We start from the raw sequence: 45,743 nt of genomic DNA, 5'->3' as shown, positions 1-45,743 counted from the left end.
TGAACTCCGGCGGATAGTGCTTCATGACCACGGGACATCCGTTCTCCTGGACTCAAGATCCAAGTGTCTCGAGTGTCCAAGATCCGGGGTCAAGCCCCACGTGATGGCCATCCGGGAGGGCATCACGGTTCCTGCCCGCTCGGTGACTCCCCGCCCTCGCGACATCACCTCATGGATCACGCGCCCTCGGGAGACACTCAACATCTCCGGCGTTGTCCAGCTCGACGCTGTGAGGAGTGCCTGCCCGGAGATCGCCCTGGCCTGTGACCTCGCGCGGGAGTTCACCGACATGCTTTGCCATCGCCGCGGCCACCTACTCCGGGACTGGATTCAGAAGGCCGAGCTGGGCGGCCCGGATGCCATCGGCATCTTCGCCGACTCCATCCGCCAAGACCTCCACGCCGTCACCGCCGGCCTCACCCTCCCCTACAGCTCCGGCATAGTCGAAGGCCACGTCAACAGAATCAAAACGATCAAGCGTCAGATGTACGGTCGAGCCTCATTCACCTTGCTCAGAGCCCGCATCCTTCTTGAGCCATAGCCGTAGTTGTCGCCGAACAGCGGTGACAACCGGCCTGCCTTCCTCCCCCGATCATGCAGCTGGCGCAGGAAGGAGAAAATGACGGACATGAACATCGAACAGGCTGTCGCGGAGATCGGGAACGTCGAGGAGGTACCTGGCCTGCCCATGGCCTGGCGATGGTCGCCCATGTCGCGCTTCATGTTCTCCCTCGCCATGGACGTCGACGGAGGCTGGGCCTACCAAATGAACTCGCTGGACGTCCACGACGAAGGTCTGACCAGGGCTGTTCTGGAGTTCGCGAGACAGCACCGCCTCGGGCGCGGACCAGGCGCCCGACCGCTTACGATCGCCACCGGCTTCTCTTACGGGACCTACCGGTTCGACGCCGTGGCAGCGGCTTCACCACCCGTGCACGGCTACCACCACGGGCGAAACGAGGCCCTGAACGAGGTCGTCTCAGCGGTCTTCCCGGCGTACCAGTGCGAGTTCCGCGGAGACGAGAGCCTGGAGGAGGCGGTTCTGCGGTGCAAGCGCATGCTGCGGCCGACGATCGTCTCCCGGACCCCGGTTCCGTACCTGCGGATGCGATACGAGAACACCAGGACCAAGGGCGGCAGCGTGGGTCCGTCCCGCGGGTTCACTACGCACGACGTGCTGCTGAGGGAGCTCGGGCTCCTCGAAGGCGCTCCGGGGAGTTTCGTGGAGTTCGAGAACTCCCTCGGCGAGGTGTGGAACGTCGAGTGGAACGGTTCCTGGTTGGTGAACGACACACCCCAGGACGCACCACCCTCCGAAAGCTGGGTGGCATCGGCTTTGGGATGTCCGTAAGGGTTCGACCCGCGTCCTCCATCAGCCGTAGTCGTCACGGAAGCGCGGTCAGAACCCTTGAGTTGGCGAGTCAGCGCTCGATCTGGCGAGTTGAGCCTTCAGTCATCGATGACCAATCGGCTCGATCAACGTCGCTCGATGACTACCGATTCGATGGCCACGTCCTGCAGCGGGCGGTCGTTGCGGCCGGTCGCCACGCTGGCGATGGAATCAACGACCGCCTGGCCGGCCGGGTCTTCGACCTCGCCGAAGATGGTGTGGCGGCGGTTGAGGTGCGGGACCGGGCCCGCTGTGATGAAGAACTGCGAGCCGTTGGTGGCAGGGCCGGAGTTGGCCATGGCGAGAAGGTAGGGCTTACTGAAGGCCAGTTCCGGGTGGAACTCGTCCTCGAACTCGTAGCCAGGACCGCCCATGCCGTTGCCCAGCGGGTCACCACCCTGGATCATGAAGCCGGAGATCACCCGGTGGAAGACTGTGCCGTCGTACAGCTTGTCGGTAGACCGCTTGCCGGTCACCGGGTGAGTCCACTCGCGGGTACCTTCCGCGAGCTCGACGAAGTTCTTGACCGTCTTCGGCGCGTGGTTCGGCAGGAGCTTCAGCGTGATATCGCCGTGGTTGGTCTTCAGGGTCGCGTACAGCTGCTCAGCCACGATCCACCTTCCTTAAGTCATCAGGGGCGTGGACCGATCCTGGCATGAAGCGGACGCAGACCTGGCTGGTTCCCAGAGCGACAGGCAAAGGCCAACCGGGTGAACTGTTGCGTCTTTAGACAACGCTCCACCCCGCTGGTCGACGAGGTCTGGACCGTACGCCCATGCCATTGGTGCCAGTGGCCAAACCGAAACCGGCACCGATGTCGGCCTCTACGGGTACGTTTCGCTCACGCACTCAACTCGCCAGATCAAACGCTCAGTCACGACAACTCCGATGCTCAGAAGTCGCTCCCCGGGGGCGGCGAGGGGGCGATCAGCCAGAGCGAGGCCCCTGCCGCACCGGCAGGGGCCTACGCCGTTGGTGAGCCGACCAGGTTCACTGACCCCGCCTATCGCTCCTCCGGCAGCCCCGCACCCTGTACCCCCCGTATGCGCGTTCGGTTAGGCTGACCTTGCCTGGCTGCAGGTTCGAGCCCGGTGCCGCAGGGGCAACCCATAGGACGGCAACCCATAGAACGGAACGGGCAGAGGCAGGGCTCAGGTGAGAGACGGTGACCGGGCTAGTGCGCCGTCGTGCGCTCGCTGGGGCAGGACGCCCACGCGGGTGACGGGCGTCCCGGGTTCCGGCCCGGAGCCCGGGACGGGGCGTCGTGGATAGGATCGCGCTCACGGCCGGGGCCCTGTATGCCATTGTTCTGCTCCGCGCCGGAGGGACGTTCGCCGTCGGGTGGCTCGCCGGCGCCGGTGCTCGGCGCAGCAGGTTCGCCGAGCGGATCTCCTCGGCGAAGTTCCGACGCGCCGAGCGGGCGATCCAGCGGTGGGGCGCGCCGGCGGTGGCCATCTCCTTCCTGACCGTCGGTTTCCAGACCGCCGCCAACTTCCTCGCGGGCAGCATGCGCATGCCGTTGCCGCGCTACCTCCCCGCCCTGTTCGTGGGCGGAGCGGCCTGGGCGCTGATCTACGCGACCGCGGGGCTTGGCGTGCTCGAAGCGCTGGGAAGGCTCTTCGCCGAGCGGACGGCCCTTGGGGTGTCCGCCGTGGCCGTCCTCCTCCTCGCGGTGTGCGGGGTAGTGGTGTACCGCAGAAGGAGGGCGGCCCTGTCCTCCGGTGACACAGTGGCCGAGGAATCGTGAGCCCGTCCCGCGAGGGCGGGTGCCGCAGCGGGCGAGATGGACGCGCGGCCTCAGCTCTCCCGTCGAACAGCGCACGGGGATCACTCTCGCCCGCGTGCGGGAGATCGCGGCAGCCGTACTCCACGCCGGCAGCGGCGAGCAGCAGTGATGGCTGACAACTCCGTATCGCTAATCCCGGTCCCGCCTGCCGGCCTGAGCCGCCGGGCCCAGAGGTTCGTCGAGGTCGACGGCGTCCGTGTCCCGCGGCAGGACATTCGGCGCCACCGCGACGCGTGGATCGGGTACGGGATCCCCGCTGCGGAGATCGAACGGGCCGCGGCCTTCCAGGACCGCTGGGGTGGGATTGCCCTGCCGCCTGCCCCGTTCTACGAAGGTGTCCCCCGCATACTGGGCGCAGACCTTCCCGAGGGCTCGGCCACAGAGGGCTGGTCGTTTCCGGCAGGGAGCTGCCGGGTGTCCATGGCCTACGGATTCATGATCGGCCCCGAAGGCGCGTTCGGGATCGACGCCTACCGCTGGACACCCCTGCATGCCAGCACAGACGGATGGGTGGAGTCCTTGGCCCTTGCCGCCCACGCCCATCGCTGGGCCAAGACCGTCACAAGGATCAAGGGCAAGGCCGTGGAGGCATTGGACCTCGGTGGCTACGACCCGGTACCTGAAGTGCAGGGCCTGACCGACACCTGGTGGCGAGGCAAGGACTCGCTCATCGCCATCTACCGAGGCGAGACCGTCGGCCTTGACGCACCTCAATGCCTCGAAGCCCACGTCTACGGCGGCCTCGACGAGTGGGGGCTCCACGGCGGCTGACCGCTCGACCTACGTGGCCGGACGGGCCAACTATCGCTCAGTCACAATGTGTGTGCGCGAGCGCGGAGAAGGAGATGCTGGCTCCTGGCCTGCGCAGGCAGGATCTCGGCATGTCGACCGATCTGAGTGGCCTGATCGAGTGTCGGCCGGGGGGGCCGGCTGTGGGGTCCCGACGACGTATGGGAAGCCGGCATCGACCTCTGCCTGCTGAACAGGGGCAACGCCTACGACGGATTGGGCTGCCTCTTCGGAATCCGCAACTCGTTCGGCTTCCGCCCCCTGGCCGAGGGGCGCGGCCTCCCGGATGACGCCTCCAATGGGCTGCGCAGTGAGTACGCCGCCTACGGTGGCCCGGACGACGTGCAATGGCACCACCTGGCTGACATGGGCCCAGATCGCAGCCACCGACTGGCAGGAGACAGACGTCACCGGCACGCGAAGCCGCGCCTCGGCTGCGGGGGCCGATACCGACTGGAGCCGGGTCTGGAGCGTCATGGGCACCCTCACCGAAGTCCACGGCGCGGAAAACGTGCGTCTCGTCGTTTGGTTCCACTGACGTACGGCTGAGCTCGCTACTTAGCCAGGCGGGCCAAGTAGCGCGCTCAGTCACAGGTCCTGTTGGTCCAGGGGACCTGCTCGCTCTTCCCGCCTCGCCCGGCGCCGAGAGTCAGGAGGCAAAGAAAACTCCGGCGTGTGTCAGTGGGCGGCGCTACCGTTCGCTCATGTTCATGCGCAGCCGCAAGCGGCGTGATCCGCAGGCGGCGGATCTACGAGGATCGGTAGACGAGTCCCTCTCCGAGGGCGTCCCGGACTACATGGAGATCCCCCTGCGCCAGTGGGTGATGGCTCTCCTCCAAGACGACGAAACCAACGCACAGAGGATCGCCCTGCACCTGAAGCTGCGCGTCCACACCGGTCCCCGGGTGTACTCGCCGGCGAAGTTCCTGGCAGCTGGTACCACCAAGGAGCAGCTGCTCGATGTCGTCAACGCGATGCTGCACTTGAGCACGCCGCCGACTGCGCAGACGTACTACCTCAACCCGGCCACGTGGAGCGGCCGTCGGCAGTACCTGGGGACTCACGGGAACAGCGACCGCGAGCAGGCCATCGATGAGCTGGAGGACATGCTGACGCTCGCGGGATCCGCGTACCGCGTCAACGACGCTCGCACTGGGCTGGAGCTCCGGGTCGACGCAACGGCACAGCAGGCTGTCGCCAGCACTCTGGCAGCGGCTCGCACCCCGCAGAGCGGATCCGCCGCCGACCACCTGGCAACCGCTTGGAAGTGCGCGTACGGACGGGACCCGGACTCCTCCAAGGCGTACAGCGAAGCGATCAAGGCGGTGGAGTCGGCCTCCCAGTCCCTCATCGAACCGAACAACGCCAAGGCGACGCTCGGGACGATGCTGGGCATGATTCGGAACTCGCCGCAACGGTTCTCCACGGCGATCCCAGCAGCTGGGGGCGGGGACGACATCGCGCTGGTGGCCGACATGATGCGGCGCCTGTGGCAGGGCCAGACCGCCCGGCACGGATCGCAGAACCCGACACGACTCGAGAACCAGCGCGAGGCCGAGATGGCGGTGCACCTGGCCGCCACCCTCGTGCAGTGGTTCACCGCCGGCCTGGTTCAGCGCACGCCGTAGGAACGAATTCCCAGCACCTCCGGGCCCCGGCGCCGCTCGTGGGCGCCGTACCCGAGCCGGCGGGCCTGCCCAGACCGGACCCTGATGGAAGACAGATCTTATGAACGACCTGACGGTCGAGCTCTCCCAGGAGCAGACCATGCTCCTGACGACGATGGCACAGCAGTACCTCATGGAGGGCCAGTGGCCTGTCTGGCAGTTCACCGTCGACACCTTGGACCGGCTCGGCCTCGATGCCGAAGAGCTGATCCGCTCCCTGCCCCGTGTCGGCTCAACCGGACACGTGGGCCCCTCCTACGGGCTCACCTCGCACGCTGGGTTTCACATCGCAGACGACGACCGTCCTGCGCTCACGATCGCGGCATGCCTGCACCTGCCCGAGCTGCAGCCGTACATGGGCGAGCCCTTCCTGCGGGTCCTCCACACGCTGATCGCCATGCAGCGCAGCGCACCGCTGTCAACCCAGGAAGCCGCCAGGCCGCGTTTCACCACCGCGGACATCGAGCGGGAACTCCCCGGACTGCCCAAGGGCTTCGCGGCCAGGCTCCCCGGAATCTTGGCGTTGGAGCCGGCGACCTGGGGCGGCTCCAGCGGCACGTCGGAAGACGGTACATGGTGGCGAGAGCTACGCCGGGAGATCCGTCAGTACCGGGAGGTCAAGACCCTCCACGAGTACGTCCAGACCACCGCACGCCTCATCACCGCCCAGTCAGCCGAACTTCCGGTCGCCGCCCCCTTCGTGCCAGCCCCGGCGCCCGTCGTCGCACCGGGCCCCTACGTCGACGAGGCGCTGATCGCCGACCTGGAGGACAAGGGCACCACCTTCCGGCTGGACAAGCTGCTCGCCCTGGTCCGCGAGCTCAACGCCAATTACGCCGACCAGCATCCCTATGCCTGCCAGATGCTGCTGCGCGCGATCCTCGATCACGTGCCGCCGGTCTTCGGGCAGAGCAAGTTCCAGGGCGTGGTCGCCAACGTATCGTGGGGGAGGACCGACACGGCGTACGTCAAGAAGCTCGTCGACTTCCGCCACGGCGCCGATGATGTCCTGCACCGGCAGATCAGCACCCAGCCGAGCCGCATCGACCTGCACGACCTCCCGCCTCGGACGTACGTCAACGCGCTGCTCCAGGGTGTGCTCGTTCACCTTGCTGCCGTCCCGCAGCCTCAGGGCTCGTGAGCGTCCATGGGTTCGTCTCCGGGACAGGCGCCTCCGCTGAGTGGCCGAAGCCAGGCGTAGATGCCGTCGTGCGAAACACCAAGGCGTTCAAGGAAGCCGTTGCCGAAACGCTCGCGGAACTGGCCCGCGGGAGTGACGCTCGTGCCGGCGACCGTGGAGGACGTGATCGAGAAGCAGATCAGCACCGTGTCCGAGCGGCTCCGCATTCAGGTGCGCTCCGCCTGGCGGTACTTCGACGCCTCCACTACGGCCGACCACCTCGCCCAGAGCTTGTCCTCCTACGAAGAGAGCAGCAGCGAGAAGGACATCGGGTAGGCCCCCATGCCGCCGATTGACAACCCCGAGCTCGCCCTGGTCCTCGCTGGGGTGCCGGACTCGCTGGCCCAGACCGGCGGCGATCTCTACGCGGTCATCATCAACGTGGCGGTCAACGCCTGGATGGCCGGCCACATCCACGGCGAGGACGGCTGCATCGGATGCGACGGCAGCCGCGGCCCAGCCGGGCACGACTGGGAAGCGCGGATACGCATCATCACCGAGACGCAGCCGAACATCACCAAGTGGTTCGACCGCGACGTGTGGACCGCCGCCGTCAACGACACTGGCTTCACCGTCACCCGCCGCTGACCTGTAGCTCAGCTCTCGCTGAAGCCCTGGTCGAAGCCCTTGAGCACAGGGTCCAATTCAAGGGCCGCGCCACAGAGGTTGCACAGCCGGGTGCCCGGGTGCTGCGCCGCGTCCAGCGCCCGCTCCAGGGTCAGTACCGGCGCCCCGGCCGGCGCTTCCTCGCAGTCGACGGCGTGCACGACGCCCCGGCCGGGCCCGCGGCCGCCGGCCTTCGCCAGCACCCAGCCGCACGGGCGGCGCGGCCCCAACGCCTGCTCCACGGGCGAGGGCGGCTCCAGGTGCTCGGTGGGCACCTGGTCGTACCGGAAGCCGTCCACGGGCCGTACGTGCTGCGGAGCGCGCACCCAGACGCGATACTCGGCAGGCTCCACGCTGTCGCCGTACTGGTGAAGAGGCAGTGTTCCGACCTTGCACTATTCAGTGCGGCGGGCCCGCCTGGCTCCAGGCTGCGACGATGGAACGCGCAACTGACATACCCGAGAGCTTCGCCGATGCTGCGGAACCGACCCGGGTGAACGACTACGACAGTTTCGCCGAGGCGTACGCGGCGGAGAACGAGAACAACCTCGTGAACGCGTACTACGAACGGCCCGCGATGTTAGCCCTCGCCGGAGACGTGGCTGGCCACCGAGTTCTGGACGCCGGCTGCGGCTCAGGCCCACTGACCGCCGCACTGCGCGACCGCGGCGCGGTCGCCACCGGGATCGACGCCAGCGCCGGGATGCTCGCACTGGCCAGGCAGAGGCTCGGTGATGACGTAGCCCTGCACGTGGCCGACCTGGGCGAGCGCCTGCCGTTCAAGGACGGCGCGTTCGACGACGTGGTCGCGTCGCTGGTCCTGCACTACCTGGAGAACTGGGGGCCGGCGCTGGCCGAGTTTCGGCGAGTACTCAGGCCCGGCGGCCGGCTGATCGCGTCCGTGGATCACCCGGTCACGGCGTACACGTTCCGGGACCCTCGGCCCGACTACTTCGCGAACACAAGCTACACCTTCGACTGGATGCTCGGCGGGCAGTCCACCCCGCTGCGACTCTGGCGAAAGCCGTTGCACGCAATGATCGACGCTTTCACGACCGCGGGGTTTGGCCTGTCCGTCATCAGCGAGCCGCAGCCTGACCCAGCCGCCCGGGCACTGTTCCCCGACGGCTTCGACGACCTTTCAACCAAGCCCTGCTTCCTGTTCTTCGTCGTCGAGGCGCTGCCGTCGGTCACTGGCCCGGAGTAGCGAGTCGAGGCCGCTGGGGACGTCGAGCTCGCCCAGGTGAGATGACGTCAGGTGCCTGAGCAACCCTGCCGAGGGAACGTCACGTCCGGGCTGCGAGGTAGTGGGTCCAACTGTCGTTGGCGTATCTGGCCCACGTCTCCGCTGTGGCGGGGCTGAGGCCGAACAGATCGGCGACGACGATGGGCGGGAGCGTGGTTACGGCCTCGATCATGGCTGTGTTTCTGGCGCTGAGGACCGGCAGGCCGTGCTGCCTGAGCAGGTTGTCCACCCCGTGGGGGTTGCGGGGCTGATGGGGGAACTTACCTGGTAGCAGGTAGGGGGAGGCTTCGTCCAGGGCCCGGCGCATGCGGGTGGTGGTGCGCGGCTGATCGATCTGGTCCTTGATGAGCTGGCCCAGTTTGGGCGGGAGCAGCACAGGGTGGCGGTCGATGGTCAGGTAGGAGCCGGTGTCGTCCTGATGGAACCGGTCCGTGGTGATGTTGATGATCTTGGCGACGGGCAGGGCGTAGAGCCGGACCAGGGCACCAATGATGCGGACCTCACGGGGCAGCGTGCTGTCGTTGAGGCAGCGGCGTAGCTGTTGGTCGTACTCGTCGGCTGTCTGGAAGTTGACGGCGAACGAGCGCCCTCGCTTGGGCAGCTCGACTGGGCCCGTCAGGCGCCGGGCTGTGGCCCAGCGGATGAAGGAGCCGATCACGACGTGCTGGGTGGGGTGGCTGGTGAGCCAGAGGTCGAAGTCCGCCTGGCTCAGGGTGGCCAATTGCTGTTCGCGCTCGTCGAGCCAGGCCAGGAACTTGATGGCGGCTTGCACGTCCTTGATGTCGCCCGAGGCGGCGCCGTGCGTGTAGCGGCCTCGGGCGGCGCGGCGGCGGGCGTCGCGGACGACGTGCCACTCGGCGAAGGGCCGCACGATGGTGGCCTGGTGGCCGGGTAGTCGGGGGAGGTGTTCATTGCGCTCGGGCAGGACTCCTGCGACGACGAGCAGGGAGCGGACGTGCCGGGTGGTGGTGCCCTGCGGGAGGGTGTCGAGCAGTTCGTGGGTGATCGGCTCCGAGCGGGCGGCGAGCTGGGCGAGCGCCTTGGCGGAGGGGCTGCGGCGCAGCCAGCCCAGTACGGGATAGGGGTTCTCCGCGCTGTTCAGAGCGTCGGCCATGGCCTGCAGAGGTCCGGTACGTCGCCGTCCTTCCCACCAAGCAAGGCACGGACCCGTTCGTCCAGGACACAGCGGGGACACTGGCCGTTCTCGGAGAGATCACCGGGCTGATCGCACCTGTCGCAGCGGGCCCCGGGGTCGTCCCGTCCGCAGCAAGTGGCACAAAGGTCGCTGCCGTCATGTACGCGGCCGATCATGATGCGCTGATCCCCGCATGAGGAGCAGGGCGCCGGCGTCGCACGCCGGGTCTGGTAGCAGCCCGAGCAGACTGGCCCGAGCGGCCAGACCGTCTTCGTACGCCGGTCATGGCCGCACAGAGCACAGGTGCGGATGGGGCGCGGCCAGCAGGAACGGCAGTGGAAGGCTCCCTGCCGCTGACTGACCTGTCCGCCGTGGCGCCACCGGCCGCAGACGGTGCATTCGCCCTCCGGCCCGCGGTAGCACCGGACACAGATGTCCGGCTGCCCGCCGGTGCCGCGCACCAGGATCTGCTCGACCTCGCCGCACACGCCGCACGGACGTTTCGGCCCCTCGTAGCAGGTACCGCAGACCGGCCCTGCGGGGGTTCGGGCGTTGACCCTGCGCATCCGGCCGCAGCCGACGCACGTCCGCTTGATCCTCGGGGCGCAGTTGGAGCACAGCGCGGTCCCGTCTTCCCGGCGGTAGCCCGGAGGACGCACCCCGTGGCACTTCGCGCACTCGGTGACCACCAGGGGATCGCTGCGGTAGCAGCGTCGGCACATCGGCCCGTCCTGGCGGCGGGTGACGATCTGGTCGATCTGCCCGCAGCGTCCGCACGGGCGGAAGTTGTCCCGGGCCCAGCACCAACCGCAACAACGCCCTTCAGATGAACGCTCGGTAGGCAGCGGGTCCGTGCGTCCGCAGCGGACGCACGTCACCCTTGGGACTGCGTCCGCGTGCCCGGCGGCGTGCAGCAGATTCCGCAGCCGGACCACACTCACCGGGCCGGCGACCACCGGGACGGTCAACCCGTCGGGCGTCTGCTCCAGATACCGGGCAAGCTCCCGAACCGGCATGGGCCCCCACCCCTTCGCCTGTTCGACGGCAGCCTGCGCGGCCCCGGCCGTCAACCCCGGCCCGACAGCCCGGCACAGGCGGGCCACCACCCAGGCGCGGGTGCCCTCCAGCTCCGCCTGGGCTTCCCGCTGCCGCGGGGTTCGGTAGCTCACGACGGGCCGGGACGGCGGACGACAGTGCGACGCGGCGCCGCCGGAGCCGGCCCCGGCGTGCCGTCGGCGCTCTTGCGGACCTGCGCGTTGACGACTTCCGGTTTGATCAGGTCGTTCGGTGTGCAGTCCAGGATGTCGCACAAGGCGACCAGGGTGTCCATGCTCAGGCGCTGCGGCGGCTGCGTGACCAGCCGGTACACCTGCTCACGCGAGAGCGTGATGCCGCGCTCTGCGAGCAGCGGGACCAGATCCGAGGTCTGGAACATCCCTTGATCTGCCATGAGCTGGCGCAGCTTCCACTGGTAGCCCATCTTCTTGATCACACCGTCACGCTCCAGTCGTCGCCCAGGCGGTCCTTCATCGAAGCCTCCAGCAGCTGGTTGCGGTACTCGTTCGAGACGCCCATGTAGATGGCGGTGGTGGCCGCGTGGGAATGACCGACCTGTTCCTGAACGAACCGCGCCGGGTAGCCGAACTCGGTCAGGTGGGTGATGTAGCTGTGGCGCAGGCAGTGCAGGTCGAGGTCCTCGTCCAGGCCCGCGTCCTGCCGGGCCGCGACGAAGGCTTCGTTGATCGAGCGGGGCGACAGCCGCCCGACCCGCTCGGTCACCCACAGCGCCGGGTGCCCGCCCGGTGAGAAGCGCGGCCGGATCTCCGTGATCCACTCGTCGAGGACATCGATCGCCCAGTCCATCTCGGGAACGGTCAGCACCGTGCGCCGTTTGGGAGGCGCCCCCTTTGAGGACTTCCCGAAACGCACCATCATGCTGCCGTAGGCGCCGAAGTTCGGGGCCTTCCGGTTGCGCCGCAAATCCACCAGGTCGACCCGGGACGACTCGGTACGGCGGGTGCCGTAGGCGTAGATCGTCTTCAGTACCGCCGCGTCCCGCAGCGCGGTCAAGGCACCCTTCCGCCCCTGCCCCTGCACCCTGGCCGGGCGGGCGTCGGCCGCATCGAACAGCGCCTGAACTTCGTCGTAGTCCAGCGGGCGCCGGCGGGGATCCGCCTCGTACTCCACCGTGTGCAGGACCGAGTTGCCCTCGTGGAAGACCTCCTGCGGGGCCTCACCGAATCTCTCCAGGCAGGTCTCGATCCACCTGTAACGCCGGTCGAGCAAGTACTCCAGGAAGAGAGAGATCGTCACCTCGTACGTGCGGGCCGTGGACATCTGGATCGGCTGCGTACCGCTGCGGAGGTGCGCGATGAATGCCTCACCTTCCGCTGGAGTCCACTGCCACGGGTACAGGCCGGTGAACCCCTCCAGGCGCTGCACCAGACGCAGGCGCGGATCGATCGTCTTGGCCTTCAGGAAGCGTGCCGCCTGCTGGCGAGCCCAACCACGCTCGCACGCGCGGAGACCGTCTACACCCGGTGGATTCGGGAGCGACTGAAGGAGGCCCGCCGTGTTCGCTGCGAGGACCTACTGCGCTGTTTGGCCGTATCCGGTGGTGGCGCAGGGTAGCGGCTATAGGTTCTTTATGTTGATGTAAAGAATTGCCGGATCGGGGTGGTGTGGTGGACATTCCTTTGATGGACGCGGTGGCCGTGGTGCGGGACGAGCTCATCGCGGCGGCTGCGCAGGGCGGTGAGCATCCCGAGGTGGTCTTCGCGGTGGGGCCGGTGGAGATGGAGTTCGAAGTCGAGTTGCGTGCGGACGCGAAGGCGAAGGCCGGGTTCAGGCTGTGGGCGGTGAGTGCGGAGGGGGAGGCCGGGGTATCGCGCGGCCGTACGCACCGGGTCTCGTTCACGCTTACGCCGAGGAGCGCCGGTGGTGGGGATCTGCTAGTTGGTGGGGTGCACGGCCGTCCGACAGGCCCTGGGGACAGTTCGGGTCGCATTCCGGACTGACCGGCCCGGGCCGCGGTCAGTGCGGGTGGTTGGCGGCGTTCTTGGGAGGTCGGGTGGAGCGGGCGCGTTTGATGGGGGTGGCCGGGCCGGGTGGTCCGGGGTCGGGATATGTGGTGGGTGGCCGGCTCGTGCTGACGTCCGCGCATATCGTCGCGCGCACTTCCGTGCGGGTGGAAGTGTTCCAGCCGGGTGGCGTCCACACGTGGGGAGGCGCGGTGGTGTGGTGCGGCACTTCCGGCGGGCGGGATGATGCCGCGCTGGTCCTGCTTGACGATGATCCGCACCGGCAGGCTTCTGCGGGGGCGGTGCGCTGGGGTCGGCTGGTGACGGAGCGGTCCGGTACCGGTTGCGAGACCTGGGGCCTGCCGGATATGGCCCAGCAGTCCGGTGCTGCGGTGGAGGCTGTGCAGCTGCAGGGGCGGATGAATCCGGGCACCGGATTTGTGGGTAACCGGCACGTGATGGACCTGCTCCAGCACCCCCCGCAGTGGTGGCAGGAGGGTAGGTCGCCGTGGGGTGGCCTGTCTGGGGCGGCGGTGTTTTGCGACCAGCTGCTCGTGGGCGTGGTGGCCTCGGACCGAGCGCACTCCGGGCACGGGCAGCTGAATATCGTGCCGGCCTACGTCCTGCACCACGATCCCGCTTTCCGGGCCGCCTTGGCCGAGCATGGCGCGGGTGCTGCGGGGCTGGAGGCGGTGGAGTTCCAGCACCTTTCCGAACCCGCAGCCGCCCCTGCGCGGCGGGCAGCGCTGTCCTCGCCGACTGCGTTGCTGCAGGCGGGAAGACAGACGGTGCCCTTCCACGGCCGCGAGGAACTGCTGGAGCGGCTGCTTGGGTGGTGTGTGCTGGGCGGGTTTGGGGCGTGGCTGCTGCACGGGTCGGGAGGGCAGGGAAAGACCCGTCTCGCCTACCACCTCGCCGGTCTGCTGGCGGCCGACGGGTGGGCCGTGCTGTGGCCCAAGGCCAGCGTGGCCGATGACCGGCTACGGGAAGTGCGGGACGCGGCGAAGCCCCTGCTGGTGGTCCTCGACTACGCCGAGACCCGCACCGCCCAGCTCACCGCACTCGTCGAGGCCGCAGCCGACCACCCAGGCACCACCCCGCTGAAAGTTCTGCTGCTTGCCCGCACCGACGGCGACTGGTGGGCCGAAGCGAGATCCGCAACCAGTCTTGTCGAGGACTACCTCGACCACTCCCGCTCGGAGCGGCTGGTTCCGCTGGAGGACGACCCGGACCAGCGGCCTGGGGCATACCGCACCGCTGTCCGCGCACTCGCCGCTGCCCTCCCCAGCGTCCAATGCCTCGCCGGGCACGACTGGCACACCGCCGCCGACACTCTGCCCGTACCCAGGCTCGACCACGACGGGTACGCCAACGTGCTGACCCTGCAGATGACCGCGCTGGCCGACCTCCTCGACACCGCCGCACCGGCCGACCCGACAGGGGCGGGAGAGGAGGAGACGGAGAGAGTGGCGGACCGGCTGCTCGGGCATGAACGACGCTACTGGAAGCAGAGCGCGGCCACCTGCGGACTCACTCCCCGCCTGAGCCTGGGCACACTGGAGGCGGCGCTCGCAGCCGCCCACCTGGCCGGCGCAGCCGAACACGACCAGGCCGACCACATCTGGTGCAGCCTGCCCGCACTGGCCGACCAGCCGCGAGACCGCCGCGACGCCGTCACCGCCTGGATCGCCTCCCTCTACCCCGCAACTGGTTCAAACCTGCCATGGGGCGTGCTGCAGCCCGACCGCCTCGCCGAACGCCACGTCGGCCGCGTCCTGGAAAACGACCCCGCCCTCGCCGAACGCCTCCTCGACGGCGCCGACGACGCCCAGACCACCCAGCTGCTGACCGTTTATAGCCGCGCGGCCGCCCACACCGTCTTCCACGGCCGCCTGGACGCCCAACTGACCGGCCTGTGCACACGCCACTCCAACATCGCCGCCCAGATCGTCACCACGGCCGTCCAAGTCGACCACCCCAGCCCCATCATCAGGGCCCTCGACACCCTCACCACCGACCCCACCACCCCTCTCGACACTCTCACTGCCTTGTTCCGCGCGATCCCGCGCTTCACCCAGCGCCTCGCCAAAACCGCCGCGCAGCTCTCTCAGGCCATGGCCGGCTGCTACCGCACGCTCGCCGAAACAGATCCGGACACCTACCTCCCTTACCTCGCCTTCTTCACGAACCACCTGTCGGTCCGGTTGAACGAGGTGGGGCGGCGTGAGGAGGCCCTGGTCGCGATCGAGGAGGCCGTGCGCATCAGCCGCTCGCTCGCCGAAGCCAACCCGGACGTCCACCTATTCGACCTCGCCATTTCCCTGGCCAACTTGTCTATGCAATTGGGGGAGGCGGGGCGGCACCAGGAGGCCCTGTCTGCGGGTGAGAAAGCCGTCGCTTATTACCGCAGGCTCGCCGAAGCTGACGCGACCTACCTGCCCTGGCTGGCCGCATCCTTGAATACCCTGTCCGACCAATTGGCGGAGGTGGGGCGGCGTGAGGAGGGCCTGGCCGCGATCGAGGAGGCCGTGCGCATCAGCCGCTCGCTCGCCGAAGCCAACCCGGACGCCCACCTGCCCCACCTAGCTGTATCCCTCAGCAACCTGTCCAACCGATTGGCGGAGATGGGTTGGCGTGAGGAGGGCCTGGCCGCGATCGAGGAGGCCGTCCGCATCGACCGCTCGCTCGCCGAAGCCGACCCGGACGCCCACCTGCCCAACCTCGCCAAAACCCTGACCAACCTGTCCAGCAGGTTGGGCGAGGTGGGGCGGCGTGAGGAGGGCCTGTCCGCGATTGAGGAGGCCGTGCGCATCCGCCGCTCGCTCGCCGAAACCAACCCGGAGCGGTTCCAAGGGCACCTGCGTGAATCGCTGGATGTCGATGCTTGGCTCGAAGCCCTGCCCCAGTAGGTAGCCAGCAGCTCCTTCGCCGTATCAAGCCACTCAGCCGAAAACGGCTGGTGGAATGAGGCTGGCTGGACGAGGATGCACCCGGCTTGTTTACCCCGTCCCACCGCCGGAGGGTGGATTCGTCCAACTCCCCGTAGAAACAGGGCTCTTCTCCCTACATTCGGAGGTGCCAACCAAACCGAACCAGGAGAGAAGAGCCCTGGGATGGAACAGTACGACACCGGCGCCACCGATGACCCGTTTGCCCGTTCCGTCGACGCCTTCGAGACGCTGGTGGACCCATGCCGAGCTGGAGGAACAACTCGACGTGGCGGGGCGGGAGCTATTACGGCAGCTGCTGCAGGACCATCTGGACCTGCGCGCCCGTCGGGAGGAAGACCAGGTCCGCGCCGGTGACCGGCCGGTCGTGGTCGGGCCGGAGGGGCAGGTGCGGCCCTGGCGCGAGGCAGGCCACGCGCGCTGACTGGCCGGCGTGTTCGGGCTGGTCCGCGTCACCCGGGTCGCCCACCGGGGCCCGGCGCCTGCAATGTCACCCCGCCGACGCTGCGCTGTCCCTGCCCGCCGGCCGGCACTCGATGGGCCTGCGCAAGCTCGCGGTCACCGAAGCGGTGCGCGGTTCGTTCGACCTGGCCCACCACGCGGTGTCGCGCCGCTGCGGGAAGGTGCTCGGCAAACGGCGGCTGGAAGAACTCGTGGTCGCCGCAGCGGTCGACGTCGACGACTTCTACCGCGCGAGAATCCCCCTCCCGTACAGCCGGGACATGCAGGTGGACGGCAAGGGTGTTGTGGCTGAGCACGGTGGTTGTCACCAGCGCCCTGTCGCGACCTGGTGTTTTTCCCCGGCGTGAGCACGGTTGTTGTCACCGGATGAGCGCGTTACTTGTCACCAACTTGCCGTTCGCAGGCTTGTTGTCACCTGCACCGATCGCGCGAGGCGGCCCTCACCTGCGCCAGTTGGCGTGGCCGATCTTGCAACAGCTCCGGCCGAGGGCCGTGGTGACAGATACCGCGCTCACGGTGACAACCATCGTGCTCAGGCACAGGCATAGTCATGCGGCCCGAGGCCCTGCGCGAGGCCACCCGCCGTGCCGCCGCGAAAGCCGCCGGCGGCCATCGCGGGCGGCTCGCGCAGGGCGAGAAGCCGAACCGGAAGCGGATGGCGACCGTGGCCTGTGTCTTCGACACCCGCCCCGCCCCCAGAGGCCCTCACGACGCTCCACCCACCTGGAGGCCGCAGCAGCGAGCGCCGGGCCCGCTCGGGCCCGCGGGCCGAGAGCAAGTGGTGCACCGCCTCTCTGGTCCGCCCGCCCGAGCAGGTCATCGCCGACGCCTTCGACCAGGCCCAGGCCCGTGACCCGAAGCATCTGCGGCCGTGGATCGGCCTGGTCGACGGCGCCCGTCACCAGCTCGACCTGATCACCGCCGAGGCCGGACGACGCGGCGTCACGATGCGCGTGCTGCTGGGCTTCGTCCACGTCGCCGAATATGTCTGGGCCGCCGCCCACGCCTTCCACAAACCCGGCACGACCGAAGCCGGAACCTGGGTCGCCGACCACCTGACCACGATCCTCGCAGGCCACGCCGCCCGCACCGCCCACGAGATCACGGCCCACGCCGACCAAGAAGGACTACCGGCCGCCCGACGCGAGGCCGTCGACGCCTGCCACCGCTACCTGACCGGCCACCTCGACCAGCTCCACTACGACACAGCCCTCGCGGGCGGATGGCCGATCGCCACCGGCGCGGTCGAGGGTGCCTGCCGCTACTTGATCGCCGACCGCCTCGACATCACAGGCGCCCGCTGGGGCCTTCACGGAGCCGAAGCCGTCCTCCGGCTCCGCACCCTCGTCTCCAACGGCGACCTCGACGCCTACTGGCGCTACCACCTCGCCCGCGAGCACGAGCGCCTCTACCCCAGCCCCCAACGGAACTACGCCCTCACCGCTTGATCGCGAGCTTCGCCCGAAACGAACGGCACCCGACGCCATTGAAGGCTTAGTCCGCCGATGCCAGCCCGCTCGTGACAGCGGCGTGCCCGAAACAGATCCGGGGCATCATCTCGTGAGCGCTGTTGGGCAACAAGGGGGGTTCGAAGGCGGCTTCAGGGCCCCTCTCCGGGCCGAGCAGAAAGCTGTCGGTGAACGAAACGGCCTGCAGCCAACCCCGTGCGTCGGTGACCTTGACCGCCGATACATCACCGCTTCCGCGCCGCACGACGGTCGCGCCCTTCACAAGCGTGCCCCAGGCCCCGGGGCGGGGGGCCGCCGGGTCCCAGCCGCCAGTGAACCGGCTCTTGTAGATCCGGAGCCGTCGGTCATCGGTCTGCTGTACCCAGGAGGCGGCCGCGTCGACGTACGGCAGGAATCCCGAGGCGATTCCGTCGACCGCCCACTGTTCCTTCCAGACGCGGCGGAAGTCGGCCACGTCGTCGAGGCCCTGCTGACGGGTCGTCCACCAGAACGGGGCGTCGTAGCGGGAGTCTGGGCGGAGACCGTTCATCAGGGTGTGCAGGCGGGGTACGCTCGAACTGAACGCACTGACGACGACGCGGCCCACGGCCGGCTGCGGCCGGTGCACCGCTGCCTCAGCGCCGCGCGGAAAGTCCCGGGGAATCCACAGACACAACTCTCTGAGCAGACGCATCAAGGTGGCCGGGGACTCGAACGGCTCGAAGTGGCTGGACGGCGCCACGGGGATCACAATGACCGCGGCCCGGCGCGCGGCTGCGAGCTGGTAGGCCAGGAAGTGTTGGCTGAGCAGGTGGAATACCGGGATGTCGATGAACCGCTGGGCGGCGTCGGCGTTCCCCTGAACATTCTTGGCTGCCACGATGCCGTACGGGTAGGGCTGTCGGAACGGGTACCCGACCTGCGGAATGACCAGTCGGTTGTTGGTGTGGGGATGCAACCAGACCACGAAATCGAGGGCTTCCGTCCTGGGGTCGTGCAGCCGTTGGGGCACCCACACGCCGACGGCGAAGCGCGGGCCCGGGCTCGGGTCGTCGCCCACCTCTCCGTACTCGACGAGGTAGAGCCGGCCCTCACGGTTCGGGTCGACGGTGTGCAAAGTGGTCGTGAACCGTGTCCACCCGGGGGCCGTCGTGGTCTCGGAGAGCAGTTCCGGCGTGGCCACGTGGAAGCCGCTGATCACTCGCTGAATCCGCGCCTGGGTGCGGTAGGCCGTACGGTCCTGGGTGGTGAGCGCCGTACGGTGGTCGAGGTCGAGGGGGACAAAGTTCGGTTCGGTCGGGGGCCGCCCGCGTCTGCGCGCCTCGGCGTTTTTCCGGTCCGCCTCGTCCAGCCTGGCCTGATGTGCCGAGGCCCGCCGCGTCAGTTCGGTCTCGGGAATGTGGCCCAGCGGAGCGGGCCGGACGCGGCCGAGCGTGGCCGTGACGGTGACCTCACTGCCGGTCGTGCCGACCCGGCGAGTGGAGTTGGTCCAGCGCCAGACGCGCTCGCCCGGGTTCCGCACGAGCGCCATGGCCAGTGCCGCGTAGCGGGCGTGCCGCAACTCGCAGACAATGCTCTGGGCCGCCTCCGGGGCGACGAAGGTGAACGTCGCGCCGGAGAGCGTGACCTCGGGCAGCCGCTGGACCGCAGCCCCCGCCCAGATGCTCCGGGTCAACCGCGCGCCCGCGACCGGCGCACCGCCGGCGTTCTCGACAGTGACGGTGATCCGCCAGTCGGCCGAGGCCATCGCGCTACGCCGCCGGCTTCACGCACGCCGGGACCGGACCGGCATGTGTTGATGTGGTCACAGCTGCTGGCCCGTCTTGGGGTCGTACTTGACGCTGACGGCGACGACTTGGTCGGTCGGGAGCACCTCGACCCATTGATCGAAGATCTGATAGGGCTCCGCGGGCCGGAAGCCGCCGGCCAGGGGATCGAACCCGTTCTCGAAGACCTTGTCGGCGGCGAGCGTTGTGTCGAACTCCTCCTGGGCCAGGGACCGCAGGTGGCCGGCGAGGAGGTCCAGAACCTGGCCGACCGTCTTGCCCTGGTAGTCGTCAGGGTCGTCTGTCTGTCTTGTGTACGTCTTGCCAAGGCCAGCTTCTCCTTCGACCTTCTTCAGCCACGCGAGCGCTGCTTGTTCGTGGCCGGGCCGGACGGGAAAGACCACTTTGGCCCAGGCGGCGTTCAGGAATTCGTTGCGGCGCTCGTCGGCGTCGATTTGGATCAGCCACCCCAGTGAACTTCCGAGGGGGGCCGGCACGGTCTCCTCGGAGATCAGGTAGTTGACCCGCCACTCGTACGGCGTCGATGGCGATGCGCTATTGGGCAGCGCGTAGAAATCCGCACCGGAGTACCATCCTGCGACCGTCTGGCCGGCCAAAGGCGGCAGTGTCTTGCCGGGTTCGGGCTTCGGGATGGCGCGTACGGGATACCTGCCGGCGCTCTCGGCGGAGGGCATGGGCGCGTTCACCGCGCCAGCGCGCCAGAAGTCGGGAGAGACGAAGTACAGCATCTCGTCGACGTCGAAGAACTTCTGGATCTCTTCTGCCGCCAGGTACGGCGTGTTGTTGTTGGGCGTGGGGTAAATGCCCTCCGGCAGCTGCTTGATCAGTTTCCGGAACACGCACCGCCGCTCCTCGTTGCGCAGGTCCTCGGAGGAGCGGAGACGCATCGAGCTGATCAGGCGCAGCCGCTCACGGACGGCCTGGCCGTACGCCTCGTGCTCGAGCCGGTCGACCTCCTTCTGGTATTCGGCCTGTGCCGCGTCGTTGAGTGCCTTGACCTTATTCTTGGCCTCATCCGTCGGCTCGTAGACGAGCGTGACATCGAATGGCAAGGATTTGCGGCCCTGGAAGTTGGCGTACGTCATTTTCACGTTGAGCGTGTGGGGGTTGGTCGACGTATTCACTGTGAACGGTGCGAACTCGACCTGGGCGCCGTGTTTGTCTAGGGAATGCACCTTGCTGAAGATGTAGCCCTCAGGAACGGGTGGCAGCGGCTTGGGGAAGCAGAACTGGATGATGTCGTCCTCCCCCGGGAGGTAGTCGGGAGTATCGTTAAATCCCCGGCAATCGTTGCCCGCCTCGGGTAGATAGGTTAGCTCGGCCTCGTCGTCCGGGCCCTGCTCGTGCTGGAAGGAGATTTCGAAGTGGTAGGGCACTTCCTTGCTCGCCGGTTCCGGGATCTTCTCCGGCTTCTGGATCGCGCTGAGATCAGGCGCGTCAACAACGTGCACCATGTCCCCCAGACCGAGTTCCCTGCCGGGATCCATGAGGTGGATCTGCCAGCACAGGCGTGTTCCGATGTGTTGCAGCTGGATGCCGACCTTGCGCATCTTGCGCCGCATCTCGTAGTTCACCAACTCGAGGGTGTTGTTCTGGAGGACGTAGCGGCGGCTCGACGTGTCGGTGGTCTCCGTAACCGTCCGGAACGTCGTCTTGAAGTTCCGCTTGATCTCGCTGGTGACCTTGGAGGTCTGCGTGCGGGCGCGCTTGTGCGTCGTCTCGGCACCCCGCTTGACGGTGTTCTGGGTACTGAAACTGAGACTAGCGTCGGCATGATAAATCTTGGCGTTCACCCCACCCGTGGCGCTGACGCCGAGTTTCGTGTCGTTGGAGTTCTCCTCCTTGACAGCATCCGAGACATCTGTCTGATCGGTGAGGCTCTCCTCGCTCTTGCGGGAGACCTCCTCCGACTGCTCCACCACCTTCTCGACCAGGGTGCGCCGTGTGCTGCTCTCCACCACCTCGACGGTGCCTCCCGGACTGACCCAGATGTGTCCCGAGGGGGTGCCTAGGAAGTTGTCGAACTCGAAGAAGTACTCGCGGAAGAGGTTGACCAACCCCACCGGCGATAGTGCTCCCCCCGCGCTAGCACTGTAGCGGTCGGCCAGGGCCTTCAGACCGGGCTGGATGAGCGTGAGGGCGTCGCTCCCGTGGAAATTCGCACGGGTGAGGTTGCCGATATCGGACGACGGGTGGATCGGAACCGCAGACATTCCGGCCGTCGCCCCCACCCACCCGGACAGCGGCTGGTAGACGCCGAACAGTTCACTGTCGTACGGCAGCGCCCCTGCGAAGTCGTACAAGGGCCGTCCGGTGAACGCGGGGGCGCCGGCAGCGGGTACAACCAGACGCTGGGAATGGCTGGCCACGCCGCCGTCGGGAACGGCTTCGAACTGGACCTCCACCAACTCGTTGCCGGGAGTGGCCTTGAAGAGCTGGACCTGGCCGCTGGATGTTTGCGCCGCGGCGACGAACGCGATCATCACGCTGCCGGGCGCGCTGGCCCGGGCCGCCACGTACTGGCGTGTCCCGTCCGGGCTCCGCCACACGAGAGTCCCGTTCACCGCGTCCACGCCGGGATAGGCGCTGGGGTCCACCACCGTGACGCTGCCCGGGAAGGCCATGGTCATCCGGCGCCCGATGACGATCTCGGTGTTGGAGCCCTCCACCTTGTACGACCAGATCCGATATGCGCCGCCGCTGGACGCCACAGGAAGCGATGACGTGCCCAGGAATGTGACCGTGTACGTCATCGAGACGCTCCTCACCTCGTCGTGTTCCTATCGTCATATTCGCGTGGCATCCGGAGCGAGGCGCGGTCAGAGGCGGCCAGCCATCCGAATGGCTGGCCGATCGGGTGACGGCGTCCCCTCATCGGGTCGGTGCGCAGCGCGTGAGATGTACGGATGGGACGATGTCTCATCAGCTACGGGAGGTGCACGCGTGAACGTCTATCTCGTCGAGTACACGACACCCAGGACCCCGCCCCTGAGGGAACGCAAGGTGGAGGCAGACGACTTCGCGGTGAGGGACGCGTTCGTGGAGTTCACCACCGCCGACGGCAAAAAGGTCTTCAGCGTCCGCGCCGAGACCGTTGTGACCATCGCCAAGGCGCCCCCGGCACCACCGACCACGTAAGGATGCCGAACCGGGATGAGTAGCTCTTCTGGAGTGAAGGACGTGGGTCAGGCGTTCAGCCGGTAAGTGGCCTGGCCAGGGCCTGGGTAGAGCCGTTGGTGTTCGCCTTCGGTGTGGAAGGTCCAGTAGGCGTCGAGGTTGCCGCTGGTGGTGAGGGCGCGGAGGCGAAGGACGGCTTCGGCTCCTTCGAGACCCCAGCGGGCTCCGGTGATGTTGAGGCGGTCGCCGATGAGGTGGCGGCAGGCGCCTTCGACGGCGCCGGTGGCGATGGGCCAGCCGGCGGCGAGGGCGGTGTCGTAGTGGAGCTCGTCGAGGTGGCCGGTGAGGTAGCGGTGGCAGGCGGCGATCGCGTCGCGTCGTTGCCGGGGCAGTTGTTGTCGGCCGCCCTGGGTGAGCATCTCGTCGGCGGCACGATCGGCGTGGCCTGCGAGGATCGTGGTCAGATGGTTCGCGGCCCAGGTCTCGGCGTCCTGGCTGCCGGGTGGGTGGAAGGCGTGGGCGGCGGTCCAGACGTATTCGGCGACGTGGACGAAGTCGATCAGGACGTGAAGGGTGGCCTTGCGGTGTTCTGCTTCGGCATGGATCAGGTCGAGCTGGTGGCGGGCGCCGTCGACGAGGACGACCCAAGGCCGCAGACGGCCGGGATCACGGGCCTCGGCCTGGTTGAACGCCTCCGTGATCACCTGCCCGGGGGTGCGGACCACTGAGGCGGTGCACCACTTGTTCCGGGCCGGCGGTCCTGGTCGTGGGGTGCGTTCGCCGGTGCGGCCGCTGGGCGGATGGATCACGTCGTGCGGACGGCGGGGTGCCGGGCGGGCGTCAAAGACGCAGGTCACGGTCGCCATCCGTTTCCGGTTCGGTTTCTCACCCGGCGCCAAGCGCCCCCGCAGCCCGGCTCTGGCGGCCTTCTCGGCCTTGCGGCGGGTCGCCTCCCGCAGTGCCTCGCGCCGCATCACGATCCCCTTGCCGTCGGCCTGGATCACCACTGGCATGTCCCGGCTGCAGGGCACCGGCACTTGGGCCTGGTGGAACGCGTCGATGTCCGCTGCGGCGGCGACCACCAGTTCCTCGAGGGCGCGTTTACCGATCACGTGTCCGCAGCGGCGGCGGACGGCGTCGACGGCCTGGTCGTAGGAGCCGCGGACCGCCTCGGTGACTGCCAGACGCTGCAGGCCCAGCGAGTGCCGTCCCGCGGGCAGCGACAGCCGCGCGTCCGCGGGATGGACGTTGCTCAGCCCCGGCCCCCGGTGGGCGATGCGGCGGACACGGACATGCCCGACCAGGCAGGACAGCCACCGCTCGTGTCCCCGCTCCCGCCAGGGACGCTCCACCCCGTCCGGGCCGACCACCGGCGCCGCCGACTCGCGGACATGTACTTCCTCGCGGTGTGCGCGCAGGTCGAGATGGTCCTGCAGCAGCTGCCGCAGCAACTCCCTCCCCACGGCTTCGAGATGTTCCTCGAGCTCGGCGTGCTTCCAGTCGCCGGCCCCATGGCCCGAGAGGGTGGCTGTCAGCGCTTCGAAGGCACTGACCGAGCGGGCAAACGGGTCAGCGGGAAGGCTGGTGTCGTAGTGTTCCATCCGGGCTCTTCCCTCCGGATCCGATTTGGTTGGCACCTTCGAATCTAGAGAGAAGAGTCCTTCGTTTACCGCGAGTTGGGCGAATCTGTTGTTCTTGCGCGTGATGGGGTGAACAGGCCCGGGCTGTCCTCGTCCAGCCAGCCGCGCTCGACCAGCCGCTTCACCTTCGACCGCGTCCCCTCGATCTTCCCCGTCTCGGCCGGCAGGCCGATCCTGGGAACGATCTGTTTCGCCCGCACCGGACCAGGAGCATCGCCCACGACCTCCACGATGTCCCGGTAGACATCCGGCAGCACGTCCACTCCCATGCCCGGCTGCCACTTCGGGACCAACAACACACCCACGACCCGCGTCTCTGCGCCCGCGAACGGCGCTCTCCGTCGACCCGGATGGCCCGCCCTGCACCAGCACCACCGTCCCGGCTGCGGCTGCCGCAATGCCCGGCACGCGCTCGAGGAACTCGCCGACGGTCTCCCGGGTGATCGTCAGCCGCGACAGCCGTTCCCGTTCCGTCTCCAGCCGAGCCGCCAGCCCGGCGATCTCACCCTCGAGTTCCTCCACCCGGGCCCGGGCAGCGGCTTCCTCGGCCTCGATGAAGTTTGACCAGCTGGCCTCGCCCTACAGTTCCTCCCCCAGAGAAGGTCTGGTCCCCGGGCAGCAGCACCCGGACAGGCACCGGCACCGGCTCAGGGGTGGAGGACGTCGTCATGCCTCCCACCGTACGGACGGACGCCGACAGCACCCGTCGCCACCTGCGCGGACGTCTTCCTCTGTCCACAGGTGATCCGTGGTCTCTGGAGGGATGAGCGATCACGAGCAGCAACAGCCGGCCCCGCGTCGCGGCAAGGTCCTGGAGGCCCTCGCGCGGGCGGAGCGGAAGGTGTTCACCCGGCCCGCGCCGAAATCGGCAAAGGCTCAGGTGAAATTCCTTCTCACGCGCACGAAGGACTCAGCGAAGGACCTGGCGGCGCGCCTGGGCGTCTCGCGCCGCACGGTGGAGCGTTACCGCGCCGGGCATCTGACGAAGCCCCAGAAGAAGCTCCAGGCCACCTTGGTGGAGGAGACGGAATCCGAGTGGCAACCGCAGGTCAGGGCAAAGGCGCGCGAGCAGGCGGCCACCTCCAGCGGCATGATGGTGGAGGTGACGGCGTACTTCGGATTTGCTTGCAAGGGCAGCTCTGACGACGGCCGCGAGCGCACCATCACCACGCCGATCTCACCCACCTACGCCAAGCAGATCCTCCATCTCCAGGAGGCTGGTGCGACGGAGGAGGAGCTGCATCCGATCGTCACGGAGGCCATCACCGAGTCGTATTTCACGGAATGGGGCACCCGCGCCGCTGGCCTGCGTGCGGATTTTACGCACGTCCAGTCGATAGATTTCCGGTTCTGACCACGCGGAATTCGCGGCCTGCTATAAACCGTATTTGAGCAGAAGCACGATAGTTGTCACGAAGGCAGCTTGTTGTCACCAGGACCGGTCCATCCCCGATGGCGAAGGCTGGGCAGACGTCTGCTGTCCTGTCGCATTGAAGCTGTCGGATTCTCACTCGTTCTCGTTCGTGCTGTCGGATTCTCATGGCGTCGCGTGCCGAGCGTCGGGGGTTTGTGTCTCATCCCCCACCCGCGCCGCCCGTCCGGCCGCAACTCGGCGTGGCCAAGGGACACTCTTGACGCCGTGTCGTGAAGGGCCAGAGTTTCACGCTCCTGCCGTCCATCCATCTGGCCGACGGCGCGGTGGTGCATCTCGTCCGGGGAGAACCAGTCCGCGTCGGGGACGGCAGCGATGTGATCACGGTGGCGCGGACCTGGCAGGACGATGGCGCCCAGTGGGTTCACGTGCTCGACCTGGATCGGGGGCGGGGTCTGGGAAGCAACTACCCACGGGTGAAGGAGCTCGCCGGGAAGCTCGACATCAAGGTCGAATTGTCCGGCGGCATCCGCGACGACGAGTCACTGGACGCCGCGTTCGCCACCGGCTGCGCCAGGGTCAACCTGGGCAGCATCGCGATGAAGGACCCCGACTGGTGCGCGAGGACCATCGCCGAGCACGGAGACCGTATCGCAGCCGGCCTGCCCGTATGGACCATGGCGCGGGGACCTCGCCTAAGCGACGTCCCGCAAATGATCTCCTGTACGCAATCACGTCACGCGATCAGAACCAGCAGAGCGCCCAAGCCGCATAGTGGTAGTCCCAGCGTCAGTAGTCGCTGCACGACTTTCAGTTCGCTCCGGGAATCGAAGTCAACTCCGACCAGACCGGTCTTGGCCCGCTGCGGTTTCCGCGGGTCGTAGACGACAGGAACGGTCGCACCGATCTCTGTCGGATTTCCGTGCTGGAGTACCTTCACGCGAACCGTGCGACCCCCATCGCCCGGGATCCGAATGTCGAGGAAGACTTTGGTGCGCGTGTCGGCAGTGGGGGCATGAGATATGCACAGTCCCTCTCCTGCAATGCCGTTCCGCTCAAGATTTCGACACCGCAGAAAGTCGACGAGATGCGGGATCGAGCTAAGCAAGTACAGAAACCCAGCGAGCGCCACAAAGGACCCGATAATTACCAGTACGACATTCACGAAGATCTCCCTGTGCCGTGGTCACCGCCGTGATGCCGTGTCGCAGCAGGCACTGACCGTTGTAAGGCCCTCTCCTATCACGATCTTCATGGCCACTCCAGCGACCGTGGACAGTAGAAGGCCGACCGTGCGAGCCCAACTCATCGACCTTGGCGACGCGCCCAGCGGCAGCCACACACAGACAGGTCGACATGCTCTTCGCTATCTGGCGAGGGACAGGTTGTGCAAGCGAGCGATGCCGAGCATCGCGTGGTGTACGCCGTCGCCTTTCAAGCGGCAGTCGCGGAGGATCTTCCAGCTCTTCAAACGGGCGAAGGTGTGCTCTACACGAGCGCGGACCTGACGGTGTGAGCGGTTGTGTTCCTCTTTCCAGGCTGGGAGCTCTGCTTGGCCTCGTTCGCGGCGGTGCGGGATGACCAGGCCAGTGCCGCGGTATCCACCGTCGGCAATCACGATGGTGTTGCCGACGGCGGCCTTGGCGCCGGACAGCTCCCATGCCTTGCAGTCGTTGCGGTTGCCCGGCACCGGTCGACCGACGGCGACGACGAGGCGGGTGTCGGCGTCGATGACGACCTGGTGGTTGGTGGAGTACCGATAGTTCTTCGACTGCTCGGCAATGCTGTGGTCACGCGTGGGCACCAGCGTGCCGTCCACGATCAGCACAGTGCCTCGGCGGAACCGCCGAGGTTGCTTCAGCGCAAGCAGGGGCCCGAGATGGCCGATAATGCGAGCGGCCGCAGACTTCGAGATGCCGAATAGTGGGGCGAGCTGCCGCACGGTCAGGTTGGTACGCCAGTACGCGGCGACCAACAGCACGCGGTCCTCCAGCGGGAGGCTCCACGGCCGGCCTCGCCGCGCTACGGCTGCCCCCTCCCCTCGGAGCGCGGCTACAAGCTTGCCGAAACAGGGCAGGTTCAGCCCGGTGAACGGGGTTATCCAGGACGGCTCCGTGGAGGTGATCACAACTGTCACGTCGAGATCATCCCGCCGCGCGGGCCTTCACGGCTCCGCACTCACAATCCGGAGCCTCGACCAAGGCCCTCAACCCCCGGTTACGGGACAGCACTTAGCCCGGCTCGGGTGGCTCGAGGACGACGGAGACCTGTGGGAGGTGATGGACAGACTGGACCGGGACGGCTGCGCTCGCTTCATCATCACCGATGTCAACACTGAGGGAACGCTCGGCGGTCCAACCTGGCTCTGCTGGACCAGGCCTGTAGGCGTAGCACGGCACCCGTACTCGCCGCCGGCGGCGTTTCCAGCCTCAACGACCTGCGGATCCTGGCAGGGCTCAGCCCCTTGGGCCTTGAGGGTTGCGTGTTGGGCAGAGCGCTGTTCGCAGGCACCTTCACCCTTCCCGAGGCGCTCGACGCGGTTAGAGCCCGGTAACTCACAGGCTCTGACGAAGCGCCGGGCAGCGGTGCGTAGGCCCTGCGCACAACCAATCTGCGGTCAACCCGCCGACGACCGCCAGAGTCCCAAACGAGCTCTACATAGCGACGACCACCGAGCTGAGCTGACGATTCGCCCGGATCTACACGACCCTCGCAAACCAGGCCCCTCACTACCGGCCTGTTCTGCTTCTATCGCGAACGAGACTTCCGAGAAGGCCAGGTCGTTTGAGAACGCCGGGAGCTGCTGTTCTCAAACCACCTGGCACCCCAGCAGGTCAACAGTTTCACCGTCTGAAAGATGCACTTCGACAGGACATCTGCGCTTACATCTCGTGGGGGAGCATCAGGGTCATGACGGGCTCGCCCGTATCGCCGGGCTCGGTGAGGAGCACGAGGTCGTCGCGGTCTGGGCGGAGCACAGCGCCATCGGCCACCACTACGAGGAACTGCGCGCCGACGGAACTGTCGACGCCTGGACGGAGCCCCCCGTTCGGTGAGACCCGGTACCCCGGGCGAAGACGACCCCGACCACAACGCAATCTGCTTCTGCCCCGGGCAGTGGCCGCGCGCCTTCTGCCTGGAGTGCGCCGGCTGCTCCGACTGCGAGCAGTGCCGCTGTCCCCGGCCGCGCCTCTTGTGAGGCGAGCGGGGAGATGGGAAGGCAGCGGGAGCCACGCGCTTCCATGTCCCCCGACAGCGAACCTGGACCGACTGTCATCGAAGTTGGACCGAAGGCCCCTTGTCAGTGGGGTGCGCTTTGCTGTCCTCCATGGAGATGACGCAACCAACGCTTAACGACCTGCTGGACCGCCTCGCCGCCCCGAGCGGCTCTCTGTATCTGTCACTGGACATCGACTCGCATGCGCTCGTCGAGCTGCTGGGCGACCGTTACGGGGTCCCACGGACCCTGGTCCTGGACGGCTTTACGGATCCGACCGTGGACGAGTCCTGTGGCGCGGCTCTTCTCGCCCTCCTCGAAGGTCGGGGCGAAACGATACGGGCATGGGCGTACGGAGATCAGTGGATTGGCGCCGGTACCGCCCAGGATGCGCAAGGGATTACCCGGCCGGTGCTGGCGACCGCGCCGCGACGGACGCAGGCCGAAGCGCTCGTGGGGGTATCCGGTCAGGATGCGGACTGGGTTGAGCGGCTTATCGGCATCACCGGCTGGACCCCACCCCTGCGGCGGCCGGACGTCGACTGGGCGCAGATCGAGGCGCGCCTGGATACGCGTCTTCCTGGCGACTACAAACGCATGGTGGAGACGTTCGGGGAGGGTGCCTTCGACGCGTGGCTCGGCCTGAACCAGGAGCCCTGGACCGCCCTCAGGGAGGACGGCCTACTCATCTGGGCGAGCACCGAGCACAAGGATCTGTACTGCTGGCGGACCGACGACGGCGACCCCGACCGCTGGCGCGTCGCGGTCCAAACCTTCGACGGAGAGGTCGTCCCCTTCGACTGCCCGGCCGCGGAATTCGTCTGCCGCATCCTCCTCGACCCGCACCACCCGTTCACGATGGCCCACTACTTCGACACCCACTGGTTCATGAATTACCGCGATAACGAGTGAGCGCAGCCTGCCAGCCACGACTACACGGGCCCGATGAGTGCGTGCTGCGCTCGGTTCATCCGGGCGCAGCGCCGGACGAGCAAGCAGCCAGTCCAACTTCGATAGCAAACGGTCCAGGTTTGCTGTCGGGGGACATTCCAGACCGTGTCACGCTGACGGAGCGTGAGCGTGACACCGGCTGTCACGCTCCCCCGGAAAAGTGTCACGCTGCCTTGAATACATCCCTTTATATCCGTTTCTCGGAGGCCGGATACCCGGGCGGAGCGTGCACATAAGAGTTTGTTGGGCGACGCTGAGAATGCCGATGGGTCCGGCACTGAAGGTGCCGATCACCGAGAACAAGATCGCCCCACTGGGGTGGTCCCAGCGGGGCGTTTGTCGGCGAGGTGTCGCGGTCGTCGGCAAGGTGCCGAGGCGCAATCAGTCGAACTTCATGCCGAAGTATGGGTCGGGTTCGCCTGTGTACGGGTCGACGCCGGACTCCCACCGTCGTCGTTCCTCGCGCCAGTGGACGAAGTGCGGAGAGGGCTCTCCCCAGAGGGAGGCGTCGCTGAGTGGGCACTCGTCGAAGTCCTTGGTGAACAGGCGCCGGAGGAACTCCGCCATTCCGCAGTCGTAGATTTTCCAGTGGGGCCAGCCGTGCCGTTCCCACACGACAACGGGCCACTTGTTGGGGTCGTGGTCAACCGTGAGCCAGCCGAGGATGTCGGCTCCGCAGCTGACGCCCCAAGCGACGACAGAATCAGGTCCGGCATCGATCCCGTCCGGTCCTCCTTCGGACTCCCACATGTGCCGCATGTTGGCTGTCTCGGCCGCCATGCCCCCGAGGCCAGGGCTGTCAGACGGCTGCGTGCTCGCTTCGGGGGTCACGATGCTCAGCGCGCCGTCGATGCCGCCGGCTCCGTAGGTGCTCATGAAGGCGATGTAGTCGGAGGGGAAGCCGACTCCCCAAGCCCGCCGGATCGCATCCCAGTCCACCTGCTCATCGGCACCGTCATGTGGCGGCATTACCACCGTGAGCGCGGTGAGAACTGTTCCTTGAGACGGCATGTCCCCTCCAGTGGTGTGCATCGTCTGATGCAAGGTATCCGGTGCCACCGACATCGAGTTTCGAGGGTGTGGAATGTCAGTCGAGGACTTCGGTGACGGCGGACTGGGCGGCTTTCTCGTCGACGAGGGACTTGCCGGCGGCGAAGGTGGCCACGAGGGACTGCAGGCAGGGGTTGTTGACCGCGCGGGGGAAGCCGCGCGATGTGGTGTGGATGAGGGTGACGGCGTCGTCGGTGAAGAGCTGGTCGCTGCGGCCGGCGAGGCCGAGGTGATGCTTGATGTAGCTGGCGGTCTCGGTGGAGGTCATGCCGGGCATCGTGTAGCGCAGGGCGGTCCCCTGTTCAAGCGCGGCCAGGACGGCGAGTTTCATGGTCCGCCGCGGGGTCGGCTGGCCGACCAGCAGGCAGGCCAGCGGCGAGTCCTGGTCCATGGCCGTGTTGGTCAGCATCCGGATGGCTTCGAGCTGTTCGTAGTTGAGCAGGGGTGCGACCGCGTTCGTCGCGTTCGGCGGCCAGCCCCAAGCCGGTCTGAGCGGTGAGTCTGGAGCCGAGGTGCGAGGGCTGCTGGCCGAAGGCGGTGACGATGGCTTCGTGGATGCCGCGGACTCTGATCATGGGGTTGGGCAGGTAGATCACGGTGTGTTTCGACGGGTCGATGCCGTGCAGGACGGTGCGGACGGAGACGGTTTTGCCCGCGCCGACCTCGCCGGTGACGACGCCGATGGATCGTTCGGTGATGCACCAGGTGATGCGGGCGACGGCTTCGTTGTGGGACGCGTGGCGGTGGAGCATGCCGGGGGCGAGGTCGCGGCCGAAGGGCATGCGGCTGAATCCGTAGTGGGCCTGGAGTTTGTCAATCACGTTGCAGTACGGAACGTAGTCGTGGGGCGGTTTCGCCCGCAGTGGTCCCGGGCCCGGTTGCCCGGCGATACCGTGGTGAGACACGCCAGTTCTGCCCTCTGGAGCCCTCGATGAGCGAACAGCCGGCCCCCGCCGCCCGGCAGCTAGAGCCCGCAGCCGCCGACGCGGTGCGCGCGTACGCGGCCAAGACCCGCGCCGACGCCGACCGGTTCGCCGCCGTCCTGGAGGACATCGCCACCAACGGCCTGCCGACCCCGAACAGTGCACCCCTTGGGAGGAGCTGCGCGAGGCCCACCTCGCCCGGCTCACCGCGCAGCGCCCGGCCGTAGCCTGATGGCCCCGCAGCGCGGCCCGCGCCGCGCCAGGATCGCCTTCTCCGACTCCGCCGCCAAGCAGCTGGAGAACATCACCAGCGAGGCGGACATCCACGCCCTGGACCGCGGCCTGGTCGTCGTCTCCGTCGACCCGGACGTCGGTGAGCCGATCCCCGGCGACAGCGTCGGTCCCCAGCTGCGCCAGTACGCCGACGAAGTCGAGCGCGTACGGCTCCTGTACTGGGTCACCGCGCTGCGCACCGTCGTGGTCGTCGCGTACATCGAGGTCTAGCCGCCGAAGGAGCCCAGGTGCCGACCAGCCTCACCCAGCTCAGCGCCGACCGGCAGCTCACCGCCCTGCGTCGCCCGCTGCACTGCAAAGGCACGGCGACCGTGCTCCGGCAGGGCCCGGCCGCGGAGCCCGGCGGGGCGCCAGCCTGGCTGCTTGTTCCTGTGCTCTGAGCACTCCGAGGATCTGCCGTGCTGGCCCGGCGCCGAGGCCGACACCGTGGATCCGCTGACGCTGTCGTGCGGGGCCGCGCTGGACTACCGGAGCACCGAGCAGGTCCTCCAGTCGCACGCCGTGCTGTGGCTCACGCCGGTGACCGGGGTGGAGTCGGCGACGTGCGCCGACGGCTGGCCAGAGGCCCTGCACCGGGCGCACCGCGTCCTCGCCTTGCGCCTGGAGGAGGCCGGCGGCGAGGGCGAGACGCTGAACAGCCTCACGATGATGCTGGGCATGGCAGTCGAGTACGCGGCGGAAGGCGACCTGTACCAGGCGATGGTTCCTCTCGGGTACGGTGAAACGCTCTCCCGGAACCTGTAGCCGCTGCGTGCTGCACCCGGCGACTGCACGGTGCTGCTCCTGGTGCTGCTGCTCGTCTTCCTGCACCGCGCTCCAGGGCGGTGCAGCCTCCCTGGAGTGCGGTGCAGCATTCGCACGACCCCGGCGGCACACGGCTTGCTGCTCGTGCAGCAGCCCCCGGCTCGGGGAGCAGCAATCGCGGGGCCAGCGCCCGTGCTGCACGTCGGTTTCCCCTCCCGGGGAAATATGTACGCGTTACTTCAGCATGGCGATGTGTGCGGCCGCCGGGGACGGGGTTGACGGCCAGTGGTTTTCTGCCACCTGATCTCGACCGGGGGCTGCCCTTACCGCTGTTGGTAGGTTTCCACGACGTCCCACATGCTGACGTGCAGGGGAGTCGGCGACCCGCTGGGCGAGCGGGGATGCGGCACCTTCGAGCTGCCGTACGGCGACCTCAACGACCCCCCGGCTACCTCACGGCCCTATCACCCAAAGCGCACCCGGCCCGCACTGCTGCCCGGCTTCTCCGGCACTACTACCTCCGCCGGTGCTCCTCGTATGGGAAGTAGTCGTACGTCTCGGTCATTGCCGGGTGCTCCTCGAACGCATCCATCGCCACCTGCAGCTGCTCCGCCGGAAAGGCCCTCGGTCCTGTTCGCGGGTACGCGTTCATCAACGCGACCTGCTCGTGCAACAACTGGACCCGCACGCCGGAGAGGACCTGGCCTCGTGCTGTTCCTCGGTTCGGGGTGAGCGGGGCCTACCGCTCGCCTCAACAGACCGTGCCCTGTACGGGTGTCTGCCGGCTTTCAACCGCCGAAGACGCCCCGGCACAGTTGGGCCTGCTCGGTATGCACCAGCACCTCCTGATCGTCCACGGACCGGTCGGTACAGTTCAGGAACAGCCAGGGGTAAGACGGTCCGGCAAATGGATCATTTGAGGCGCCGGGTGGTGGGGCGGCCGTCCCAGCGGTAGCGGCTCGTTGCTCGGCGGATGAGCATGCGGAGCGTGACGAGAGCGGCGGCGAGGTAGAGGTAGAAGTCCACGACCTCGCCGTTCCTCTCGGTGCAGCGCCGGAGCTTGCCGTAGTCGTTCATCCACGAGTGCGTGCGCTCGACCACCCAGCGCTTGCCTGCCTGGAGCGGGGCCGGCACTCCCTTGCGGGCGATCTCGGCCGTGAACCCCAACTCTGCTACCAACGCACGGGACTTGGCGCTGCCGTAGCCGCGGTCGAGGTTGACATTGACGGCGTCCGGCAGCGGGCCGACCTGCTCCTTGGCAGCTTCCAGGGTGGGTCCGAGCAGGGGTGAGTCGTGCCGGTTGGCTCTGTCGGAGACGATCCCGAGCGGGACACCGCAGGCGTCGGAGGCGACCGAGCGTTTCAGTCCCTGCTTGCCCCGGTCGACCGGGGAGCGCCCAGACTTGTCGCCGCCGGACGGGGCCTTGGTGATACAGCCGTCCACCAAGATCTCGCCCAGTCCGAGGCCGATCAGTCAGTCCGAGGCCGATCAGTAGGTCGTACGCCTCAAGCGCCAAGGCGTGCACCTTCTCGGATATCCCCAGCCTGGCCCACTCCTTGACGCGGCGTCGGATCGTCCGGTCGGAGCATCCGGCTGTGGAGATGCGTTCGTAGCCGGAGCCGTGGACCAGTGCGAGCACGATGTGCTCGAAGACCGTCCGGTCAGCGATCCGGCGGCGGTGACAGCCCAGCGGGTGGTCCGCGACGAACTCTCCCCGGGCGGGCAGGAGTGCGGCGAACTGGTCCCAGAGGGGTTCGAGCAGCAAGATGGCACTGCGGGCACGGCCGTCCTTCGTGATCACTGAGTGGGCGGTCATCGCGTTCCGCTTCCTGGCGGGTCCTGCGGCGCCGCGCACGGTGCGACGTCACCCGTGATGACAAGACGCCGCCTCAGTCGCACAGGGCTGCCATCTGCGCCTTCATCAGTCCCTCGCTTCGCGGGACGGGCGGCTCATCCTTCAGGTCCGCGCCGAGGTCGTAGACATTGACGGCCAGGACCAGCTGTCGCTCACCGTCGGCGGTGGTGAGGGACACGCTGGTGAAGCCGGGTCCGCCGCCGTCGCTCGCCCAGGCACTGATCGGCTTGGTGTCCGGCTCCGAGCCGCATGTCACGTCCCTGCGCTGCACGCCGAGTCCGTACGCCGGCGCGCCGGGGTACTGCACCGTGGTCAGGAGTTCGCGCTGCTGGGCGGGGCGCAGCAGCTTGCCGGTGAACAAGGCCCGGTGGAAACGGGCCAGGTCGTTGACCGTGGAGATCATGGCGCCAGCGGTCCAGTCGTACGACGGGCTGAATCGGGTCACATCGCGTCCCGTGAGGTCGTAACCGTGCAGATGAGGGCCGTGAATGGCCGGGTCGGTCAGCGGGAAGGAGGTGTCCTTCAGGCCGAGCGGGGCGAGAATCCGCCGATGAATTTCGGAGGGCGCGCTGTGACGTGTGACTGCCTCGATCACCAGACCGGCGAGTAGGTAGTTGGTATTGGAGTACGACCAGCCGCCGCCGGGCGCGAATAGCGGCTTGTGCCGGACGGCGCGGGCGATCACCTCCCGAGGGGTGTAAACGTGGCCCCATTCGTGGCGCTCCAGGTAGGGAGCAAAGAACTCCGGCTCGTCGGTGGGGTCGTAGATGCCCGAGGTGTGGTTGAGCAGTTGCCGGATGGTGATGGCCCTGCCAGCGTTGCCGTTTCCCTGGACCACGCCGGGCAGCCACTTCTCCACGCTGTCGTCGAGCGAGAGCCGTCCTTCGCCCTCCAGCTGCAGAAGCACCGTCGACACGAACGACTTGGTGTTACTGGCAATCCGGAACCGCTGGCCCGGCCGGGCTCGCTCGCCGCTTGCCGTGTCCGCGAGCCCGGCCGCCATCCGTGACTCCCGCTCTCCGTGCCTGGCATACGCCACGACACCCGGGAATCCGTCCGCGACCGTCTGCTCGATGGCCTCCTTAAGGCCGGGGGGCGGCGAGGCCGACGCCCGCTCCGCCGCGGCCGCCGGGAAGATCCCTGATACCGCCACCACGCAAATCCCCGCCCACACTGCTGCGGCCCCCGCACGTGCCTTCACCGATTACTCCTGTTTTCTGTTGCCTGTGCCGTTCTTGCCCCAGCGTGCCGGGCCGCCGCACCAGTCGCCCATCCTGCTGACGCCCGGGTTGATACGGGGGCTGTCCCCACCCCACACGGTCCTGCCCCCTCGCCAAGTCTGTGCATGGCGAGGTCCTGACCAACGTTGCCGAGACCCGGGCGGGGCTCATCAGACCACGTCATCCCGACGAACTGCAGGAAGGGCGACAAGGCGTCGATGGCGTGCCCGTACGAAGCATGCCCGTGGCCGTAGTTGACGGCTGAGCGTAGAGAACTCAATGATCACGCGGACCCATGCCCGCTGGTGCCCGCCCCAACTCTCGGACGCCTAATGCCGGTCGGTCTAAGTCGGTCAAACTCACCTGTCAAACAGTCAAGATCACTTGTCAGAGGACAGTCCCGCCCCAACCCACCGCCGAGTCCCGCGTTGCGATGAACGCCGCGCCGCCCCTCGTGCGGGTGAATTCCGAGCCCGCTCATCCCCGCAGGTACTCCCTCCGGGTGACGGCTTGTCAGTGCTGCTGCCTAGCGTCCGACGTGTGACAACTCCATCGCGCCCTGGCGGCGCTCGTTGCCAAAGGCGGTGACCTCATGAGCCTGACTTCTGGGCTGCATTGTCCGCGCACCCCGCTGCGCCGGTTCCTGGACCGTGAACTGTCGGCTGGCGCCCACCCGTTGCGCAAGAGCTTCCGTGCCCGGGACCAGAGCGACCAGATCCTGCTGCCGGGCCCCGGTGTCGGTACCGAGGCCGGGAACGTTGGCACCGCGATCGACTACCGGCTGCGCCTGGCCTTCACCACTGCCGATCCCGTGGATCCCGTCGCGCGCGCCGGGATCCTGCTCACCGGCACGTACGACTCCGACCCGAGCCAGCGGATGCGGGAAGTGGGCGAGGAACTCGCCGCTCGCCTGGAGGAGACAGTCCTTGGCCTGCGACTCGACAACCGCGAGCTGCCGATGGACCGGGCCCACGACGAAGAGGAGGACCTGGCCCGGATGCTGATCGCCGCGGCCTGGTACCAGGTCAACTACCGCACCTCGATCGGGTTCGCCTTCACCCCGCTGGCCATCACCGCGCGGGAGGACCCTGGCGCCTTCACCCTGGAACGGCTTCTGGAGCTCCCGCACCGCGACGTGGTGGCCGACGTCGTTGCTCAGCTCTACAAGGCCGCCGACGGCCCGCTGGACACCCTGCGGGCCCGTACCCGGCCGGAGGACTGCACACCCGGCCCCACGTTCCCCACCGACCGGATCAGCGCGGACGCCGACCTCGCCGTCGACGGACTGCTGCTCGACTTCAAGAGCACCCGATACACCCGCACGCTCCGCCAGGACGAAGCGTGGCAGCTCCTCGGCTACCTGCTGCTCGACACCGCCGACCAGTACCGGATCGACACCGTCGGCCTGTACCTCTCGCGCTCCGGCACGCTCGCCAGTTGGCCGGTGGAGGAGTACCTGGAGCTGCTCGGGGCCTGCCGCCGCGACATCGCCGTCTTCCGCCGCGCGTTCACCGAGCTGCTCGAAGGCTGCACGGCCGACGATGAACCGTACGAGCAGAAGGAGGAAGAGCAGGTCAGGCTGCTGCTCCGGCGCCTGGCCCCCGTCGCTGCCCCGGCCACTGCCTGGTGTGCACGCAGCACTGCCCCCACTTCGGCCGCCGACCCCGGGAGTTCTGCTCAGCCTGGTGCCGAAGCCGCGCCCAGACTCTGCGCAACAAGGGCCTGCTGCCCGGCCCTGCTGCCACTCCGCCCCCCAAGCAGCGCCTGGAGCTCCCCGACGACGCGGAGATTGTGAGTCTCACAGCCCGTTTGCCCAGGTAGGCGCGGCGTGGTGTGAGGCAGTCGGGAGTGAGGGAAGCCGTCGGCCAGGGCCTGCGGCTGCTGCACGGTGCTGCTCCTGGTCCTGCTGCTCGCCGCTGGTGCGCAGCAGGGTTGCTGCTCGGTGGGTCGTCGTGGTGGCGGTGCTGCTCGTGGTCCTGGTGGTGGTCGTCGGGTGGCAGCAGGGTGGTGTCGTGACTGCAGCGCAGCAATTGCATGTGCCAGGCGGCACACGGGTGCTGCCCGGGTAACAAGCTGGCCCCACCCGTGCTGCACCGGCCGGTGCAGCCGCCTGCTGCCCGGGGCCGTGCTGCAATGCAGCGCGCGCGGCTCCCGGGCCAGCAGCGCGGCACCGTCTCCGTACCGGCGGCTGCGCGCCGTGCCCCGCGTCAGAGGCGTGACCTGCTACGCCGAGGATGAGTTGCGTACGTGGTGGGCGAACTTCAAAGAGTGGAGCAGCATTGAGTCCTGAAGAAGGGCAGTCCTGCACGTGCGATGCAGTTGTGTGCCACGGGCCGGCGCTGCTGGCGGCTGACTTTCAGTACCGGCATGAGCTGCCCACGGCTTCGAAGGCGGCGAAGTACCGCCGTTCCGAAGAGGCCGGCACGGTGTTGCAGCTACTGATCAGGCTTATGACCAAGCTGAAGGACGACGCTCCGGTGGTCTTGGACTTCGCCGCTGAGGCGGAGGACCTGGATCTCGACCAAGTTGCGCTGCAAGTGAGAGTCGCGTGGCTGGTGAATCACCGGTATCTCGCCCTAGACGGCCAGGTTGATGGTGTCGCCAGGCTGTGGATCAACCCGTCGGTAGCCTTCCTACCGCACACCACCGACATCCGTGTGGCCGCTGCGCGGCACCAGTTTCCCTACATCGCCGCGGATGACAAGGGGATGGCTACTGATCAGCCCGTTCATGTGGCCGCGTACGACGAGCAGGGCTGGGAGCACGTCTACCGGCTCAACGCCGAACAGTTCGAAGACCCGCCGCGCTTTTCGTTCGGATGCCCGCTCCATCACACAACTGGTCCCTACGCGTTGGACTGAAGTCGGCAGTTCGACCGCACGCTGGCATATGCTCTGCGGCCGAACGTCCTGATCCAGCACTGCGGCGTCGCATCCCTCCATGGGGCGCGACGCCGCAGTCGTCTGCGGATCAGCCGGACTATCCGGCGGCGCGGACTGGCGCTTGGGAGGAGCCGCCTCGTACAGCGGGGCCGTGATCTCGGGCAGCTCGCCGTCGGCGATGCGCTCGGCAGCATCCTGGAGGGCTTCCTCCAGTTCCTCCCAGGCGTCTCCTCCACGCCGAGCAAGTCGCGGACCTGCTCACAGAAGAAGTGTCTCGCATGCCGCGCGATCGCGCAGCATGCCTTCCACGATGTCTGCGCCCACGGCGCCTCCTGCGTACCAGGCGGCCCCGCCGGCCGCGCGTAAGCACCGCACCGGTGGGTCTTCCCAGGGACTGGGCTTCTCCCTCGGGCAGGAACAGTTCCCACTCCAGCGGGCAGGACGCAGTGTTTTGCCCACTCCGGTGCCCAGGACCTCGATCCGCCGACTCCAAACACTGGGGCGTTCCCCTGTTTCGCCCCCGTCCGCGGGCGTGCCTGTGCTTGCGGTCTGGGGGGTATTGATAACCGGATCGTTTGGACCGGGCATCGGTGGTTCGTCCGGCAGCGGCCCTGCGGCAGGAGGCGCCCGGGCAGGCGGCTCGGGAGCGGGTGTCGCTGCCGGACGAACCACCGATGCCCGCGTTGGCCCGGCGTTCGGCGATGCGTCGAATCTGCTGTCCACGTCCCCGGCCCCGGGGAAATCCCCTCATCATGAAAAGAATTGGACCGCCCAGGCAGGCTTCCTGCTGGGCCTTTACCGAATGGACACCAGCACAGCGGCAACATCCGCTCAGGCACTTGAGGTATACGGGCCGGCTTTCCCGCGGACCGCGCAGATCGGCATGCCGGCCCGGACCTCACTGACGCGCAAGGCGAGGAGCTGCTTGCCCTGGGGGCGGCGGAACTGGCCTGGGCCCGCGCCGAAGAACACCAGCCGACCGCCGGGGAAGTGCAGCGCATCGCGTTCGCGGCATTCTCGCTCCTCCTCGATGCCCGCCAGGCGCATGGGCGATAAAAACTGCCCGCTCCGGCCGACCGGAGCGGGCACTGGGCAGAATGTGGGTCAGGCGGGGGTGATGTTCTCCGCCTGGGGGCCCTTCGGGCCTTGGGTGATGTCGAAGTTCACCTTCTGGCCTTCTTGAAGCTCGCGGAAACCGGAGCTGGCGATGTTGGAGTAGTGGGCGAAGACGTCAGGGCCGCCGCCGTCCTGCTCGATGAAGCCGAAGCCCTTTTCCGAGTTGAACCACTTGACGGTTCCGCTGGTTATTTGTCCTCCAAGGGGACTGGTAGTCGGCTCCCGCACGGCGCGGGAGCCGGAGGGATCGCCTGGTCCTCAGAGACTCTGAACAGCTAGACGCCCGTGAACATGCGCTCACGGGCGGCCGGTACTTCGGATCCATGACAGCTGGTTATGACGCTACACGGACACTTCTCGCCCCACAGCACAACGCCCAGGCACAGCCACACCATTGGCCGACCGGGACGCGAGACGACTCTGACGCCCGGCGAGCTGATCACGGAGTGCCAGGTCTGCAGGCTGGTCCTTTGGCAAGAGGGTGAGCTGCGGAGAGTCGTCGGAGGGCAAAGCGGGACGATCGGGCGTGCGGTGGGGGCCCTTCGGGTACAGCCAGAAGGCCGCGGCCGGTAGGCCGGCGTGATCGACGTGCCCCGAACCTTGGAGACCGTGATGGCCAGGAAAGTACGTGAAGTGATGACCGCTGCGCCCCTGACAGTGGGGCCGCAGACATCGGTCGCGGAAGTCGCCCGCGTGATGCGGGACGAGGGCATCGGCGCGGTGCTGGTCGCCGAGGGCGACGAACTGCGCGGCCTGGTCACTGACCGGGATCTGGCGGTGCGGATCGTGGCGCGGGAGGGCAACATCGCGGACTACAGCGTGGCCGATGCCTGCAGCGAGGAGCTGATCACGGTCTCCCCGGACGATGACCTCGCCCGGGCTGTCTCCTTGATGCGCGAGCACGCCGTGCGGCGTCTGCCCGTCCTGGAGAACAACCGGCCCATCGGCATCGTGTCCCTGGGCGACCTGGCCGTCGAACGCGACACCGACTCCGCCCTGGCCGACATCAGCGTCGCCGACCCCAACGAGTAACCCGAAAGGATCCATCGTGGATCACGACACCTTCATCGGCCAGGTCCAGGCCCGCGCCCGCCTCGACGGGCAGGGCCCTGCCGAAACAGCTACCCGGGCCACCCTGGAAACTCTCGCCGCGCGCGTCCCCGCCGGTCTGGCCGACAACCTCGCCGCCCAGCTCCCGGCAGAGATCGGCGAACACCTGCGCCGGGTCGCCGCCGCCCCCGACCAGCCCACCACTGGCGTACGTATGAACAGCGGGTCTGGCACGCCGCCACCGGTTTGGCGCGGGCGCGAAGGGCAGGGTTGAGCCTGTTCTCCAACCCTTGCAAGGGCGTCGGCGCGCCCCCGCCCGGCAGTGTTAGGTACGCGATGTTGATGGGCGCCGAAGAGGCTGAGTTTGCGTTGGTGGGATGTCGGGTCACGGTCGGGCTGATTCCCGTCGCGATCAGTCCGGTCCGACGCGCTTGCCGTATCAGCTGGACTGGTCGGGGGAGGGGTAGCCGACGTTGTCCGTGTAGAAGCGGCCCTGCTCGCACAGGTCCTCGATCTCAAGGTTCTCTTCCTCGCTGAGTTGCTCATCCAGCGCGACCAAGATGACGCGTCGGGCGCCGGACAATCGCCGCGCGACATCCCAGTCGGCGATGAATTTGCCGACGGTGTACTCGTCGGCGGTTCCGGATCCCATGCTCACGGACTGCAGCCAGGACATGGGTGGAATCGGTGCGCTGTGTGGTGCGCTCCCGCACCAGCCCGGCGTCCTTGAGCCGGGTCAGCGCCAGGCCCAGAAGCCGATCCGTGCGATCACCCTCGATGAGGCGTTCACGGAAGTCGCCCAGAACGCTGTGGTGGAATCCCGGATCGTCCAGCTCCAAAGCCATGGCGTACTTGAAATCGATGCGGCAGCGCACTGCCTCGGCCGCCTGCCGGTCCGAGAGGCCGAGGAGGAACTGCAGCACGCAGACGGTGGCCAACTGGGCAGGTGAGAGACCCGGCCGACCATCGCGTGGGTACCAGTCGGCGAAGTCCTGGTCGTCCCACAGCCCGTCCAGCCGGTCTCTCACCCACATCGTGTCGTGCCGTTCGGGTTACTCGCCCGTGCGATCTGCACGGTCAGAGCCGGAACTTGCTCACCAGAACGGGACTGAGAGACAACGAACACCTCGGCAACCACATCGACCTGCGGGACAGCCCGAGCATGCCCGCTGATCACGCTGCCCCACCGGAAACCCCAAGATCCCCGACAGAGTCACCCGCGGGACGGCGAGATGGCGGCCCTGTGTTTCAAACCTCCTGTCGTCCGCCCCAGGCCCTGCAGAACCGGCAAGGACACCGCGAGCACGGGCGAGCAAGCCGACCGGGGGGTAAAACTCAAGCGCAGGCGGGAAGTTGTGCGTCAGGCCATGTCGCGGTCTTCCTTCGCGGCGTCGGACATCCACCAGGCACCCAAAGCGAAGAGTGTGTCGGTGCCGGAGAGCTCGTACAGCTCCTTGATGATGTTGTTGACAGTCGTTTTCCCTACGCGGAGTGTCTTTGCGATGGTGTCGTAGGTGGCTCCTTCCAGGAGCATTCTCAGAACTTGGCGTTGGCGGGCGTCAGTTCTGACCTGGAGAGATGTTCCAAATGGCCCTCCCATCCACGGCGTTGACCGGCGCCAGAGCTGCATGAAGATTTCAGTGACGAGGGTGATGAGGAGTGGGTTCGTGATCTTGAGGGCTTTCTTCTCTTCGAATGGGTACCGGTAGTCGGGGACGATGGCCAAGGCACTTCCCACGATCACCATTCGAAGGAAGCCCCCTTCCGCGGTGCGGACCTCGGCACCGTGCTCGCTCACGGATTTTGCCCACACGGACTCGGGTTCGCGTTCACGGGCGCCGTTGAGATAGACGGTCTTCAGAGCGACGCCCCGCTGCAGCATGGGAATGTCGCGTTCCATTGACGCTGGCAGGATTCCGGGTCTCCTATCGATGGGATGAGCCGTGTAGACATGCGACGTTTCCGCGTCGCAGGCCTGGTTGATGGCCGCTGTCGCCAGGCTTTTGTGGGGTAAGGCCTCGACCCCGATTTCTGGCATGCCGGGCACCGCGTCGGCCGGAACGTTGCCGAACACCGCACTTGCGGAGGCCATGCGCGTGAGAGCGGCCGCGATGGCCTCACGCTGCTCCTGCATGTAGGCGCGCTCTGCCGTCGCAAGAGCAACAGGCCTGTACTTGCCGAGAAGCGTCGGATCCTGGAACGCGAGGCCGTAGACCTCGAGTTCGTCCACACCCTTCTCGTCCGCAGTGGGGAGGTGGCCGCACTGCAGCATCCGGCTGCGCAGCGCAATCGCGGTAGGTGACAGAACCTCCTCCACGCCAGCCCGCTCTGGTATGTCCTTCGCTGTGCCCATTTCGCCCCCTGGATATTTGTGCACTGGACCATCATCCACCCCCATTCGCTTGAGCTCACCTCTCGCGTCCGTGCAACCTACAGAGCAGCACCGCAACGGAGGCCCAAGTGTGGGAGGTGTGCTTCGCGGCGCGTTCAACGTTTTGCCAAGCGGTCGGAGTCCAGGGGGTGGTTCGGTCAACCGGTACAGGAAGTCCGAACTCGACATTCGAACGCACGTAGGTTCCGTGACAGGTGGGGCATACCTGTTAGCAACGAAGTGTGGGGATACATGACCATGAAACTCCAAAGGAAAGCGGCGACCGCCGCTTCGATACCCGGGCCGGCCGGTATGACCGCCGGATCCTGGAAGAAAGGCGCCATGATGCTCGCATCAATGGCGCTCATGGCCGGGGGCGCGCTCGCAACGGCAACACCGGCATTAGCGGCTACCGGAGGCTGTGCCAACGGCAACCTTTGCCTGTACGCCGGCACGCAGTTCAACGTACCCGGGCTCACAACTGGCAAGACCTACGAGTGCTTCCAGCTCGGCTTCTATCGACTGGCTGGCAACCCTTACTACATCTATTCGTATGTCAACAACCAGCCGGTGAAGGCCGACCTGTGGTCGTCGACGGGGGTTCCGGACAAGTGGAGATATGTGGGGACTATCGGCCCTGGAAAATTCAGCAGCAACACGCTGAAGAACTTCAACGACGCGAACCTCGTCTGCACTGGCGGACGGGCGCCCTACTGGAGCCAGGCGTAGCCTGCTCCGGTGATCTGGCCCGTCGCCACGCCACGCAGACCTGCAGGTGAACGTCGGGTCGCGGAAGGCGACAGCCCGGACGCCTCGCTGGTGCCCGGGCTGTCGTCGCCTCAGGAGCCGACCGGGACCAGGTGCGCTCGACACCGTCCACGCCTATTCATGGCCTCGATGGCGGAGGCCTTCCCTCAGTCTTGGTGGGAGACAGGGCCTACAGCGTGTTGCAGAAGGCTGTGAGCCGGGCATTTTTCCTGTATGGGTGGGGTGTTGAGGGCTGAGCCGTTGTGGGTGGAGACGTTCACCGGGTTGCGGATGCGGCAGTTCGAGCGGCTGCTGAAGGTGGTGCGGGAGCGGGGCGGGAACGGTCCCGGCGGTGGGCGGCCGTGGTGCTTGACGCTGGCGGACCGGGTGCTGCTGGTGGCCGTCTACTACCGAACCAACCTCACGATGCGGCAGCTCGCGCCGCTGTTCGGATGCTCGCCGGCAACGGTGTGCCGGGTCATCCAGCGACTGCGGCCACTCCTCGCCTGGAGCCGGCTCCGCGCCCCGCGGACGCAGTGGAACGGCTTTGGATCGTGGACGGCACGTTGATCCCGGTGCGTGACCGGAAGGTCGGCGCCTCCTCGCGTAATTACCGGTTCTCGGCGAACGTGCAGGTCATCATCGACGCCGACACCAAACTGGTGGTCGCTACGGCCCGTTCCGTCCCGGGCAATCGGGCGGACGCCCGTGTCTGGAGGGAATCAGGCCTGGCGGAACAGTGCCGGGGAGTGACTGTGCTGGGCGACGGCGCCTATATCAACACCGGGCTTGTCGTCCCGCACCGCAAACGACCAGGCCGCCCACTGTTGCCGGGCGAGGAGACGGACAACGCGGAGCATCGCCGGGTACGTGCCCGCGTCGAGCATGCCTTCGCCCGGATGAAGCACTACAAGATCCTCCGAGACTGCCGGCAACGAGGCAACGGTCTTCACCACGCAGTCCAGGCCGTCGCCCACATGCACAACCTCGCCTTGGCCGCGTGATCAGATCGGCCACGACCCCGGCCCTCACCTGCCCAATCACAGCCTTCTGCAACACGCTTTAGACCGGAGTGCGCGTGGCAGCCCTGTTGCGAGGCGACGACACGGCTCGGCTGCCTCATGTCGGCGTACGCGTGAACGTCCCCACCCACGTACAGATGAACGGGTTCGGCGCGGATCTTGTGATGCGGCCCATGGGGCGCGTCTTGGTACTCGGGTTGGCAGCGCTGTGGAGCGCGGCTCAGTAGCGGTAGTTGGGCCAGTGGGGGTCCTCCCAGCGATCGGGACCGGGGAGACCGATCAGCCGTATCCGGTGGAGCAGTTCCTCGGGAACGTTCTGGGCTCGCAACCGGTCAGGCGCGTGGCGGACCAGCCAGGCCGCGAGCTCGGTGCACAGATCGTCCTCGTTGTCCCAGGCGTCCCATGGAAGTTCGTCTCCCAGCAAGTCGTACTCCCAGTGGGCAGCCGCTTCGGCCAGGTGCCCGTCGGCCACCGGATGAGCCAGTGCCTCCCAGGTGGTGAGCCACGGGCTGAGCGTGGCGGATGCCTCGGCGCACACCGCGAGGACCTCGTGCGCGGGCACGGAGGGATCCGTTTCGGTAAGCGTGTGAGCCCACCAGGCGTGCAGGAACTCCGGGCCTTGACCCCGAGTCCTGGACACGGGTTATGCGGCTGGTGCCAGCGTAGTTGATGTCGTTTCGGACGCTGTCTCGTAAGCGATCGGGCTGC

General features: G+C 67.5%; 43 protein-coding genes and 9 pseudogenes. 30 read left to right on the top strand and 22 right to left on the bottom strand.

All coding sequences use genetic code 11. The annotated features are described in order from the left end of the window. The coding region (locus tag ABZX79_RS35650) for a transposase (protein ID WP_355267465.1) at positions 1-541 on the top strand (541 nt) is incomplete at its 5' end. 87 nt (positions 542-628) lie between these two features. Then, positions 629-1,351 carry a hypothetical protein gene (locus ABZX79_RS35645; protein ID WP_355267462.1) on the top strand — a complete coding sequence of 241 codons (723 nt, stop codon included), beginning with the start codon at positions 629-631 and terminating at the stop codon, positions 1,349-1,351. A 125-nt stretch (positions 1,352-1,476) separates the two neighbouring features. Here ABZX79_RS35645 and ABZX79_RS35640 read toward each other — a convergent pair whose 3' ends face one another. Further along, on the bottom strand, positions 1,477-2,001 hold the full coding sequence (locus ABZX79_RS35640; RefSeq protein WP_355267459.1) for a peptidylprolyl isomerase: 525 nt from the start codon (positions 1,999-2,001) through the stop codon (positions 1,477-1,479). A gap of 653 nt (positions 2,002-2,654) precedes the next feature. On the opposite strand from ABZX79_RS35640, the gene ABZX79_RS35635 reads away from it, so the two are divergent. The 7 genes from ABZX79_RS35635 (at position 2,655) to ABZX79_RS35605 (ending at position 7,400) form a co-directional block, all read left to right on the top strand. Next, on the top strand, positions 2,655-3,137 hold the full coding sequence (locus tag ABZX79_RS35635; protein WP_355267456.1) for a VTT domain-containing protein: 483 nt from the start codon (positions 2,655-2,657) through the stop codon (positions 3,135-3,137). A gap of 147 nt (positions 3,138-3,284) precedes the next feature. Continuing rightward, positions 3,285-3,947 carry a hypothetical protein gene (locus ABZX79_RS35630; RefSeq protein WP_355267453.1) on the top strand — a complete coding sequence of 221 codons (663 nt, stop codon included), beginning with the start codon at positions 3,285-3,287 and terminating at the stop codon, positions 3,945-3,947. 328 nt (positions 3,948-4,275) lie between these two features. Continuing rightward, positions 4,276-4,503 (top strand): hypothetical protein, encoded by a 228-nt coding sequence (locus ABZX79_RS35625; RefSeq protein WP_355267450.1) that lies wholly within the window; start codon positions 4,276-4,278, stop codon positions 4,501-4,503. Positions 4,504-4,669: 166 nt separating this feature from the next. Further along, entirely contained in the window at positions 4,670-5,593 is a 924-nt protein-coding gene (locus tag ABZX79_RS35620; RefSeq protein WP_355267447.1) for a hypothetical protein, read from the top strand. 100 nt (positions 5,594-5,693) lie between these two features. Then, a complete protein-coding gene (locus tag ABZX79_RS35615) occupies positions 5,694-6,773 on the top strand; it encodes a hypothetical protein (protein ID WP_355267444.1) in 1,080 nt (359 codons plus the stop codon). A gap of 141 nt (positions 6,774-6,914) precedes the next feature. Beyond that, entirely contained in the window at positions 6,915-7,088 is a 174-nt protein-coding gene (locus tag ABZX79_RS35610) for a hypothetical protein (protein WP_355267441.1), read from the top strand. A gap of 6 nt (positions 7,089-7,094) precedes the next feature. Further along, on the top strand, positions 7,095-7,400 hold the full coding sequence (locus tag ABZX79_RS35605) for a hypothetical protein (protein WP_355267438.1): 306 nt from the start codon (positions 7,095-7,097) through the stop codon (positions 7,398-7,400). A gap of 8 nt (positions 7,401-7,408) precedes the next feature. On the opposite strand, the pseudogene ABZX79_RS35600 reads toward ABZX79_RS35605, so the two are convergent. Then, positions 7,409-7,771: pseudogene (locus tag ABZX79_RS35600) on the bottom strand (DUF6233 domain-containing protein); the annotation flags it as partial. 83 nt (positions 7,772-7,854) lie between these two features. On the opposite strand from ABZX79_RS35600, the gene ABZX79_RS35595 reads away from it, so the two are divergent. Beyond that, the gene (locus ABZX79_RS35595) at positions 7,855-8,625 is read left to right on the top strand and encodes a class I SAM-dependent methyltransferase (RefSeq protein ID WP_355267435.1); all 771 of its coding nucleotides are present in this window, start codon (positions 7,855-7,857) and stop codon (positions 8,623-8,625) included. Positions 8,626-8,704: 79 nt separating this feature from the next. On the opposite strand, the gene ABZX79_RS35590 is transcribed toward ABZX79_RS35595, so the two are convergent. The 3 genes from ABZX79_RS35590 to ABZX79_RS35580 form a co-directional block, all read right to left on the bottom strand. Further along, positions 8,705-9,778 carry a hypothetical protein gene (locus ABZX79_RS35590; RefSeq protein ID WP_355267432.1) on the bottom strand — a complete coding sequence of 358 codons (1,074 nt, stop codon included), beginning with the start codon at positions 9,776-9,778 and terminating at the stop codon, positions 8,705-8,707. A 1,186-nt stretch (positions 9,779-10,964) separates the two neighbouring features. Further along, the gene (locus ABZX79_RS35585) at positions 10,965-11,291 is read right to left on the bottom strand and encodes a helix-turn-helix transcriptional regulator (protein WP_355267429.1); all 327 of its coding nucleotides are present in this window, start codon (positions 11,289-11,291) and stop codon (positions 10,965-10,967) included. Further along, entirely contained in the window at positions 11,288-12,241 is a 954-nt protein-coding gene (locus ABZX79_RS35580) for a tyrosine-type recombinase/integrase (RefSeq protein WP_355267426.1), read from the bottom strand. Before ABZX79_RS35580 ends, ABZX79_RS35585 begins: the two co-directional genes overlap by 4 nt. A gap of 242 nt (positions 12,242-12,483) precedes the next feature. Here ABZX79_RS35580 and ABZX79_RS35575 point away from each other — a divergent pair, with 242 nt between their 5' ends. The 4 genes and pseudogenes from ABZX79_RS35575 to ABZX79_RS35560 all read left to right on the top strand — a co-directional run. Further along, positions 12,484-12,816, top strand: a complete 333-nt coding sequence (locus ABZX79_RS35575) for a trypco2 family protein (RefSeq protein ID WP_355267424.1) — start codon at positions 12,484-12,486, stop codon at positions 12,814-12,816. 164 nt (positions 12,817-12,980) lie between these two features. Beyond that, positions 12,981-15,728 (top strand): tetratricopeptide repeat protein, encoded by a 2,748-nt coding sequence (locus tag ABZX79_RS35570; RefSeq protein ID WP_355267422.1) that lies wholly within the window; start codon positions 12,981-12,983, stop codon positions 15,726-15,728. Between the two features lie 204 nt (positions 15,729-15,932). Beyond that, positions 15,933-16,516, top strand: a pseudogene (locus ABZX79_RS35565) (ISKra4 family transposase); the annotation flags it as partial. 254 nt (positions 16,517-16,770) lie between these two features. Next, positions 16,771-17,677 (top strand): annotated as a pseudogene (locus tag ABZX79_RS35560) (ISKra4 family transposase); the annotation flags it as partial. A gap of 46 nt (positions 17,678-17,723) precedes the next feature. Here ABZX79_RS35560 and ABZX79_RS35555 read toward each other — a convergent pair. Both ABZX79_RS35555 and ABZX79_RS35550 read right to left on the bottom strand, forming a co-directional pair. Then, positions 17,724-19,424: a hypothetical protein gene (locus ABZX79_RS35555; protein ID WP_355267419.1), complete on the bottom strand. Its 1,701-nt coding sequence runs from the start codon at positions 19,422-19,424 to the stop codon at positions 17,724-17,726. A 57-nt stretch (positions 19,425-19,481) separates the two neighbouring features. After that, on the bottom strand, positions 19,482-22,217 hold the full coding sequence (locus ABZX79_RS35550) for a hypothetical protein (protein ID WP_355267416.1): 2,736 nt from the start codon (positions 22,215-22,217) through the stop codon (positions 19,482-19,484). Between the two features lie 190 nt (positions 22,218-22,407). On the opposite strand from ABZX79_RS35550, the gene ABZX79_RS35545 reads away from it, so the two are divergent. Next, on the top strand, positions 22,408-22,602 hold the full coding sequence (locus ABZX79_RS35545) for a hypothetical protein (protein ID WP_355267413.1): 195 nt from the start codon (positions 22,408-22,410) through the stop codon (positions 22,600-22,602). 47 nt (positions 22,603-22,649) lie between these two features. Here ABZX79_RS35545 and ABZX79_RS35540 read toward each other — a convergent pair whose 3' ends face one another. Continuing rightward, on the bottom strand, positions 22,650-24,182 hold the full coding sequence (locus tag ABZX79_RS35540; protein ID WP_355267410.1) for an ISKra4 family transposase: 1,533 nt from the start codon (positions 24,180-24,182) through the stop codon (positions 22,650-22,652). Positions 24,183-24,247: 65 nt separating this feature from the next. Further along, positions 24,248-24,526, bottom strand: a complete 279-nt coding sequence (locus ABZX79_RS35535; RefSeq protein ID WP_355267407.1) for a hypothetical protein — start codon at positions 24,524-24,526, stop codon at positions 24,248-24,250. A gap of 458 nt (positions 24,527-24,984) precedes the next feature. Here ABZX79_RS35535 and ABZX79_RS35530 point away from each other — a divergent pair, with 458 nt between their 5' ends. Then, on the top strand, positions 24,985-25,575 hold the full coding sequence (locus ABZX79_RS35530) for an HTH domain-containing protein (protein ID WP_355267404.1): 591 nt from the start codon (positions 24,985-24,987) through the stop codon (positions 25,573-25,575). A 290-nt stretch (positions 25,576-25,865) separates the two neighbouring features. Beyond that, positions 25,866-26,255 (top strand): annotated as a pseudogene (locus ABZX79_RS35525) (HisA/HisF-related TIM barrel protein); the annotation flags it as partial. A 74-nt stretch (positions 26,256-26,329) separates the two neighbouring features. Here the strand turns inward: ABZX79_RS35525 and ABZX79_RS35520 are convergent. Together ABZX79_RS35520 and ABZX79_RS35515 are read right to left on the bottom strand one after the other, a co-directional pair. Next, a complete protein-coding gene (locus ABZX79_RS35520) occupies positions 26,330-26,758 on the bottom strand; it encodes a DUF3592 domain-containing protein (protein ID WP_355267401.1) in 429 nt (142 codons plus the stop codon). A 201-nt stretch (positions 26,759-26,959) separates the two neighbouring features. Beyond that, on the bottom strand, positions 26,960-27,730 hold the full coding sequence (locus ABZX79_RS35515) for a transposase (RefSeq protein ID WP_355267398.1): 771 nt from the start codon (positions 27,728-27,730) through the stop codon (positions 26,960-26,962). 222 nt (positions 27,731-27,952) lie between these two features. Here ABZX79_RS35515 and ABZX79_RS35510 point away from each other — a divergent pair, with 222 nt between their 5' ends. The 3 genes from ABZX79_RS35510 (at position 27,953) to ABZX79_RS35500 (ending at position 29,722) form a co-directional block, all read left to right on the top strand. Next, positions 27,953-28,147, top strand: coding sequence for a HisA/HisF-related TIM barrel protein (locus tag ABZX79_RS35510; RefSeq protein ID WP_355267471.1), 195 nt, complete (start codon positions 27,953-27,955; stop codon positions 28,145-28,147). Between the two features lie 337 nt (positions 28,148-28,484). After that, positions 28,485-28,649, top strand: a complete 165-nt coding sequence (locus ABZX79_RS35505) for a hypothetical protein (protein ID WP_355267395.1) — start codon at positions 28,485-28,487, stop codon at positions 28,647-28,649. Positions 28,650-28,921: 272 nt separating this feature from the next. Continuing rightward, the gene (locus ABZX79_RS35500) at positions 28,922-29,722 is read left to right on the top strand and encodes a hypothetical protein (protein ID WP_355267392.1); all 801 of its coding nucleotides are present in this window, start codon (positions 28,922-28,924) and stop codon (positions 29,720-29,722) included. A 420-nt stretch (positions 29,723-30,142) separates the two neighbouring features. Here ABZX79_RS35500 and ABZX79_RS35495 read toward each other — a convergent pair whose 3' ends face one another. The 3 genes from ABZX79_RS35495 to ABZX79_RS35485 all read right to left on the bottom strand — a co-directional run bounded on the left by ABZX79_RS35495 (position 30,143) and on the right by ABZX79_RS35485 (position 31,593). Continuing rightward, positions 30,143-30,637 (bottom strand): hypothetical protein, encoded by a 495-nt coding sequence (locus tag ABZX79_RS35495; RefSeq protein ID WP_355267390.1) that lies wholly within the window; start codon positions 30,635-30,637, stop codon positions 30,143-30,145. Positions 30,638-30,848: 211 nt separating this feature from the next. After that, entirely contained in the window at positions 30,849-31,079 is a 231-nt protein-coding gene (locus tag ABZX79_RS35490) for a hypothetical protein (protein WP_355267387.1), read from the bottom strand. A 34-nt stretch (positions 31,080-31,113) separates the two neighbouring features. Beyond that, positions 31,114-31,593 carry an AAA family ATPase gene (locus tag ABZX79_RS35485; RefSeq protein WP_355267384.1) on the bottom strand — a complete coding sequence of 160 codons (480 nt, stop codon included), beginning with the start codon at positions 31,591-31,593 and terminating at the stop codon, positions 31,114-31,116. A 149-nt stretch (positions 31,594-31,742) separates the two neighbouring features. Between ABZX79_RS35485 and ABZX79_RS35480 the strand changes: the two are divergent. The 4 genes and pseudogenes from ABZX79_RS35480 (at position 31,743) to ABZX79_RS35465 (ending at position 32,772) form a co-directional block, all read left to right on the top strand. Continuing rightward, positions 31,743-31,966: pseudogene (locus ABZX79_RS35480) on the top strand (hypothetical protein). Continuing rightward, positions 31,966-32,238: a hypothetical protein gene (locus ABZX79_RS35475; protein WP_355267381.1), complete on the top strand. Its 273-nt coding sequence runs from the start codon at positions 31,966-31,968 to the stop codon at positions 32,236-32,238. The pseudogene ABZX79_RS35480 and the gene ABZX79_RS35475 overlap by 1 nt, the downstream one beginning before the upstream one ends. Before the next feature lie 17 nt (positions 32,239-32,255). Next, positions 32,256-32,408: a hypothetical protein gene (locus ABZX79_RS35470; RefSeq protein WP_355267378.1), complete on the top strand. Its 153-nt coding sequence runs from the start codon at positions 32,256-32,258 to the stop codon at positions 32,406-32,408. Beyond that, entirely contained in the window at positions 32,392-32,772 is a 381-nt protein-coding gene (locus tag ABZX79_RS35465) for a hypothetical protein (protein ID WP_355267375.1), read from the top strand. The genes ABZX79_RS35470 and ABZX79_RS35465 overlap by 17 nt, the downstream gene beginning before the upstream one ends. Before the next feature lie 912 nt (positions 32,773-33,684). On the opposite strand, the pseudogene ABZX79_RS35460 reads toward ABZX79_RS35465, so the two are convergent. Together ABZX79_RS35460 and ABZX79_RS35455 are read right to left on the bottom strand one after the other, a co-directional pair. After that, positions 33,685-34,554 (bottom strand): annotated as a pseudogene (locus tag ABZX79_RS35460) (IS5 family transposase). A gap of 107 nt (positions 34,555-34,661) precedes the next feature. Next, positions 34,662-35,780, bottom strand: a complete 1,119-nt coding sequence (locus ABZX79_RS35455) for a serine hydrolase domain-containing protein (RefSeq protein ID WP_355267373.1) — start codon at positions 35,778-35,780, stop codon at positions 34,662-34,664. A 659-nt stretch (positions 35,781-36,439) separates the two neighbouring features. On the opposite strand from ABZX79_RS35455, the gene ABZX79_RS35450 reads away from it, so the two are divergent. After that, positions 36,440-37,642 carry a hypothetical protein gene (locus tag ABZX79_RS35450; RefSeq protein WP_355267370.1) on the top strand — a complete coding sequence of 401 codons (1,203 nt, stop codon included), beginning with the start codon at positions 36,440-36,442 and terminating at the stop codon, positions 37,640-37,642. Positions 37,643-38,126: 484 nt separating this feature from the next. Next, entirely contained in the window at positions 38,127-38,708 is a 582-nt protein-coding gene (locus ABZX79_RS35445) for a hypothetical protein (protein WP_355267367.1), read from the top strand. Positions 38,709-39,560: 852 nt separating this feature from the next. Here the strand turns inward: ABZX79_RS35445 and ABZX79_RS35440 are convergent. Next, complete coding sequence (locus ABZX79_RS35440; protein ID WP_355267364.1) at positions 39,561-39,818, bottom strand: hypothetical protein; 258 nt, start codon at positions 39,816-39,818, stop codon at positions 39,561-39,563. A gap of 15 nt (positions 39,819-39,833) precedes the next feature. Continuing rightward, positions 39,834-40,037, bottom strand: coding sequence for a cold-shock protein (locus tag ABZX79_RS35435; protein WP_355267468.1), 204 nt, complete (start codon positions 40,035-40,037; stop codon positions 39,834-39,836). A 420-nt stretch (positions 40,038-40,457) separates the two neighbouring features. Between ABZX79_RS35435 and ABZX79_RS35430 the strand changes: the two genes are divergently transcribed. Both ABZX79_RS35430 and ABZX79_RS35425 read left to right on the top strand, forming a co-directional pair. Continuing rightward, positions 40,458-40,877, top strand: a complete 420-nt coding sequence (locus ABZX79_RS35430) for a CBS domain-containing protein (protein ID WP_355267361.1) — start codon at positions 40,458-40,460, stop codon at positions 40,875-40,877. A gap of 16 nt (positions 40,878-40,893) precedes the next feature. Then, positions 40,894-41,115 (top strand): annotated as a pseudogene (locus tag ABZX79_RS35425) (DUF2267 domain-containing protein); the annotation flags it as partial. 219 nt (positions 41,116-41,334) lie between these two features. Here the strand turns inward: ABZX79_RS35425 and ABZX79_RS35420 are convergent. The 3 genes and pseudogenes from ABZX79_RS35420 to ABZX79_RS35410 all read right to left on the bottom strand — a co-directional run bounded on the left by ABZX79_RS35420 (position 41,335) and on the right by ABZX79_RS35410 (position 43,248). Then, complete coding sequence (locus ABZX79_RS35420; protein ID WP_355267474.1) at positions 41,335-41,547, bottom strand: hypothetical protein; 213 nt, start codon at positions 41,545-41,547, stop codon at positions 41,335-41,337. 160 nt (positions 41,548-41,707) lie between these two features. After that, a pseudogene (locus tag ABZX79_RS35415) lies at positions 41,708-41,929 on the bottom strand (transposase); the annotation flags it as partial. A gap of 326 nt (positions 41,930-42,255) precedes the next feature. Continuing rightward, positions 42,256-43,248 carry a LuxR C-terminal-related transcriptional regulator gene (locus ABZX79_RS35410; RefSeq protein ID WP_355267358.1) on the bottom strand — a complete coding sequence of 331 codons (993 nt, stop codon included), beginning with the start codon at positions 43,246-43,248 and terminating at the stop codon, positions 42,256-42,258. Positions 43,249-43,518: 270 nt separating this feature from the next. Between ABZX79_RS35410 and ABZX79_RS35405 the strand changes: the two genes are divergently transcribed. Next, positions 43,519-43,995 (top strand): proteinase inhibitor I36 SMPI, encoded by a 477-nt coding sequence (locus ABZX79_RS35405; protein ID WP_355267355.1) that lies wholly within the window; start codon positions 43,519-43,521, stop codon positions 43,993-43,995. Between the two features lie 252 nt (positions 43,996-44,247). Further along, a pseudogene (locus tag ABZX79_RS35400) lies at positions 44,248-45,017 on the top strand (transposase family protein). Between the two features lie 238 nt (positions 45,018-45,255). Here the strand turns inward: ABZX79_RS35400 and ABZX79_RS35395 are convergent. Beyond that, positions 45,256-45,597, bottom strand: coding sequence for a hypothetical protein (locus ABZX79_RS35395; RefSeq protein WP_355267353.1), 342 nt, complete (start codon positions 45,595-45,597; stop codon positions 45,256-45,258). Positions 45,598-45,743: the final 146 nt, after the last annotated feature.

The sequence above is a fragment of the Streptomyces sp. NPDC002994 genome (assembly GCF_040611155.1).
Lineage (GTDB): Bacteria > Actinomycetota > Actinomycetes > Streptomycetales > Streptomycetaceae > Streptomyces.
Note: the sequence above shows the minus strand (reverse complement) of the source record. Positions and strands in the feature narration are given on the sequence as shown.

Coding starts and splice junctions, on each gene's coding strand:
- ABZX79_RS35430 (WP_355267361.1), top strand. CDS start 40,458: ATGGCCAGGAAAGTACGTGAAGTGATGACCGCTGCGCCCCTGACAGTG.
- ABZX79_RS35550 (WP_355267416.1), bottom strand. CDS start 22,217: ATGACGTACACGGTCACATTCCTGGGCACGTCATCGCTTCCTGTGGCG.
- ABZX79_RS35530 (WP_355267404.1), top strand. CDS start 24,985: ATGAGCGATCACGAGCAGCAACAGCCGGCCCCGCGTCGCGGCAAGGTC.
- ABZX79_RS35605 (WP_355267438.1), top strand. CDS start 7,095: ATGCCGCCGATTGACAACCCCGAGCTCGCCCTGGTCCTCGCTGGGGTG.
- ABZX79_RS35495 (WP_355267390.1), bottom strand. CDS start 30,637: ATGAGCACCTACGGAGCCGGCGGCATCGACGGCGCGCTGAGCATCGTG.
- ABZX79_RS35645 (WP_355267462.1), top strand. CDS start 629: ATGAACATCGAACAGGCTGTCGCGGAGATCGGGAACGTCGAGGAGGTA.
- ABZX79_RS35590 (WP_355267432.1), bottom strand. CDS start 9,778: ATGGCCGACGCTCTGAACAGCGCGGAGAACCCCTATCCCGTACTGGGC.
- ABZX79_RS35630 (WP_355267453.1), top strand. CDS start 3,285: ATGGCTGACAACTCCGTATCGCTAATCCCGGTCCCGCCTGCCGGCCTG.
- ABZX79_RS35595 (WP_355267435.1), top strand. CDS start 7,855: ATGGAACGCGCAACTGACATACCCGAGAGCTTCGCCGATGCTGCGGAA.
- ABZX79_RS35555 (WP_355267419.1), bottom strand. CDS start 19,424: ATGGCCTCGGCCGACTGGCGGATCACCGTCACTGTCGAGAACGCCGGC.
- ABZX79_RS35490 (WP_355267387.1), bottom strand. CDS start 31,079: ATGACCTCCACCGAGACCGCCAGCTACATCAAGCATCACCTCGGCCTC.
- ABZX79_RS35450 (WP_355267370.1), top strand. CDS start 36,440: ATGAGCCTGACTTCTGGGCTGCATTGTCCGCGCACCCCGCTGCGCCGG.
- ABZX79_RS35410 (WP_355267358.1), bottom strand. CDS start 43,248: ATGGGCACAGCGAAGGACATACCAGAGCGGGCTGGCGTGGAGGAGGTT.
- ABZX79_RS35475 (WP_355267381.1), top strand. CDS start 31,966: ATGGCCCCGCAGCGCGGCCCGCGCCGCGCCAGGATCGCCTTCTCCGAC.
- ABZX79_RS35620 (WP_355267447.1), top strand. CDS start 4,670: ATGTTCATGCGCAGCCGCAAGCGGCGTGATCCGCAGGCGGCGGATCTA.
- ABZX79_RS35405 (WP_355267355.1), top strand. CDS start 43,519: ATGACCATGAAACTCCAAAGGAAAGCGGCGACCGCCGCTTCGATACCC.
- ABZX79_RS35540 (WP_355267410.1), bottom strand. CDS start 24,182: ATGGAACACTACGACACCAGCCTTCCCGCTGACCCGTTTGCCCGCTCG.
- ABZX79_RS35615 (WP_355267444.1), top strand. CDS start 5,694: ATGAACGACCTGACGGTCGAGCTCTCCCAGGAGCAGACCATGCTCCTG.
- ABZX79_RS35485 (WP_355267384.1), bottom strand. CDS start 31,593: ATGCCCTTCGGCCGCGACCTCGCCCCCGGCATGCTCCACCGCCACGCG.
- ABZX79_RS35500 (WP_355267392.1), top strand. CDS start 28,922: ATGGAGATGACGCAACCAACGCTTAACGACCTGCTGGACCGCCTCGCC.
- ABZX79_RS35420 (WP_355267474.1), bottom strand. CDS start 41,547: ATGGGATCCGGAACCGCCGACGAGTACACCGTCGGCAAATTCATCGCC.